Genomic DNA, 57069 nt, shown 5'->3' on the forward strand with positions numbered 1-57069 from the left:
AATCTGGCGGGAAATACCTTCGCCGGCCGGGCTCTACCGCTGAACCCGGCGTGACGCAACAAAATTGCCGAGCCGTTAAGCGAATTCATGTCATTTGCGAGAGTGGTCTGAATCCGGTCGATGGGTATTTCAACGGCCTGCTAAGCATCGACCTCCCCATTGGCTTGTGGAGACACGCCCCAGACGTGAAACGGCGATTGAGCGTCGCCAATGCGGCGACATCGATCTGACACCATCGACTAAACATTGCGTCGTAGGCCGTCATTGCCAAATATTCTCCGATCATTTTCTGCCTATCCATACGGGTTACATTCCCAACGCATGAAAGGTAGCCAATTATTCAAAGACAACTTATTGAGACTGCGGACATCTTTTCTGAGAGACAACACCAAGCGCCCACCGAAAATTGGCGCGCGAACGCCCCGTACCGGTAATCGTCAAACAAACTGTACCGGTACTGTACCGAAAACCGTCGCTACACTGACTCCATCCCAGCCCCGAACATGAATGGAGAATCCGCGATGGAATTCCTCACCCTGAGCGCGCTGCCCGCCGGCATGCTGTTCGCGCTCGTCACCTCGATCACACCCGGCCCGAACAACACGATGCTCCTCGCATCCGGCGTCAATTTCGGCTTCCGCCGCACGATGCCGCACCTGTTCGGCATCAGCACCGGCGTCGCGATCCTGATGCTGTGCGTCGGCTTTGGCCTCGGCGAAGCGTTCCGCCGCGTACCGGTGCTATACACCATCCTCGAAATCGCAAGCGTCGCGTACCTGCTGTACCTCGCGTGGCGCATCGGCACATCGGGCGAAGTGAAGGCACAAGGCGCCAAGCCGCGGCCGATGACGTTCCTCGAAGCCGCCGCGTTCCAGTGGGTCAATCCGAAGGCATGGATGATGGTACTGACCGCCGCAACGACGATCCGCCTGTCCGCCGACTACGGCATGAACGCCGCGTGGATGGCCGTCGTCTTCATCCTGATCGGCCTTCCGTGCATCAGCCTGTGGGCCGCGTTCGGCCTCGGCCTGCGCCGCTTCCTGTCGAACAGCCGCGCGCTGCGCATCTTCAACGTGACGATGGCCATGCTGCTGATTCTGTCGCTGTATCCGCTCGTCGCGCACCTGCTGCCGCAGTAAGCGCTCGCAAGTGCACCCATTGAGCTTCACGCCATGCAGGCGTACCCTTTTGGTACGGGCGCGTGCAACCGCTTCTGCGGTTGCGCCGCTGCCGCATGGAGAGTGCCGATGAAGCCAATGCTGAAAGCCGGCGAACACATCGAGGGCATGCACTGGGTCGCCGAGTATCGCCCGCTGACGCACGACATCCGCGTGCTGCGCGAAAACATAGAAGTGGGTACGTACTGTGCGCCGCCCACGCTGTTCGGCGACGAGGAAGAGTTGGGCGCCGCGAATCATGCCGATCATCGCAGCCAGGAAGCCGCGCTGCGCGCGTATCTGCGCAACTTCGTCAAGGAACACGACGCGGAGGAGTAACGGCGCGACGGCCGAAATGACGACGGGCCGCCGAAGCGACCCGTCCTGTCGTTGCGTGTCGGCCGTCTTGCGATCCACCGCGGCAACCTCGGCACACAGGGCCGGCGCATCGCCCCGGCCCCGCGTCCGCTCAATGCCCGAGCGATTCGATCTTGCCGGCCGGCTGCGCGACGCCGTGCGGCCGCGCCTTCTGCTTGATCAGCAACGCAACGCACGCGAGCAGGCCCGCCACCGCGATCGTCGCGAACACGCCGGCAAACGAGAAATGCCGGCGCGTCAGTTCCGCAACGAGGAACGAGCCGGCGATCCCGCCGAAGCGGCCGACGCCCAGCATCCACGCCACGCCCGTGCCGCGCCCTTCGGTCGGATAGAACGCGGCGGCGAGCGCCGGCATCGACGATTGCGCCGTGTTCATCAGCACGCCGGCCACGAACACGACCAGCACGAGCAACCCGACGTTCCCCGCAGCCTGCCCGATCGCATACACGCTGATCGCGGTCAGCGCATAGCACACGGCGATCACGCGGTTCGCATTGAAGCGGTCCATCAGCACGCCGCACAGCACCGCGCCGACGCCGCCGAGCGGGAAGAGTGCCGAGATCAGCGTCGCGCTCTTCGGCGTGAGGCCCGCATCCTTCAGCAGGATCGGCATCCAGTTGATCGACGCGTAGAAGATCACGAGGCCCATGAAGTACGCGACCCACAGCATCACCGAGCCGACGATGTACGAGCGCGACAGCACGACGCCAAGGCCCTGGCTGCCGGTTTGCGGCGCCGCTTCGGTCATCGCGAACGAGCCGGCGTTCATCGCATCGCGCGAGATGCGCGCGAGCGTCGCGCGGATCCGGTCGACGCTCCTCCCCTGCGCCACCATGAAACGCACCGATTCAGGCATCTTCAACAGCAGCAGCACGCCGAGCAGCAGCGGCGTCACGCCGCCGAGCATCAGCACGCTGCGCCAGCCGAAATGCGGGATCATCCACGCGGCGAGAAAGCCGCCGAACGCCGCACCGAGCGGAAAGCCGCAGAACATCAGGTTGATGACGGTCGCGCGGCGCTGGTCCGGGCAGAACTCGCCCATCATCGTGACCGCGTTCGGCATCGCGGCACCAAGGCCGACGCCGGTGACGAAACGCAGGATCGTCAGGTGCCCGATGGTCGTCGAGAACGCGGACACGAAACACGCGACGCCGAACAGCAGCACCGAACCGACCAGCAGCGAGCGGCGTCCGAGTCGATCGGAAAGCGGACCCGACACCAGCGCGCCGCACGCGAGGCCGAACAGCGCGGCGCTCAGCACGGGCGCCAGATCGGGTTTGGTCAGGTTCCATTCGCCGAGCAGCGACGGCGCGATAAAGCCGATCGCGGCCGTATCGAAGCCGTCGAGCAGCACGATCACGAAACACATCAGAAACACGAGCCACTGAAAGCCGCCGAACGGCTGCTCGTTGATGAAGGCCTGGACATCGACCACGGGTGCGCGATTCATCGCGAGTCTCCTTGTCGACCGAGGTTGGCGCTTGCGCGCGCTCCCGGTCCCATGTAACGCAGATATGAATAACGCGGCCTCATGACCGCGTCTTTCCTTGTTCGCGCGCCGATTCGCCGCCGGCGCGTCATGCATCGTCGACACCTGCCGGCTGCGGCAGGCGTCGCGATCGGGTCACGTCCGGCGCGAACCGGTCGTGTTATTCAGCCGCACCTAGGCGGCCCCATCCTGTTCCTTGAAGATCTTGTCCGCGAGATGGAACGCGGAGTTCGCGGCCGGCACACCGCAATAGATCGCAGTCTGCAGCAGCACTTCCTTGATCTCGTCACGCGTCACGCCGTTGTTGCGCGCGGCGCGCAAGTGCAGCGCGAGTTCCTCGCCACGGTTCAGCGCGACCATCATCGCGATGGTGAGCAGGCTGCGCGTATGGCGCGGCAGGCCGTCGCGGGTCCAGATCTCGCCCCACGCATAACGGGTGATCAGGTTCTGGAATTCCTCGGTCACCTCGGTGCGGTTCTCGATCGAACGATCGACGTGCGCGTCGCCGAGCACCGCGCGGCGCACCTTCATCCCTGCTTCGTAACGTTGCTGATCATCCATCGTCGGGGCCTCACGCGGTCAGGAATTCGAGCAGCGCGCGGTTGAAACCGTCGGTGCACTCGATGTTCGAAATGTGCGCCGCGTCGAATTCGACGTGACGCGCGCCGGGAATGGCGGCAGCCAGCGCACGGCCCTGGTCGGGCGGCGTCGACATGTCCTTCTCGCCGGTCACGACGAGCACCGGCAGCGCGATGCCCTTCACCTCCTCGCGCAGGTCGGCCGCGTTCAGCGCGTCGCAGTTCGCCGCATAGCCGTCCTTGTCGGTATGCACGAAGGTGTCGCGGATCGCGTCGAACAGGCGCGGCTCGCGCCCGACGAACGCGTCGGTAAACCAGCGCGGCAGCACGGCGTCGGCCAGCGCGGCCATCCCTTCGGCGCGCGCCTTCTGCGCACGCGGCGCCCACACTTCCGGCGAACCGATCTTCGCGGCGGTGTTCGCCAGCACGGCCCGCACGATGCGCGACGGGAAGCGCGCGGCGAGCGCGGCGCCGGTCAGGCCACCCATCGAAATCCCGCAGAAATACGCGCGATCGATGCCGACGTGGTCGAGCAGGCCGATCACGTCGCCCGCGAGCTGGTCGACCGTGTACGAGCCGGCCGGCGCTTCGGAATGGCCATGGCCGCGCGTGTCGTAGCGCAGGATGTTGAAGTGCTGCGCGAGCGGACGAATCTGCGGCGCCCACATCTGCAAGTCGGCGCCGAGCGAGTTCGAAAAGACGAGCCACGGCGCGTCGTCGCGCGCGGCACGGTCGATCCGGTAATGCAGTTTCACGCCGTTGACAGTGGCGAAGGGCATCAATGTTCTCCTGGTTGTTTCGCACCCGCGTGCAGCGCGAGCACGGCGTCGACATAGGCCTGCGCCTCGCCGACGTAATGTGCGGGATCGAGCAGCCGCGCGAGCGCGTCGCGCGACAGGTGAGCGGACACGGTTGCATCGGCGGCGAGCACGTCGAACAGCGTCGCGCCGGTGCGCACGGCTTCCTTCGACGCGTGCTCGACGACATGGTGCGCATCGAGCCGGCCGATCCGGTCGCCGAGCGCGAGCATCACGGCTTCGCCGAGAATCAGCCCGTGCGTCAGGCCGAGGTTCGCGGCGAGACGCTCGGTGTTCACGTCGAGGCCCGCGACGATCTGGGCGATCTGCGCGAGCGCGCCGCCGGTCAGGCGAGCCAGATCGGGCAGCGCATCCCATTCGGCCTGCCAGCCGCCGAGCGCGCGTTCGTGCTCCTGGACCATCCCCACGAACACGGTCGCGACGAGGTTCGGCGCACGCACCGCGGCGGTCAGCACGGCCGCGCAGCCGACCGGGTTGCGCTTGTGCGGCATCGTCGACGAACCGCCCTTGCCGGCGGCGGCCGGTTCGCCAAGTTCACCGACTTCGGTCTGCATCTGCAGCGACACGTCGCGCGCGATCTTGCCGAGCGTGCCGGTCAGCATTCCGAAGCACGACGCGGCTTCCGCGATGCGGTCGCGCTGCGTATGCCACGGCACGGCCGGCACGGCAAGCTTCAGGTCGGCGGCGAGCGCGGCGGTCACGCCGGATGCCTGTTCGCGCAGGCTCGCGAGCGTGCCGGCGGCGCCGCCGAACTGCAGCACCAGTACGCGCTCGCGCAATTCGGCGAAGCGCGCGCGATGGCGCAGCAGCGCATCGAGCCATTGCGCGAATTTGAGACCGAGCGTGATCGGCAGCGCCTGCTGCAGCCACGTGCGGCCGATCATCGGCGTCGCACGATGCGCGCGCGCGAGGGTCGCGAGCGACGCGCACGCTTCGTCGAGCAGCGGCTCGAGCACATCGAGCGTATCGCGCAGCTGCAGCACGGTCGCGGTATCGATGATGTCCTGGCTCGTCGCACCCCAGTGCACGAACTTCGCGGCCTCGGGGTCGTCGGCCTTCACTTGCGCGGTGAGCTGCTTGACGAGCGGAATCGCGAGATTGCCGCCGAGCGCCGCGCCATGCGCAAGCGCGTCGGCATCGAGCCGATCGGCGTCGCATGCGCGCTCGATCGGCGCGACCGCGGCGGCGGGAATCACCTGCTGCACGGCGAGCGCACGCGCGAGCGCGGCTTCGACGTCGAGCATGCGCTGGATCGTCGCACGGGGCGACCAGATCCGGTTGAGCGGCTCGGTGCCGCAGATGAGGGAGGTCAGGCGGGCGCTGTCTTCGAGCATGGCATCAGAGTAGGGAAACGGCGTGCGCCTATTGTCTACCCAAGCGTGCCGGCGTGCGCTCGAACGAGCGGGCCGGCACGCTCGCGGTTCAGGCCGCGGCCTGGCGCGTCGCGTCGATCAGCGGCACGCCGGTCAGCTTCTGCAGTTCGTCGAACGACAGGTCGGTGAAGATCTCGCTCACCGCGAGGCCGTCGGCCGTCACGTCGAGCACGGCGAGGTCCGTATAGATGCGGCTCACGCATTGCACGCCGGTCACCGGATACGAACACGCCGCGACGATCTTGCTCTCGCCCTGCTTCGTCAGGTGCTCCATCATCACGAACACCTGCTTCGCACCGATCGCGAGATCCATCGCGCCGCCAACGGCCGGAATCGCATCGGGCGCGCCGGTATGCCAGTTCGCGAGATCACCGTTCGCCGACACCTGGAATGCGCCGAGCACGCAGTAGTCGAGGTGGCCGCCGCGCATCATCGCGAACGAATCCGAGTGATGGAAATACGCGCCACCAGTGAGCAGCGTCACGTGCTGCTTGCCGGCGTTGATCAGTTCGTCGTCTTCCTGGCCTGGCGCGGGCGCCGGGCCCATGCCGAGCAGGCCGTTCTCGCTGTGCAGGAAGATTTCCTTGCTCGGGTCGAGGTGGTTCGCCACCAGCGTCGGCACGCCGATGCCGAGGTTCACGTACGCGCCTTCGGGGATGTCCTGGGCGACGCGCTTGGCCATTTCATCGCGGGTCAGTCGTTTCATTGCAGTCTCCTCAGGCGGTCAGGCGGCGTGCGACGCGGCACGTTCGGCGGCCAGCTCGGCCGCATGCGCGGCCTGCGGCACTTCGACGACGCGCTGCACGAAAATGCCGGGCGTCACGATGTGTTCCGGGTTCAGCGCGCCGAGCGGCACGACTTCCGACACCTGCACGATCGCGACCTTCGCGGCGCTGGCCATGATCGGCCCGAAGTTGCGCGCGGTCTTGCGATACACCAGGTTGCCCCAGCGATCGCCCTTGTATGCCTTGACCAGCGCGAAATCGGCGTGGATCGGCGTCTCGAACACATACGACTTGCCGTCGATCACGCGCGTTTCCTTGCCTTCCGCGAGCTTCGTGCCGAAGCCCGTCGGCGTGAAGAAGCCGCCGATGCCGGCACCCGCCGCGCGAATGCGCTCGGCGAGGTTGCCCTGCGGCACGAGCTCCAGCTCGATTTCGCCCGCGCGGTACAGCGCGTCGAACACCTGGGAGTCGCTCTGGCGCGGGAACGAGCAGATGATCTTGCTCACCCGCTTGGCCTTGAGCAGCGCGGCGAGACCCGTCTCGCCGTTACCCGCGTTGTTGTTGACGATCGTCAGGCCGCGCGCGCCCTGCTCGATCAGCGCGTCGATCAGCTCGGACGGCATGCCTGCCGTGCCGAAACCGCCGATCATGATTGTCGCGCCATCGTGGACGTCGGCGACGGCCGACTGAAGCGATTCGAAAATCTTGTTGACCATGTCTCTTCCTGATACGAACCCGCGGCACGATGCGCGGCCTGTCGAGGGGACACGCGCGTGTCGCGTGCCGCGCCGAAGGCCATCGTCGACCTTCGGCATTTGTTCGCCATTCGAACCTAGATTCGATTAGCGAACGATGGGCCGATCATAGAGTCGCGCACAGCGCGTTGTCAAGGCGGGATGCCTCGGGGGTCGCCGCATCGTCGAACGGCAGCCCGACGTAGTTCTCGGCCAGCGACTGCGCGGCGGCCGGCGAGCGGGTCACGTATTTCAGTTCCGCGAGCTTCAGCCGGTTGACGAACGGCGTGTCGTCCGGCGACGAGTGCAGCATGTTCGTCATGAAGTACGAGAAGTGCTCCGCGCGCCACACGCGCTCGAGGCAGGTCGCCGAATAGCGCTCGAGCGGCGCCGCGTCGCCGTTGCGGTAGCGCGCGCCCAGCGCGCGGGAGAGCGCGCGGACGTCGGCCACCGCGAGGTTCATCCCCTTCGCGCCGGTCGGGGGCACGATGTGCGCGGCGTCGCCGGCGAGGAAGAGCCGCCCGTGCTGCATCGTCTCCGACACGAAGCTGCGCATCGGCGTCACGCTCTTCTGCGTGATCCGGCCCTCGGTCGGCGTCCAGCCGGTGTCGTTCGAGAAACGCGTGTGCAGTTCGTCCCAGATCCGCGCGTCGGACCATTCGGCGAGGTTTTCGTCGGGCTGGCACTGCAGGTACAGGCGCGTGACCGTCGGCGAGCGCATCGAAAACAGCGCGAAACCGTTCGCGTGATGCGCATAGACAAGCTCGTCGAGCGACGGCGCCGCGTCGGCGAGGATGCCGAGCCACGCGAACGGATACACGCGCTCGAACGTTTTCAGCCGCTCGGCGGGAATCGTCTGCCGCGCGATGCCGTGGAAGCCGTCGCAACCAGCGATGTAGTCGCAGTCGATGCGCTCGGCGCGGCCGTCCGCGTGCTTGAACGTGACGAACGGGCGCTCGCTTTCGACGTCGTGCAGCACGACGTCGCTGACTTCGAAATGCATCGGGTGGCCATGCGCGTCGCCGGCCGCGATCAGGTCGCGCACGACTTCATGCTGGCTGTAGACGGTGATCGCACGACCGCCGGTGAGCGCGCTCAGGTCGATGCGGTGGCGCTGGCCCGAAAACAGCAGCTCGATGCCGTGATGCTCGAGCCCTTCGCGGCGCATCCGGTCGCCGAGACCGGCTTCGTTCAGCGTGTCGACCGTGCCCTGCTCCAGTACGCCGGCACGGATGCGATTCTCGCAGTATTCACGCGAGCGCGCTTCGACGAGGATGGAATCGACGCCTTGCAGGCGCAGCAGGTGGGAAAGCAAAAGGCCGGACGGGCCGGCGCCGATGATGGCGACTTGGGTGCGCATTGTTCGTCTCCTGAACATTGGTTCGAGTAATGGAAACAATTTGAGCGCTTTCCCGACTATGCGGCAACGCGATTTTGGAGATAAGTTGTATACGTCTTTCCGATAGTCGCCTGGCGATGGATGCCCTCGATCTGAACCTCATTCCCTACCTCGTCGCGCTCGACGACACGCGCAACGTGAGTCGCGCCGGCGACCTGCTCGGCGTGAGCCAGCCGCGCGTGAGCACGGCGCTCGGCCGCCTGCGCGAGTATTTCGGCGATCCGCTGTTCGTGCGCACGTCGCGCGGGATGGAGCCGACGCCGCGCGCGCTCGCGCTGCTGCCGGCCGCGCGCGACGCGCTCGCGCAGATCGAGCGCGGCCTCGTCGCGCCGCACGACTTCGACCCGGCGGCGAGCACGCACACGTTCTCGATCGCGCTGTCGGACGTCGGCGAGATCGTGTTCCTGCCGAAGCTGCTGCAGGCGTTCGCGACACGCGCGCCGTACGCGAACCTGCGCTCGGTCTCGCTCGCGCACGACGAAGTCGGCCGCGGCCTCGAGGCCGGTTCGATCGATCTCGCGGTCGGCTACTTCCCCGATCTCGACGGCAACAACTTCTTCCAGCAGCGACTGTTCACGCACCGGTTCGTCTGCCTGATGCGGCGCGGCCATCCGCTCGAACAGGCGCGTCCGTTCACGGCCGAGCAGTTCCTCTCATGCGGCCACGCGGTGGTGCGCGCCGAAGGGCGCAGCCAGGAGGTGCTCGAGAAATACCTCGCGAAACAGCGCATGCAGCGCCGCGCGGTGCTCGAGACGCCGCACTTCATGAGCCTGCCGTTCATCCTGAGCCGCACCGACCTGATCGCGACGGTGCCGCACGCGATCGGCTATGCGTATGCGGCCGAGCACGCGTTCATCGTGCCGGTCGAGCCGCCCTTGCCGCTGCCGCGTTTCGACCTGAAGCAGCACTGGCATCGCAAGTTCCACAACGACCCGCGCACCGCATGGCTGCGCGGGGTCGTCGCGTCGCTGTTCAACGACGAGCAGGACGAATGGCCGAAGTGAGGAAAGGTGAACGACGGGTGAGCGGCCGGCCGCACGCACGACCCGCGAAAGCATGAAACAATGGCCGGATCGCGCCGCCGCGGGCGGCTGAATTCGATGGAGCGACCTGATGGGTAAAAAATCCGCGCGGCCCGAGCCGGCCGCATCCCGACCGAGCCGGCAAGAAGCCGAGGATGCCGTTCGCGTGCTGCTGCGCTGGGCCGGCGACGATCCCGCCCGCGAAGGCCTGCTCGACACGCCCGCACGCGTCGTGCGCGCCTACGAACAGTTCTTCGCCGGCTACGCGCTCGACCCGCGCGACATCCTCGCGCGCACCTTCAGCGAAGTCGACGGCTACGACGAGATGATCGTGCTGAAGGACATCCGCTTCGAGAGCTACTGCGAGCACCACATGGTGCCGATCATCGGCCGCGCACACGTGGCGTATCTGCCGAACCATCGCGTCGTCGGCATCTCGAAGCTCGCGCGCCTCGTCGACGCGTTCGCGAAGCGCCTGCAGATCCAGGAAAAAATGACCGTGCAGATCGCCGACACGCTGTTCGACGTGCTGCAGCCGAAGGGCGTCGGCGTGATTCTCGAGGCCGCGCACCAGTGCATCTCGACGCGCGGTGTGCACAAGCCGGGCGTCGAAATGGTCACGTCGCGCATGCTCGGCACCTTCCGCACAGATCCGTCGACGCGGCGCGAATTCCTGTCGATCGTCGCGAATCCTTCTTCAGTCAACCTGACGAATACGTAATGCAGTCTACGAAGCAAGCGGCGAACGCGCCCGTCGTGCTCGTGACCGGCGCCGCGCGCCGGGCCGGGCGCGCGTTCGCCGAGTATTTCGCCGCGCACGACTATCGCACCGCAGTGCACTACGACCGCTCGGCCGATGCCGCGCAAGCGGCGGCACGCACGATCGCCGAGCGCGGGCACGATTCGGTCGCGCTACAGGCCGACCTGTCGGATGCCGTGCAGATCACCGCGCTGATCGACCAGGTCTATGCGCGCTTCGGCCGCCTCGACGTGCTGGTCAACAATGCGTCGGTGTTCTGGCAGGACCACTTCCCGAGCTTCGACCTCGCGGCGTTCGACCAGGCGTGGGCCGTCAATTGCCGTGCGCCGATCCTGCTTACGCGCGCGTTCTACGAGCGGGCCCGTGCGGCCGGCACGCAGGGCGTCGTCGTCAACGTGGTCGACCAGAAGATCAAGGAAAACTTCCACCGCGACCACTTCAGCTACACGGTCGCGAAGGCCGCGCTCGGCAACCTCACGCAGATGCTCGCGCTGTCGTCGTCGCCGGTGCTGCGCGTGAACGCGGTGTTCCCCGGCTTGATGCTGCCGAGCGACGATCAGACGCAGGCCGACTTCGAACACGCGAGCCGCGCATCGACGCCGCTCGCGCGCATCGCCGGCCCCGACGACGTCGCCAGCGCGATCATGCTGCTCACGGGCAGCGCGTACAACGGCGTGGATTTCGTCGTCGATGCGGGGCAGAACCTGATCCGCGTCGATCAGGACGTGCTGTACAAGCACCGCTCGCCGGCCGGCAAGCACTGAGGCTCGATGAACGAAGGCGGCTGCGCGCCGCCTCCGTGCGCCGGGTCGACCGGGCTTTGCGCCGCTCACGCCCGATAGCGCCCGACGGCGGCCTGGCCGCCGATCCATCCTGCCCCATCCGCTGCGTTGCGCAGAGCCACGCCCGCGCGTTCGCACGCCGCGTTACGGCTTCTCGCCGCTCCCGCCTTCCCGAACCTTGCCCTGCGCGACACTCGTGCCGGGCGGCACGCTGTGCGTGAGCCATACGTTGCCGCCGATCACCGAGCCGCGCCCGATCGTCACGCGGCCGAGAATGGTCGCGCCCGCGTAGATCACGACGTCGTCCTCGACGATCGGATGCCGCGCGTTGCCCTTGACCAGCGTGCCTTCGCCATCGGCCGGGAAACTCTTCGCGCCGAGCGTGACGGCCTGATACACTCGCACGCGCTCGCCGATGATCGCGGTTTCGCCGATCACGACGCCGGTGCCGTGGTCGATGAAGAAACTCGGGCCGATCTGCGCGCCCGGGTGAATGTCGATGCCGGTAGCCGAGTGGGCGATTTCATTGATGAACCGGGCGAGCAGCGGCACGCCGAGCCTGTGCAACGCATGCGCGAGCCGATGGTGCATCATCGCCAGCACGCCGGGGTAGCACAGCAGGATTTCGGTGATGTGCTGCGCGGCCGGATCGCCTGCATACGCAGCCTGGATGTCGCTGACCAGCAGTGCGCGGATCGACGGCAACTGCCGCCCGAACTCGCGCGCGATCTCGAATGCGCGCTCGTCGAGCGCCGCGAACGGCGTGTCCACATGTTCGGGCAGGAACGGCAGCGCGCGGCGAATCTGCTCGGACAATACGCGCAGCGTGCTTTCGAGCGTATGGCCGACGTAATAGTCGACGCTTTCGTCGGTGAGATCGGGTGCGCCGTAATGCGTCGGAAACATCGACGCGCGCAGGCCGGTGACAATCTTGCAGATCGCGTCGCGCGACGGCAGTTCGCGAATGCCGCGCGGATGACGCGTGCGATGGAGTTCCTCGCGCGACTCGCGCAAACCGGCGACGATTTCTTCGAGGCCCCACTGACGGGCGGGTGATGTCGACATATGCCAATGCAGGCAGCCGCGCGCAGTCGCACGGCCGCTAATAAAGTGACGGGTTCCGCAAGATTACCGCGTTTTTCGTCCGGCAGCGGCCCGCGGCGGATCGGCCGGATGGCCAATGCTGCCGGTGCGCGCCGGCGTCAGATCGTGATGCTGCTCGCGTCGATCCAGCGCACGGCCCAGTCGCGCGCGTGCGCGATCGCTGCGCCTTCGTCGTTGAACTGGAGTTCGATCGGAAAAAAGCGATTGGCGACGAGTTCCCCGTCGCTCGATCGGGAGATCACGACGTAGGGCTTGAACGACCCGTCACTGGCGCGCGCGGGCGCGCAATTCAACAGATAACCGCGGTGCGTGAAGGCAGTAGTCGCTTGCATGAATCCGCCACCTCTAGTCCCTTGCTTTGTTGTTCACTACCCGTCTTTAAGGGTGCTGCGGCCCCCGGCGCGGGCAGAGACGGCGAGATTGCTTCCCTTGTCGCCGCTTCGCAGGAAAAGAATCATACTCTGTAGAAAACGCGTGTTCTAGCTGAAATAAATCACGACAAATCAATGCGCGCCGCGCGACCGCGGCGATCGCCCGCGCGCCTTTTCCCGTCGTGCCCGGAACGGGACTTGCTTCGATCCGGAGCGCTTCGCCGCCAGGAGACCCGCGATGGAATCGTCAGCTCAAGCGCACACCGCGCATCCGCGCAGCATCGAACTCGACAACGACGACACGCACGACAGCACCGTCGACACCGACGGCAAGAATCGCGAGGCGTCGCGTCTTGCAGGCGGCGCGATCTCGCCCGATCAAATCACGCGCAGCAACGCGTCGCTCGTCAACGCAATGCCCGAAGCCGGCGACGGCTTCGCGGGCTTCGACAGCCGCCCGGGCGGCAATCACCCGGCGTTCGCGCTGCGGGCCGGCTACACGGTGATCGAGAAAGGTTTCGATGCACCGCCGCACGCAGGCGACGAACTGTTCGGCCCGGTTCACAGGATGTACGGCAGCGCGTACTGGCCCGGACACGGACGCCGGCCCGAACGCGTGATCGAGATCGCCGCGGTGCCGAAGTAGCGCGCGGCGTTTGAATCGATCGTTCGTTTGCCGGAGCGACGCGCGGGTCGATGGCCGCGTGTGCCCGACCTGCGTTCGGTGCACGCGCGGGCGATCTTCCGTATCGGCATCGATACCGGCGCCGATTCGCGACGACGCGCGGGTGCGCAGCGCACGTTCGATCGATGTGAATGCATCGATGTTGATCGAAATCAGGCCGTTCGCGACGCGGTTGCGATTCAATAGAGGCACGCGCGCGAGCTTCGCCGAAGCGGACGGCGTCGTGCATCGGCGGACGGTGCCGCATCCCGGACCATCGCGCGACGCCGGTGCGACCTCTGCCGTCACGATGCGGTATCTGCACGGCGTTCGCACGCCGTCATCTCGCCACCGACTGCCGCAACGCGCCGCCGGGCCGGCCGACGCGGCGTCGCGATCCATCGCGCGCGTCGCAGCGCAGCATGCGACGCGCGCATGGCTTGCGCTCGGCGTGCCCCGCTGCAACGGCGCAAGCGCCGCGATCGCGCGTGCCGATCGATACGACCGGCGCGTCGCTGCAAAGTCCCTGCCGTTGGTTTACTCTGCCTCGCAACGACGCACGGTCTGCCCGGCCATTCGGCCGACTTCCGTTCAACCCGCCACTCGGAGACACTATGTACAAGCGCATTCTGGTTGCCATCGACGGCAGCGACACGTCCCGCCACGCATTCGATGCCGCACTCGCACTCGCGAAAGAGCACGGCGCGGAACTGCAGCCGTTCTACGTCGTCGAGAACGCCGCGATCTACTACAACGTGCCGGGCTACGATCCGTCCGTGCTGCGCGACCAGCTCGTCGCGCAAGGCAACGCGCTCGCGGCGGATTTCAGGAAGCTGATGCAGGCGGCGGGCGTGAAGGGCGAGACGCTGATGAGCGAAGCGTCGTCGCTCAACGATGTATCGACGCTGATCCTCGATGGCGCGAAAGCATTCGGCGCCGACCTGCTGGTGCTCGGCACGCACGGCCGGCGCGGGTTCCGCCGCCTCGTGCTCGGCAGCATCGCGGAACAGTGCGTGCGCCATGCGACGCTGCCCGTGCTGCTGATCCCGGCCGCCTCGCGCACGGATGAGCAGGAGAGCTGAGCAGGTCCGCGCGCGCACGGTTCATACGCAGCGGCCAGCATGCGCGCGCGATCGCGACGTTTTGTCACCCGACAGCGCCAACTTGCGGTGGGACAATGATTCCGTCGATTCAACGCCGGAGTAAACGATCATGCTGACGCCCGTCGCCACACGCCCCGCCGCCCCTTCCCATGCAGGCAGTTGGGCGCCCCGCCAGGCCCCTCACTGCTCGTCGTGCGCAATGCGTCATCTGTGCATGCCGCAGGGCCTCGCACCCGAAGCGCTCAGCCGCCTCGAATCGGTCATCTGCGCGGCTCGCCCGGTCAAGCGCGGCGAAGCGTTGTTCCGCGAAGGCGATACGTTCGACAACCTGTATGCCGTACGTTCGGGTTCGCTGAAAACCGTCGCCACGCGCCATGACGGCCGCGAACAGGTCACCGGCCTGCACCTCGCGGGCGAAGCGCTCGGCCTCGACGGCATCTGCGACGACACGCACCCGCGCACGGCGGTCGCGCTGGAAGACAGCTCGGTCTGCGTGATTCCGTACAGCGCGCTCAAAGCGCTGTGCTCGGAAGCCGGCACGATGCAACTGCGCATGCACAAGCTGATGAGCGAGCAGATCGTGCGCGAAACGTCGCAGACGATGCTGCTCGGTTCGCTGAATGCGGAAGAGCGCGTCGCCGCGTTCCTGCTCGACGTGTCGCAGCGTTACCTGAAGCGCGGTTACTCGCCGTCGGAATTCAACCTGCGGATGACGCGCGAAGACATCGGCAGCTACCTCGGCATGACGCTCGAAACGGTCAGCCGCACGCTGTCGAAGTTCCAGAAGCGCGGCCTGATCGAAATGCAGGGCCGCCTCGTGCAGATCGTCGACTTCGACGGCCTGCATCACATCTGACCCAGCTCGGCGCATGTGATACGCGCCGCACGTCTTCCCCGTCCAAATCAGTCGAGAAACAGCGCGGCGCGCGCCTTCAGCGCCGCGCTGAAATCGTCGAGCCAGCCGATCGACAGGCGCCAGCTCTGCCAGTAAAGCTCGATGTCGACCGTCCGCCCGCGCGACATGTCGACCAGTTCGCCTGCTGCCAGCTGGCGATCGACCATCCGGTCCGGGCACATTCCCCATCCCAGCCCCGTTTCGCACGCGCGCAGATACCCGGCGACGTGCGGTATCCAGTGTTGCGGCGGATCGAGATCCGCACGTGTCACACGCCGGATGAAGCGCGCCTGCAGCCCGTCCTTCGGATTGAACATCACGCACGGCGCACGGCGCAGCGCATCGCGCGTGATGCCGGCGCCGAAATAGCGCTCGTGAAACGCCGGCGAACACACCGCGCGATAGCGGATGCACCCGAGCCGGGTCGACCGGCACCCCTGGATCGGCTCGGCCTGCGCGGTCACCGCGCCCTGCACGCTGCCGTCGCGAATGCGTGCGGCCGTGTAGTCCTGATCGTCGATCACGAGGTCGAGCAACGTCTCGCGCTCCATGCAGAACGGCCCGACCGCGTCGATGAACCACGTCGCGACGCTGTCGTCGTTCACGGCCACACGCAGCGTCGGCCAGGCGCTCGCGACCTGGCCCGGCAATGCGGGCATCCGGCCGCCCAGTTCGGCCTCGAGCAACTGCACGCGCTCCGTATGCCGGCACAGCAGCGCGCCCGAGGTCGTCGCGACGCATGGCTGCCCGCGCTTGACCAGCACGCTGCCGACGCGCTCCTCCAGCAGTTTCACGCGCTGCGACACCGCCGACGGCGTGACGTTCAGCTCCTTGGCCGCCCGTTCGAACGAGCCGTGGCGGATCACCGCCGCGAGGGCGTCGAGCAACGCGTAGTCCAGCATTAGATTTCCTTAATCTACATTAGGTTAATTAGCTTCTCTTATTCCGGAGCTGACCGCAGACTAGCGCTAACCGATTCACCCGTCTACTGCTGTCAATTCCCCATCATGAACTGGATCGCTTTTTCTCACGGCGTGGCCCTGTGCGCGTCGCTCATCGTCACCATCGGCGCGCAGAACGCGTTCGTGCTCCGGCAAGGCATCATGCGCTCGCATGTCGGCAAGATCGTGCTGCTGTGCGCGCTGTCGGACATGATCCTGATCGGCGCGGGCGTCGGCGGCGCGTCGGTGCTCGTCGAACGCTATCCGACCTTCGTCCACGCGGTGCTGTACGTCGGTCTCGCGTATCTCGCGTGGTTCGGCATCAACGCGCTGCGCCGCGCGTTCAAGCCGGGACACGAAACGCTCGACGTTCGCGGCGATGCAGTCGCGCCGCCGCCGCAAAGCGCGGCCGCGATCGTGCTGATGACGCTCGCGTTCACGTGGCTCAACCCGCACGTGTATCTCGACACTTTCCTGCTGATCGGCACGGCCGGCGCACGCGAACCGGAAGGCGCGCGCTTCGCGTTCGCCGTCGGCGCGATGTCGGTCAGCGTCGTGTGGTTCCTCGGGCTCGGATACGGTGCGCGACTGCTCGCGCCGTGGTTCCGCAAGGCCGTCGCGTGGCGCGTACTCGACGGCGCGATCGGCGGGATGGTGCTGTTCCTGGCGGCGGTGCAGTTGCGGTAACACATCCGCCGACCGAAGCGCGGGCGGCAGCTTGCCGCCCGCGTCCGCGACAAAATTCAGTTCCGGATCGAACGCAGCCGACCGGCTCACCATGCAACGGACGACACGTCCGCTATCCGCCGCGATTCCTCCGCCTCCACGGCCGCGTGCCGGCTGCACGATTTCGAGCGATCGGCGAGAATGTCCCGAGTCCCGCGACAACGGCGCAAGCGCGTCGCACCCCCGCCGTCTCGTCGCCGTCATCTCGTCCCATCCGTAGTTCGATCCCGTCACCTCGCAGATTTCGGAGAGAAACATGGCACTACGCACCCTCGGCACGTCGGACATCCAGGTTTCACCGCTCGCCTTCGGCGGCAACGTCTTCGGCTGGACCGTCGACGAGAACGCATCGTTCGCGTTGCTCGACGCGCTCGCCGACACCGGCATCAACTTCATCGACACGGCCGACGTCTATTCGGCCTGGGCGCCCGGCAACAGCGGCGGCGAATCGGAAACGATCATCGGCAAGTGGCTCAAGCGCTCCGGCAAGCGCGAACAGGTCGTGATCGCGACCAAGGTCGGCCTGCTCGCCGCGCGCGCGGGGCTGACCAGGGACAACATCCTGAAGGCCGCCGACGATTCGCTGCGCCGCCTGCAGACCGACTACATCGACCTGTATTTCTCGCACCGCGATCTCGCCGACACGGCCCCGCTCGAAGAAACCCTTGCCGCGTACCAGACGCTGATCGACGCGGGCAAGGTGCGCATCATCGGTGCATCGAACTACAGCGGCGCGCGCCTGCGCGAAGCCGCCGACATCAGCCGGCGCGACGGCCTGCCTGCGTACCAGGTGATCCAGCCGGAATACAACCTGATCGACCGCGCCGAGTACGAACGCGATCTCGAACCGGTCGTGCGCGACCTGAAGCTCGGCGTCGTCAACTACTACGCGCTCGCGAGCGGCTTCCTGTCGGGCAAATACCGCAGCGAGGCCGACCTGAAGAAGAGCGTGCGCGGCGATCGCGTCGCCGGCTATCTCAATGAGCGCGGGCTGCGCATCCTCGAGGCGCTCGACGACGTGTCGGCCAAGCACGGCACGCAGCCGGCCGCGATCGCGCTCGCATGGCAGATCGCACGGCCGACGATCACCGCGCCGATCGCCAGTGCGACGTCGCTCGAACAGCTCGCGCTGCTCGGCGAAGCGATCCGCGTGCGGCTCGACGACGACGATATCCGCAAGATCGACGAAGCCAGCGCAGCCTGAGGCCGTTTGCGACGGGCCGGCCGGTGGAATCGCGTCGTACGGCGGTTCCGCGGCCGGCCCGTGTCATCTGCGTTCCGGTGTCGTCGCATTCGCGACGCATGCAATTCGTGCGTGGGGGATCGATACAATGGCGTGCGCCCCGACGGCCGGGCGGCTCGACCTGATCGAACCGGTATCCGTGCCCGGACGAACACCACGCACGGAACCGCCCATGCCCCGGAACACCCGCCGCTCCCGTTACGCCCGCCTGCCCTCCGCAGCCGTCGCCGCGCTGCTCGCATTCGCGCCGGCCGTGTCCCATGCCGGCTGGTACGAGGTCGTGAACTACACCGGCACGATCGGCAGTGCCCCCGTCCACGTGTCGCTGCAGACTTACGACGCGCTCGACCACAACGACGCGGGCCGCTGGCGCGTCGACGGCAGCTACTACTACGACGCGCATCGCAAGCCGATTCCGCTGCAGGGCCATCGCGAGCCCGACGGCCGCATGACGCTGTGCGAGGCGTCGCCACCCGCATCGACTGCCGAATCGCCGGTCGTACCGCCCGCATCGCCGTCGCGGCCGAAGCCTTGCCCGATCGCGATCGCCGTCACGGGCAAAACGGCAACCGGTCTCTGGGACGATGGCCGGAAGACGCTCCCGGTCACGCTGAACGAAGTCGGGCGCCTGAACGACAACGATCGCGATCACCTTCAGCTCGACGGCACCGTCGACATCCCGATGTGGTCCCGTATGAAGACGCACATGCTGATCGGCGTCTACACGCTGTCCGACCAATGCGGGATCGCGATGCGATCGCTGCGCGCGGTGAACATCGCGACGGGGCGCACCGATCGCACGATCGCGCTCGGATGCGATGCGGGGATGGTGATGACGTCGATCTACGCGAACGTCACCGATGCACAGCGCGCCGGTCACGTGACCGTCGAGTTCCGCGACAGCAAGATGGGCTACGAGCAGGACGTTTCGCTCGGACTGCCGGCCGGGTCGTCGAAGCAAGCCCGCGTCAGACCGGGCAATCTAGTCCGAATACGCGCGCATGTTTTGTCTGACACGGCCACCGTCGTTGACTCGGAAGGACATCCGCCCGCAACCCGCCGCCCCTCGCACGTCCCGGCCAGGCCCGGGTCTTTCACCGATTGACCGCGCCCCGCGACGTGCCCGAGACTGCGCCGCTCGGGCGGTCATTGGGAGAACGTCATGCCGGACATCAGCACGGGAAGCGTCACGATCTCGACGCGTGCCGTACGCGGCGACGAACGCGTCGACTTCTGGGTCGACCACGTCGCCCGCTCGCTCGTGCGCATCGAGTGCAGCGGAAAATCGTCCGAGGGCATCGACGCGACGCTGCGCAGGCGCGACCTCGGCCTGCTCGGCGTGTGCGACATCGTCGCGAACCGGCACGCGGTCGTGCGCACGCCGCACAACATTCACGCGGACCAGCGCGACGCCGTATTCGTCTGCCTGATGCACGAAGGACAAGGCTATACGTTCCAGGACGTCGAATGCATCCAGCATGCGCCCGGCGACATCGTGCTGTACGACACGTCGATGCCGTACGGCCACGGCTTCCCGGCCAACATGGCGATGACCGTGCTCGACGTGCCGCGCGATATCTTCGAGGCGCGCGTCGGTCCGTGGCGCTACCGCAGCGTCGTCAAGATCGACCGCGGCGACGGCGTCACGTCATGGGCCGTGCAGCGGATGTACGCGCTGCTCGCCGAGCCTTATGAAACGGCGCCCGCTGCACGCGAACAGCGCGCCGCGACGATGCTCGACGTGATGCAGTCGATGCTGCGGCTGCGCGACGGCGACGCGTCGCCGACCAAGTCGACCGTCCATACGCTGTCGCGCGCGAAGACGTTCATCGACAGCCATCTCGCCGACGACGATCTCGACAGCCAGTCGGTCAGCCGCGCGCTCAACCTGTCGCCGCGCCAGCTCGCGCGCGTGTTCGAGATCGAAGGGATGCCGCTCACGCGCTACATCCTCGCGCGGCGTCTCGAACGCTGCCGCGCCGATCTGCGCGACCGGTCGCTGAAACACCTGACGGTCAGCGAAATCGCGTTCCGCTGGGGGTTCAACAACAGCGCGCACTTCAGCCGCAGCTATCGTGCGCGCTTCGGCGAGACGCCGAGCGACACGCGCGTGCCGGCCGAAGCACGCTAGGGCCCGTTCACGCCCGGCGCCGCCGTGTCCATGCGAGGCAAGCATGGCGTCCGTCCCGGTCAAACAGGTCCGCATGCCCGTCGATAAGCTGGCTTCTTGCGCGGCGGTGCTCGTTCCGCCGCCCGACAGCAAGGAGAAGAAGCGGGATGGAGACGTACGACCATATCGTCGTCGGCGGCGGTTCGGCCGGCTGCACGGTGGCACATCGACTGGTGAAGGCGGGCAGGCGCGTGCTGCTGCTCGAGGACGGCCCGAAGGACGACAGCCTGTTCATCCGGATTCCGGCGACATTCATCCGCGTGCTCGGTACGCAGCGCACGGTGACGTTCGAAAGCGAGCCGCAAGCCGGCGCGGCGGGGCGCAAGACTTACGTGCCGCAAGGCCGCACGCTCGGCGGCGGCAGTTCGGTCAATGCGATGCTGTATGTGCGCGGCACGCGCGCAGACTATGACGAATGGGCCGCGCTCGGCTGCGCCGGCTGGGGCTGGGACGACGTGCTGCCGGTGTTCAAGCGCGCCGAATCGCACCTGCGGCTGTCCGAGCCGTTCCACGGCACCGACGGACCGTTGAAGGTCGGCGACACGCGCTTCCGGCATCCGCTGAGCCTCGCGTTCGTGAAGGCCGCGCAGGAAGCCGGCATCGCGTACAACGACGATTTCAACGGCGCCGTGCAGCACGGCGTCGGCTTCTATCACACGACGATTTTCGATGGACAGCGCGGCAGCACCGCGGCGACCTATCTCGCCGACGCGCTTGGCCACGCGAACCTGCGCGTGCTGACCGGCTGCCGCGCGACGCGCGTGCGCTTCGACGGCCGGCGCGCGACGGGCGTCGAATGGCGCACGGAAAGCGGCGCAGCCGGTTCGGCGGCCGCCCGCGCCGACGTCGTGCTGGCCGCCGGTTCGCTCAGTACACCGAAGCTGCTGATGCTGTCTGGCATCGGGCCGGGTGCGCATCTCCACGCGCACGGCATCGACGTGCTGCACGACAGCCCCGAGGTCGGCGCGAATTACCAGGACCATCTCGAAGTGTCGATTTACGGGTACAGCCACGCACCGATCAGCCTGCTTGGCGAGGATCGCGGGTTGAAGGCGCTGCGCCACGGATTGCAGTGGATGCTGAGCCGCACGGGCCTGCTGACGTCGAACGTCGTCGAATCGGGCGCGTTCGTCGATACCACGGGCGAAGGCCGTCCGGACATCCAGTTCCACGTGCTGCCGACGCTCGTCGGCGACGTCGATCGCGAACCACTGCCCGGTCACGGCCTGTCGATCAACCCGTGCCTGTTGCGGCCACGCTCGCGCGGCTCGGTGCAGTTGCGCGGCAACGATCCCGCCGCGCCGATCCGCTTCGACAGCGGCGCGCTATCCGACCCGGCGGACGTCGACGGCCTCGTGCGCGGTGTCGCGCTCGCGCGGCACATCCTTCGTGCGCCGTCGCTCGCGCGTGTCGTGCGCGAAGCCGAGCCGCTGACCGAAGACGCGCTGGCCGACTACGTGCGGCATCGCGCGAAAACCGTCTACCATCCGGCCGGCACGTGCCGGATGGGCAGCGATGAAAATGCGGTCGTGACGCCGCGTCTCGCGGTGCAAGGGATCGACGGATTGCGGATCTGCGACGCATCGGTGATGCCGCGCATCGTGTCGGGCAACACGAACGCGCCGACGATCATGATCGCGGAGCGCTGCGCGGAATTCTTGCTGGCGAATTGACGGCGCACTCCGCGCGGCAATGAAAATGAAAGCGGCGCGTGAATCACGCGCCGCCTCAACGTCGATTTCGCCGCTTCAACAGGCGCTGCGCAGCGTCATCGGCGATGCGCCGTAGCGTTCGCGAATCGCGCGGCTGAAGTGCGCCTGGCTCGAGAAGCCCCAGCGAAATGCGATCTCGCCGATGCTCGTCTTGCGCAACCGCGCATCGGTCAGTTCGCGGTGCGCATGCGACAGCCGCTCGAACCAGATGTGCTGCGTGATCGACTCGCCTTCGGCGGCAAACAGCCGGCTCAGGTGCCGCAACGACAGCCCGACCGCATCGGCAACCGCCTGCGGTCCCAACTCCGGCTCGCCGAGATGGGTCGCGATGTACTGCTTCGCGGTCAGCAGATACGACAACGACGCACGCGATGCGCCCGCACCGTTCACTTCGACGTCGATGAGTTCGGCAACCAGCGTGCGCGTGTGCTCGACGAAACGCGCGGCGTCGCCCTCGACCGGCTCCTTCATGAAGCGCTCGACGCTCGCGCGCAGCGTCGCACCCAGCATCGCGCCCGCCCCCGGCTTCGGCGCGATCCGCAGCGGCAGCGCCGCCAGCTCCGCATCGAAGCGATCGTCGAACGTCGTGATCGGAATGTCGATCAGCAGTTGCCGCATCGGTGTGAGGAATCCGAACAGATAAGGCACGCGAGTGTCGTACACGACCACGTCGCCGGCTTCCGCGAGCAGGCACCGGTCGCGCTGGATGAAATACGCGCGCCCGCTCAGGATCTGGCACGCAAACAGCGACTCCTTCGGCAACTGGCACACCAGCGCGGGGCTGCGCTCGATCACGTGATCGCGGCCGCTGATGTCCGCGACGCCCAGGCCCGGCAGCGCGAGATCGGTTTTCTCGACCTCGAGCCCGGCCGGCGACAGCGACGAGCAGCGCAGCCCGACCAGCGTCGCGGCGTTGAACGCATCCCAGTACGCCATCCGGTCGCGCAGCGGCACGTCGGCCGTCGAGCCTCGCGTGCGTGAAAAAACGGTCGAATTCGTCACGTCGCCTCCTGCTGGCGCCTGTCGTGCGGAGCGGCACGGATTGGGGAATGGTGAGTCTTGTCGTTGGTGCAGTGCGATGTCCGGCCCGATCAAGCAATTCGTCCAGCCCAGTCAAGAGCGCCGCGCACCGGCTGGCTAAAGTCGTCCCCACGACACCAACCAGCAAGGAGACAAACCGTGGTCGACAAAGCCGTATCCGAATTCTGGCAAAACATCGCGCCGATTGCCAATCCGTTCAAGCCCGATGCGCTGCCCGAGGCTTACATCCAGAACGCGGCCACCGAAGACGAGCGCTATTACGTTCCGTTCACCGAAACGGTTTCGTCGCGGCCGTTGTGGATCTCGCCGTCGCAGAACAAATGGTGCGACATCCTGATGGCAAAGGAAGCGGGGCTCGTGAACCGGCACTACCACCCGCACGAAGTGTTCGCGTACACGCTGTCCGGCAAGTGGGGCTATCTGGAACATGAATGGACCGCGACGCGCGGCGATTTCGTGTACGAGACGCCGGGCGAAGGCCATACGCTCGTCGCGTTCGATCATCCGGAACCGATGCGTGCGTTCTTCATCGTCACGGGCCCGTTGATCTGGCTCGACGACGAAGGCAATCCCGACGGCTACTTCGACGTGCATTCGTACATCGCGATGTGCAAGGCGCACTACGAGAAAGTCGGCCTCGGCGCGCAGGCGATCGAGAAATTGTTCCGTTGACGCGCGACGAGGCCGCTCATGACATCCCATCCCTCCCCCAAAGTCGCATGGACGTATGAGAACAGGCTGCTGCTGATCCTGTTCATGACGTTCGGCTTCGTGTTCTTCGACCGCCTCGCGCTGTCGTTCCTGTTTCCGTTCATGTCGGCCGAGCTGCACCTGTCGAATACGCAGCTCGGCATGGTGTCGTCCGCGCTCGCGCTGACGTGGGCGCTGTCGGGCGCCGCGACCGGCGCATGGTCCGACGCACGCGGCACCCGCAAGCCGCTGCTGATCGCGGCGGTGCTGGGCTTTTCCGTCTGCTCGGCGCTGTCGGGCCTCGTCGGCGGCTTCGCGAGCCTGATCGCGTTTCGCGCGCTGATGGGCATCGCCGAAGGCCCCGTGCTGCCGCTGTCGCAATCGCTGATGGTCGAGAGTTCGACGCCGAGCCGCCGCGGGCTGAACATGGGCCTGCTGCAAGGCTCGGCCGCCGGCCTGCTCGGCGCGATGATCGGGCCGCCGGTCGTGATCGGCATCGCGACCACGTATGGCTGGCGCGAAGCCTTCTACGTATCGTGCGTTCCCGGCTTCCTGATCGCGTTCTGCATCTGGCGCTGGGTTCGGGAAGTGCCGCCCGGCGGCGTCCGGCATGCACAGGCCGAAGGCACGGCCACGCCCGGCGTGCAGGTCAGCCGCTGGGCGCTGCTGAAGGAACGCAACATCCTGCTGTGCGTGCTGATCAGCTGCTTCTTCCTCACGTGGTTCGTCGTGATCATCTCGTTCGCGCCGGTCTTCCTCGTCGAGAGCCGCCACCTGTCGCCGGCCGACATGGGCGTCGTGATGACCTGCCTCGGCGCCGCGTGGGTGTTCTGGGGCTTCGCGGTGCCGGCGATTTCCGACCGGATCGGCCGCAAGCCGACGATGATCGCGTTCGCGCTGATCGCCGCGCTCTGCCCGATCGTGCTGATCCACGTCAATGCGCTGTGGGCGCTCGGCGCGCTCGTGTTCGTCACGTACACGGGCCTCGGCTGCTTCACGCTGTTCATGGCGACGATTCCGGCCGAAACGGTGTCGCCGCGCGCGATCGCCAGCGCGCTCGGCCTGATCATGGGTGCGGGCGAGCTGATCGGCGGCTTCGTCGCGCCGACCGTCGCCGGCTTCGCCGCCGACAAGTACGGCCTGCAGTTCGCGATGTGGACGTCGGCCGCTGGCGCGATCCTCGCGTGCGTGCTGTCGTTCGGTCTCGTCGAAACCGCGCCCGCCGTGCTGCGCAAGCGCGCGCTCGCCGGTGCCGGCCCCCGTCTCGATACCCGGCACCTCGGAGGACGCTGACATGCGTGCACTTCAATGGCATGGCCCGCGCGACATCCGCCTGGTCGATCTCGACACGCCGCGCACCGGGCCCGGCGAGGTTCGCGTCGCGGTGGCCTATTGCGGGATCTGCGGCAGCGACCTGCACGAATATGCGGACGGGCCGCATGCGATTCCGGTCGACACACCGCATCCGCTGTCGGGCCGCACCGCGCCGCTCACGCTCGGCCATGAGTTCAGCGGCACCGTCGTCGAAGTCGGCGCGGGCGTGACGACGCTGGTTCCGGGCGACCGTGTCGCGATCGAGCCCGAGTATCGTTGCCACCAGTGCGCATACTGCCGCTCCGGGTCGTACAACCTGTGTGTGTCGATGGGCTTCGCCGGGCTGATGGGTGACGGCGGAATGGCCGACTTCGCGGTCGTGCCGGCCTACATGCTGCACCGGCTGCCCGACGACGTGAGCCTCGAACAGGCGGCGGTGATGGAACCGGCCGCCGTCGCGCTGCACGCGCTGCGGCGCGGCGAGCTGCGCCTCGGCGACACCTGCGCGGTGTTCGGGCTCGGGCCGATCGGGCTGTTGCTGATCATGCTCGCGAAGCTCCAGGGCGCGACGACGATCGTCGCGGTCGACGTGTCGCCGGAACGGCTCGCGGCCGCCGCGCGCTTCGGCGCGACGCATGCGTTCGACGCACGCTCGCTCGACGCGCCGGTGCTGCGCGACGCGATCCGCGAAGCCGCGGGCGGGCTCGGCGTCGACGTGAGCTTCGAGGCGGCCGGCCTGCCGGCCACGTTCGAAGCGGCGATGCAGGGGCTGCGCAAGGGCGGCCGTCTCGTGATGGTCGGCCTGATGCCGCATGCGAGCTTCGAGGCATTCCGCGCGGTCAACGACGAGCTGACCTTCACGGCCAGCGTCGGCTACCGTCACGTGTACGAAGACCTGCTTCGGCTCGTCGGGTCGGGCGCGCTCGACCTCACGTCGATCGTCACGCGTACCGTGTCGCTCGAAGACGCCGTCGCCGACGGCTTCGATGCACTGCTCGCCGATCGCGCGCAGATCAAGATCCTCGTTGCGCCGTCGCACCGGCCGGCGCGCCCCCTTCACACCATCGGGAGTATCGAACATGACCCGCCAGTGGTCGTTTGACGGCAAGACCATCGTCGTGACGGGCGGCACGTCCGGCATCGGCGCACGTACCGCGTTGCGGTTCGCGCAAGCGGGCGCATCGGTCGTCGCGCTCGGGCTCGATGCCGCCGGCCCGCATGCGCCCGTCCATCCGAGCGTTCGCTGCGTCGAACTCGACGTGACCGACAGCGACGCACTGACGCGTACGATCCGCGCGTTGCCGCGCGTCGATGCGCTCGTCAACGGCGTCGGCATCAGCCGGCACGCGGACGAATACCGGATGGACCAGTTCGAGCTCGTGCTGAACGTGAACCTGACGTCGGTGATGCGGGCGTCCGACGCCGCGCTGCCGGCGTTGTCGGCAAACGGCGGCAGCATCGTCAACGTCGCGTCGATGTACACGTACTTCGGCAGCAAGGATCGCCCGGCGTACAGCGCGAGCAAGGGCGGCGTCGCGCAGCTCACGCGCTCGCTCGCGCAGGCATGGGCCGAACGCGGCATCCGCGTAAACGCGGTCGCGCCCGGCTGGATCGACACGCCGCTCAGCAGCGGGCTGATGGCCGACACCCAGGCCTCGCGGCGGATTCTCGATCGCACGCCGCTCGGGCGCTGGGGCACGGCGGACGAGGTTGCGGACGTGATCCTGTTCCTGTGTTCGCCCGCCGCGTCGTTCGTCACCGGTGCGATCGTGCCGGTGGACGGCGGGTATTCGACGGTCTAGCCGAAGCAGTGCACGCGGGCATCGGCGATCGATCGGCATCGCCGATACCCGCGGGATCGACCGGTGCCGTTCCGGGCCCGATCGATTCGGTCGCCTTGCACCACCTTATCGTCCGATCAATCAGTAGTCCCATCAAAAATATTCCGGCATGACCGGAAACATGTGAGGAGCACATTGGAGATGACGAAAAAGACCTTGCTGGCCCTCGCGGCCTGCACGATCCCGGCCGCGTCGTTCGCTCAGAGCAGCGTGACGATGTTCGGTCTGCTCGACGCCGGCATCAGCTATGTCAGCAACGAGGGCGGCCACGGCAACGCGAAATTCGACGACAACATATTCTTCCCGAACCTGCTCGGCTTCGAGGGCAAGGAAGACCTCGGCGCCGGCACGCATGCGATCTTCCGGCTCGTCAATCAGTTCTCGCTCGCGAACGGCTCGATGATCGGCGGCGGGCTGTTCGCGCGCACGGCTTACGTCGGGCTGCAGAACGACCGCTACGGCACGCTTACGCTCGGCAACCAGTACGAGTTCATGGTCGATGCGCTGGCCGCGAGCGGCAACGAGATCGCGCAGGATCTCGTCGGGCTGTACGGCTTTCGCAACGGGCCATTCGACAAGCTCGCGCTGCCGAACAACCCGACCGGCGCCTTCGACTGGGATCGCGTCGCGGGCAGCAACCGCGTCGCGAACTCCGTGAAGTACACCAGCGCATCGCTGTCAGGGCTGACCTTCGGCGCGCTGTACGGCTTCGGGAACGTCGCGGGGTCGGTCGGCGCGAACAACACGGTCAGCGTCGGTGCGAGCTACGACAACGGCCCGTTCGGCGCGGGCGCCGCCTATACGAACCAGAAATACGGCGCGGCAGACGGGATGCCGGCCACGAGCGTGCGCAACTGGGGCGCGGGCGCGCACTACACGCTCGGCACGGTTACCGCGAAGGCGCTCTTCACGACCGTGCACAACGCGTGGAACGGCGCGGGCGCGTGGTCGGCGGAAGCGGGCGCCGCGTGGCGGCCGTCGCCGGTGTGGGTGGTCGGCGCGACCTATACGTACATGAAGGGCAACGACACGCTCGACAACGCGCACGCGCATCAGATCATGGCCGCCGTTCAGTACTGGCTGTCGAAGCGCACGATGGTGTATGTGGCCGGCGTGCATCAGCGCGCGAGCCACGGCAGCAATGCGCAGATCAATGGCGTGATGGATGCGGATGGCGCAGCAAGTGGCACGGTGCAGTCGATCGCGCGGGTGGGATTCAGTACGCGGTTCTGACGCACCGCACCCTTTGACGAAAATGCCCGCCCGGGTCGTCCCGGGCGGGCATTTCCATTGGCGCCACGCCGTCAGAAGCGTATGGTCACCGCCTTCGGCTCGGTGTAGGCGTCGATGAACGACGAACCGTACTCGCGTCCGATACCGGACCCCTTCGCGCCGCCGAACGGCACGGCCGGGTCGACCAGCGTATGCATGTTCACCCACACGGTGCCGGCTTCGATGCGCGGCACGTAGCGCAGCGCCTTCGACAGGTCGTTCGTCCACAGGCTCGCGGTGAGCCCGAACGGCGTGTCGTTCATCATCGCGATCAGCGCTTCCTCGTCGTCGAACGGCACGAACGCGCCGACCGGCCCGAAGATCTCCTTGCGATACGAAGCCGATTCCAGCGAGCGCGGCAGCACGATGGTCGGCTTCACGTAGAAGCCGTCGCGCGCATACGCGCCGCCGCCGGTCACGATCGTGTCGCCTTCCGTGCGCGCGAGCTCGAATGCATCGAGACACTTGCGGAACTGCGGTTCGTTGCAGACGGGGCCGATCATCCCCGCGTCGTCCATCGGGTCGGCCGGCTGGAAGCAGTCGAGACGCGCCTTCATCTTCTCGACCACCTCGTCGAACGTCGAGCGATGCACGAAGAAGCGTTCCGCCGATGCGCACACCTGTCCGCTGTGCAGGAACCCGGCCTCGACGATGCCGTCGAGAATCCTGTCGACCGGCGTGTCCGGCAGGAACGCCGCGGCATTCTTGCCGCCCAGCTCGAGCGTGAAGCGCGTGAAGTTCGCGTTCACGGCTTCCTCGCCGATGATGCGACCGGTCGGCACCGACCCCGTGAACGACACCTTCGCCACGCGCGGATCGCGGATCACCTTCGCGCCGACCTGGCCCGTGCCGTTGATCACGTTGAGCGTGCCGGGCGGCAGGCCTGCTTCGGTCGCCAGCTCGGCGATGCGCAGCATCGTGAGCGGCGTGAACTCCGACGACTTGATCAGCACCGTGTTGCCGGTCGCGAGCGCCGCGCCGAACTTCCATACCGGGATCATCACCGGGAAATTCCACGGAATGATGCCGAACACGACACCGAGCGGCTGGCGCAGCGTGAACGACGTGTAGCGCTCGCCGTTCATGCTCGGAAACGACGGCGCGAGCGTTTCGCCCGCGATCTTCGTGGCCCAGCCCGCGTAATAGCGCAGCCAGCGCGCGGACCAGCCGACCTCGATCACGCGCGACAGCCCGATCAGCTTACCCGACTGCGCGGTTTCGATCTGCGCGATCTCTTCGCCGTGCGCGTCGATCAGGTCGGCGAAGCGCAACAGGATGCGTTCGCGATCGGCCGGCGTCAGGCTGGCCCATTCGCCGCGAAACGCGCGATGCGACGACGCGATCGCGGCTTCGACGTCGTCGTCGGTCGCCTGGGCGACCGAGCCGATCACCGCACGCGTCGACGGATCGCGCACGTCGATCCGTTCGCCGCGGCCGGCCTCCGCGTGGCCGTCGATGTAGTGACCGTGTTCGCGCCCGAGAAACGTTTTGACTTCGTCCAGCATCCGAACCAGTGCCATCTGTGTTCCTCCGGAAATTCCGTTGAATGTGAAGGTGAGTGTGAAAGGCCCGATCAGGCCGCCTGGGCGATCAGGTCCGATGCCTTTTCGGCGAGCGCGATGGTCGGCGCGTTCGTGTTGCCGCTCGGGATGCTCGGCATCGCCGAGCTGTCGGCCACGCGCAACCCTGCGATACCGTGCACGCGCAATTGCGGATCCACGACCGACGAAGCCGGATCCATCCCCATGCGACACGTGCCGACCGGGTGATAGACCGTCTTCGCCGCGCCGCGCACCCAGTCCTCGATCCCCGCTTCGTCGTCGGGCGGGCAGTCCGGCGAGAAGATCTCGTCGACGTGATCGGCGAGCGCCGGCTGGCGCAGGATCTTCAGCGCGAGCTTTGCGGCCCGGATCTGGCCGTCGACGTCGCGGCGGTCGGCCAGATAGCGGCCGTCGATGCGCGGCAGCGCCTCCGGGTTCGACGAGCGGATCGTCACGCGGCCGCGCGAATGCGGTTGCAGATGCCCGGTCTTGATCGTGATTCCGTGCGTGCGCCCCGCCGTCACGCCGATCGGATCGTCGAACGAATCGATCGTCGGCAGAAAGTGAAACTGGACGTCCGGCTGTCCCTGCCGGCAGGTATCGACGAACGCGAACCCTTCGAGCACCGGCGAAGTCAGGATGCCCGAGCGGAACCACTTCCACTGGATGCCGTGCTTCAGCGCGCGCCATCCCTTGTCCTGGCCGTAGAGCGATACCGGTGTGCGGATCGTCGCGTTGACCGACATGTGCAGGTGGTCGTGGAAGTTCTCGCCGACCGGCAGCACCTGCCGGACCGGCACGCCAGCGTCCTCGAGCACCTTTTGCGGCCCGATGCCGGATAGCTGCAGGATCTTCGGCGAACCGATCGCGCCGGCTGATACGATGATTTCGGCGCGGGCACGCGCGGTCACGCGACGATTGCCCTGCCGGTACGTGACGCCGGTCGCGCGGTCGCCTTCGATGTCGACGCGCTCGACCAGCGCATCGACTTCAAGGCTGAATTCCGGACGGTTCGCGATCGTCTTCAGGTACGTCGCCGCCGTGGAGCCGCGCTCGCCATTGAAGATCGTCGCCTGATAGAACCCGACGCCCTCCTGTCGATCGCCGTTGTAGTCGACCAGATAGTCGAGTCCCATCTGCTGGCCGGCCCGCACGAACGCCTGCGACAGCGGATGGCGATAGCGGATCTCGGTGACCTGCAGATGCCCGTCGTTGCCGTGGTAAGGCGCCGTCAGCGATTCGTTGTTCTCCGCCTTCGCGAAGTAGCGCAGCATGTCGTCCGCGCCCCAGCCCTTGCAGCCAAATTCAGTCTCCCAACGATCGTAGTCGTTGCGGTGCCCGCGCACGTACAGCATCCCGTTGACGGAGCTGGAGCCGCCGAGCACGCGCCCTTGCGGCACCGCGATCGAGCGGCCCTTCACGTCGTCCGACGGCTCGGCCGCATACGGCCACGTGTGGCGCGGAATGGCCTTCGCCAGCCCGCCCGGCATGTGGATGAACAGATCCTTGTCGTGGCCGCCTGCCTCCAGCAGCAGCACGGTGCCCTTGCCGCGCTCGACGAGGCGGGTCGCGATCGTGCAGCCCGCCGAGCCGGCGCCAATGACGATGTAGTCGAAAGTTCTATCGGACATCCTGATATGCGCCCGCGGTCGTCCGCACGACGGTCGCCGGCGCGCGCTGCCGCCGCATGCGTCCGTTGCCCGGCCTTCGGCAGGGTCTCCTTGAAAATCGGTGGTTGCGTTTCATGGCGCGAGCCAGCCCATGCGATTCGACAGGACAGCTTGCCGACCGCCTGTCGATTCTAGGGACGCTTCGTCCGCGCCGATCGGCGTTGCGTGCACACTTTTGGCTTGAGCGTGCAGATCGATGCGGTGCGATGGGGTCGCGGCGGAACGTGGAGAAACCACGATTGACGCCGCAGAGCCAGGCTCCCGACAATGGCCGGGTCTGAACGCGCATTCCTGTCGTTTGCATTAACCTTGACGCGTTCCCCGACCCTCCTCCCATTCCGGCAATGGCACACGAACTCGTCGTCGACGCCAGCAACAGCAGCGCGAATCTGCGCGACCTGATCGCGGACAGCTTCCTGCCGCTGATCTTTCACGACACCGGCCCGCAGTTCCGGATGTCGGTGCGCGTTGCCACGGTCGGTGGCCTGCGCATGGCGGACGTCGATACAACGGCGATCCGCGTCGATCGCGACCGCTCGCTCGCGTCGCGCGCCGACCGCGACTGCTACAAGATCCTGTTCCAGATCGCCGGGCAAAGCCGCGTCACGCAGCGCAACGCGACGTCGACCGTCAATCCCGGCGAGTGGGTGATCTACGATGCAACGCAGCCGTACATGATCGAATCGGCGAACGCGTCGCGCTTCGTCGCCGCGCTGACGCCGCCGAGAAGCGGCACGATGTGGCGCTGGTTCGTGGAGCGGGCGGGCGTGCAGGTGCGCCAGACCGTCGGCAATGCGCAACTGGCGCTTCAATCGATCCGTTACCTGATGGACGGGCAGGTGCCGAACGATCCGGAAAGCCTGTTCGGCTTCGAGCAGTCGACGCTGATGCTGCTCGATTCGGTGATCCGCCGCGAGGCGAGCGATTCGCGTATCGGCGCCGATACGCGAATCGCGACGCTGCGGATGAATGCGGAACTCTATCTGTCGCACCACTACAGCGATCCCGATTTGTCGCCGGACAAGCTGGCGAGCGCGCTGAACGTGTCGCGGCGCACGTTGTACAGCGCTTTGGCCGCGACGGAGCGGACGCCGCAGAGCCTGATTCAGGAATACCGGCTGCAGGCGAGCCGGCGCGCTCTGGAAGATCCGGCGGATACCCATCGCACGCTGCTGGAACTCGCGATCGCGTGCGGGTTTTCCGACATTACGCATTTTGGGCGGGCGTTCAAGGCGCGGTTCGGGTGCAGTCCGGGGGCGTATCGTGTCGCATACCGAACGATGCCGGGGGAATGACGCGCGTCAGCGCGCGATGCCCCGTGGCATGCGGCGAACTCCCCGGACCCGCGAACGATTCCGGCATCACGTGCGGTCGAACATTGCCGTACAACGTCGACCGCACCGCGCGTTCGATGCACCGGCCACCACACTCGCGCGGCGGCCACGAACATCGCCTTCGATGACGTCACGCCGTTGACCGGCCTCATCCCCATCCGAACCCACACCGCGAATCCCCGCCGAACGTCTGCCGGCCGACGGTTCACGCAAGCGCAAGTGCCACCGCCGTGCGCCTTGAAACGCGGCGCGATTCCGCAGCGAACGCGTCGGTGGACGAATTGATTCGCAAACCAACCGTGTAGGTTCGCAGAAAAGGTGGCCTCTGCGGTCCATATGAATCAATAGCTTGAGCACCTTTTCTGAGAATTTCGCTCGGGAAAAGTGGCAGAAAAGGTGGCCTTTTCCTACAAAATTCGCAGAAAAGTTGGCCTCCGACCCACGCAAACTTTATAACACCCGAAAAATCAATCACTTACGCACAGATCAGGACCCCGTGAACAAGTGGCGCTCGTGGATCGAGGTGGCGGCCCTTAGGCCGCACACGAACTCGTTGACCGTCAAACCGTTGGAGAACGTGCGCTTAAACATCGAGCAACGGTACGGACGGCGGCGCGTTCGAATAGATTCGGTCACTCTGATCACGCATGTTTGACCTGCAGTGCCAGATAGAGATTGCCTCGACGTTCGAGCCTGCGAGAGATCACGGTAATCATCAACTGTATAGGCCGGGACCTGACCGGTCAGTCAACGTCAGATCAGGTCTCGGACAATACGACCGCTCGTTGCCAATGGCGGTGATCGACTGCGGATTCAACCCGTCGACTCGGCGCTAACTAAAAGGCAGTTCCCCAAGTCACAACGAACGGTGGGAGATCGGGTCAGAGCCCAGTGTCAGGTCACTGTCGAGACTCATACGAACTGCGCACGGGAATGATCCTCACCAACCGCGTTCCAGAGCGGCGCCAGCACTGGGCCAAGGAGGTCGAGCGGGAGGCGCCTGAAATCCTCCACATATGCGGGCGGCGAGAGTATCTCGGTCAGATGGGGCGGTAGCTTCGGGTGCTGGGGATATTCGTGAGGAGGCTCGAAGCCGACATGCATCCCTGCGGACACCTTCAAACTGACAAACAGATAGGCCGACGGCGCAACGTTGAGTGCAACGAGCGATCGCAAGATGGCCGGCCGGGCTTCCTGCACGAACGGGGGGACTGGCCAGAGTTTCATAGACACTCACGAGCCGTTTAGCGCGTAGCGTCGCTCAAACTCTACAGGTGACAGGTCGCCGGCGAAACCATGCCGGCGAATCGGGTTGTAGAACATCTCAATGTAATCGAATACGTCCGTGGCAGCAGTAGCCCTGTTCGGGTAGATGCGCCGCTTAATTCGCTCCTTCTTCAACGCGCTGAAGAAGCTTTCGGCAACGGCGTTATCGTGGCAATTACCGCGACGACTCATGTTCGGCACCATATATGTCGCGCCGTAACCGTAGTATGAAATCGCGCTTGTTTCTGGATCGCGAATCGCAGAAACATCGAGGTTGGAATACAGTGAAGCACCCGACGACGGTAAATTGGCGAAACGGTTCATATGAGTCTCCTCAAACACACTGGTACGGTTCACCGCGCCGTTCAGCTGCGGCGGACATGATCACACTCTCACAACTTGACGAAAGCACAGCTCCGCACGCACTGGGCTTCGTTCAAAATAGTGCCTCGTCAATCCCCATGATGGTCGTCGCACCGGAACGTGCTGCGTGGATCGTGGTTTCGGTCTCGGGCAACAGTTTCGCGAAATAGAAACGTGCAGTAGCAAGCTTGGATTGATAGAACGCATCACCCGTCGCAATCTTGTCGAGGGCGATGCGCGCCATGCGAGCCCAGAAATACGAGAAAACGAGATGTCCCACCGTACGCAGATAAGGCACTGCCGCGGCACCGATTTCGTCTGGATCGCTGGCGGCCCTCATGCTCACTTCGTTCGTGAGCTGTTGAATCTTCTCGAAGAGACTAGAAAGAGGATGAACGAACTCTTCCATGTCGGGTCGCCCGTCTTGTTCCTCGATGAAATCGGCCACGAGCTTTTCAAGGCATTTCAACTTCGCGCTCATGTTCGGGAGCACCTTACGCCCGAGCAAATCGAGAGCCTGGACCGCGTTCGTCCCCTCGTAGATCGCATGGATCCGCGTGTCACGAACGTATTGCTCCATCCCCCACTCAGTAATGAAGCCATGACCGCCGAACACCTGTAGCGCGTGATTTGTACACTCGAACGCGTTGTCGGAGAGGAACGCCTTGGCGATCGGGGTCAACAGTGAGATCAGATCCGATGCACCGCTCCTCACGGTTTCGTCCGGATGCCCATGTTCCTTGTCGATCTGTAGCGCAAGCCAATAGGTAAACGCACGGCCACCTTCCGCATAGGCCTTTTGCGTCAAAAGCATGCGGCGCACATCGGGGTGCACGATGATGGGGTCGGCGGGTTTTTCGGGCGCCTTCGGGCCCGAGAGCGAACGCATCTGCAAGCGCTCCCTCGCGTAGGCGCGCGCGTTCTGGTAGGCGACCTCGGTCAGGCCGAGACTCTGCATGCCCACGTTTAGTCGGGCTGCGTTCATCATGACGAACATCGCCTGAAGGCCCCGATTGACCTCGCCGACGAGCCACCCGCTTGCATCATCAAGATTCATTACGCAAGTGGCATTGCCATGAATCCCCATCTTGTGCTCAATCGAACCACACTGGATACCGTTTCGCTCGCCGGGTTCACCGCTTTTCGTCGGGATAAACTTCGGCACGACAAAGAGCGAAATTCCCTTCGTGCCCATCGGTGCATCGGGCACGCGCGCAAGCACGAGATGAACAATGTTCTCGGCGAGATCATGCTCGCCGCCCGAGATAAAAATCTTGGTGCCCGTGATCGAGTACGAGCCGTCGCCTCGCGGCTCGGCCTTGGTACGCAGGATGCCGAGATCGGTACCGCAATGCGGCTCGGTCAGGCACATCGTGCCGGTCCAGACACCTGAAACGAGCTTTGGCAGATAGACCTGTTTCTGCTCCGGCGTGCCATGCGCATGCAGGCATTCGTAAGCGTCGTGCGTGATCCCCGGATACATGGTCCACGCCTGATTTGCCGAGTTCAGCATCTCGTAGAGCGCATTATTGACGCACCCGGGCAGCCCCTGGCCGCCATAATCGGGATCACAGGAAAGCATCGGCCATCCGGCTTCAACATATTGGCGATATGCGTCTTTAAACCCAGTCGGCGTTCGGACGACGCCGTTGCCGTCGTAGTGACAGCCCTCGCGATCGCCGCTTTGATTGAGCGGAAACAGTACGTCGGAGCAGAACTTCCCGGCTTCGTCGAGTACCTGATCAATGGTCTCCCTATCGAGTTCGGCATGTTTCGGCATGCCCTTCAACTCGGCTTCGACGCCGAGCAACTCATGAAGCACAAATTGCATGTCGCGCTGCGGCGCGGTGTAAAGCCCCATTACTTTCTCCGACGATTTGTTGCGTAAGACCTCTTTGCATCACGGTTACAGTACGGCGGTCGCGCCACCGTCTACTGCAAGGATCTGTCCGGTGATGTGCTTGCCTGCATCCGATGCGAACAATGCTACGGCGCCCTTCAGATCCTCGCTATCGCCAATGCGCCGTAATGGGATTCCTTCCGCAACCTTGTCCGCGCCCAATTGGGTGAGCAAGCCCCGTGTCATGTTGGACGGAAAAAAGCCCGGTGCAATCGCGTTGACCGTAATGCCGTATTGCCCCCACTCACCTGCGAGCGTTCGTGTGAAATTGACAACCGCTCCCTTGCTCGCGTTATAGGCAATGGTGCTCATCGCATCAGGCGGATTTCCCCTGAGGCCGCCGATCGACGCCATGTTGACGATTCGGCCGTATCCACGCGGGATCATCGACCGCTTGCCAATTTGCTGGGTGAGCAGGAAGAGGCCCCGGATGTTGAGGTTCATGACCTTATCCCACGCCTCGATCGGGTGGTCCTCCGCGGGCGCGCTCCAGACCGCGCCCGCGTTGTTCACGAGTATGTCGACGCGACCCAACCTGGCGAGCGCCTCGTCAACCAGACGACGAATATCTGCGTCGATGGAACCGTCCGCCGCGATGAAGTCCGCCTCAATGCCGAGCGACGCCAGATGCGCCTGCGCCTCTTGCAACTCGTCGGTTTTGCGCGCAGAAAGAACGATGCGCGCTCCAAGTTCGCCGAGTGACTCGGCGAGTTGAAGACCGAGGCCGCGTGAGCCGCCAGTTACGAGCGCGATTTTTCCTGAAAGATCGAATAATTGTTTGAGCGTACCCATGGTGTCTAATCCGCACTATTCCTGTTTCTGCGACGCTTCTTGCGCAGACATCAAAAAACCTCGAACAACCCCGCTGCGCCTTGGCCGCCCCCGATGCACATCGTAACGACGACATATCGAGCACCACGGCGCTTACCCTCCAACAGCGCATGCCCGACGAGGCGCGCGCCGGAAACACCGTACGGATGTCCCAATGCAATGGCGCCGCCATTGACGTTGAGACGCTCCATCGGAATGCCGAGCTTGTCGACGCAGTAAAGCACCTGGACAGCGAATGCCTCGTTAAGCTCCCAAAGGCCGATGTCATCGACCGTTAAACCGGCCTTCGCAAGCAGCTTAGGTACGGCGAACACCGGCCCGATACCCATTTCGTCCGGCTCACATCCGGCAACGGCAAAACCCCGGAATGCGCCGAGTGGCTGCAGGCCGCGGGCGGAGGCCAGCTTGCCGTCCATGACGACAGCAGCTGATGCACCATCGGAGAACTGGCTCGCATTACCGGCCGTAATCACGCCACCCGGCAAAGAAGGACGAATTTTCGAAAGGCCTTCCAGCGTCGTATCGGCACGGATGCCTTCATCGACAGACACCGTGACTTCGCGTGTGCCGAGTGCTCCGGTCTTCGCGTCGGCGACACCCATCACTGTGGTGATCGGCACGATTTCGTCCGCAAACCTTCCGGCGGCAACGGCATCCGCCGCCCGCTGCTGGCTTCGAACGCCATACTCGTCCTGACGATCTCTCCCAATGTTGTATCGCCGGGCGACGGTTTCAGCGGTTTGCAGCATGCTCCAGTAGATGGTGGGCTTGTGCTTCTCAAGCCAGCCGTCGTTCAGCATGTGTCGGTTCATTTCCTGCTGGACACAGGAAATGGATTCGACACCACCCGCAACGAAGATATCGCCTTCACCGGCAATCACACGCTGCGCGGCCGTCGCAATCGCCTGCAGTCCAGAGGAGCAAAAGCGATTGATGGTTGCACCTGGCACGCTCGCCGGGCAGTCTGCACGCAATGCGATCTGCCGCCCGATGTTCCAGCCAGTCGCGCCTTCCGGAACGGCGCAGCCCATCAGAACGTCCTCGACTTCACCCGGCTCGATGTGCGCACGCTCGATCGCGTGTCTGACGACGTGCCCGCCGAGCGTAGCGCCGTGCGTCATGTTGAACGCGCCCTTCCAGCTCTTCGCGAGTGCCGTCCGAGCGGTGGAAACAATCACTGCTTCAGTCATATTCGTGCTCCACATCAATCGTTGAAACCTTTGCCCACTTCGGCCAGCCGCTCGAGCGACGGGGCGGTTTGCCACGCTTCGCCGCGATACCCCTTGCCGTAGCGGCGCGTCGCTTGCGTCACGTTGTAAAGGCCCACGGTGTCGGCATAGAACATTGGACCGCCGCGGAAGATCGGGAAGCCGTAGCCCGTGAGATAAACGACATCGATATCGGATGCTTTCGATGCGATGCCCTCTTCCAGTATCCGAGCACCTTCGTTCACGAGCGCATAGACAAGACGCTCGACGATCTCGTCGTCCGAAATCACACGCCGCTCCAGACCAATATCTCTCGATTGCTGGACGATCATGTCATTGACAGCCGGTGACGGATACGCCTTGCGATCGCCCGCCTTGTAGTCGTACCAGCCTGCACCGGATTTTTGGCCGAACCGCCCCATCTCACAGAGCAGATGGGTCGTCTTCGAATACACGATATCCGGCCTTTCCACCGCATGGCGCTTGTAGATCGCCCGGACGATGTCGTTGCCGGACAGGTCGACCATGCGGAACGGGCCCATCGCAAAGCCAAACTTCTCGATTGCACGATCGATCTGTTCCGGTAGCGCGCCCTCGTCCAGCAGATAGCCTGCTTGGCGCAGGTACTGATTGATCATCCGGTTACCAATGAAGCCGTCGCAAACACCGGACACCACCGCCGTCTTGCCGATCTTCCTGGCGAGACTCATGACTGTCGCCAGCACGTCGTGGGCGGTCTTCTCACCTCGTACGACCTCGAGAAGTTCCATCACGTTGGCCGGACTGAAGAAATGCATACCGACCACGTCGTAAGGCCGCTTCGTGAACGCGGCGATCTTGTCCACGTCCAGGGTCGAGGTGTTCGATGCCAGGATGGCTCCATGCTTTGCGACAGCATCCAGCTCCCGGAACACACTTTCCTTCACGCTCATTTCCTCGAACACCGCTTCAATAATGAGGTCGGCGTGCCGGAGGTCGTCATAGGAGAGTGTCGGCGTCAGAAGGGCCATACGCTGCTCGACCTGTTCCTGCGTGAGCTTGCCCTTTCTGGCGTTGTCGTCGTAGTTCTTGCGGATCGCCGCGACACCGCGCTCGAGCGCGTCTTGCCGCGTCTCGAGAATCGTGACCTGGAGGCCCGCACTGAGAAAGTTCATCGCAATGCCCGCTCCCATCGTGCCCGCGCCGACGACAGCCACTTGCGTTACCGTCCGCACCGGTGTGTCGGGTGGCAGGTCAGGAATCTTCGCACCAGCACGTTTTCCGAAGAAGGCGTGACGAAGCGCTCGGGATTCCGATGTGTCCATCAGTTCCATGAACAGCTTGCGTTCGAACTTGATCCCATCGTCGAAGGCTTGCTCGACGGAAGCCTGCACGGCGTCGACACATTTGAGCGGCGCCGGAAAGTTGCGGCTGGCAGTTGCAATCGTGTTGCGCGCGAATTGCAGGAATCCGTCCGGATTGACATGCTCGATGCGGCGATCTCGCAGCCGCGGCAGTTCGTTCCGGTCCGCAGCCTGTTGTGCAAACCGCACCGCGCCTGTCAGCAGGTCGCCCTCGATGATCAGGTCGAACAGGCCAGTGTCTGCCAGTTTTTCGGAGCGTACGATTCGGCCGGATACGATCATGTCGAGCGCTGCCTCGAGGCCGACGGCCCGCGGGAGGCGCTGCGTCCCCCCTGCTCCCGGAAGAACACCGAGCTTCACTTCAGGTAGTGCAATCTGCGCACCCGGTGTGACAACACGAAAGTGGCAACCCATTGCCAACTCCAGCCCACCGCCCATGGCCACCGAATGGATGGCGGCGACAACCGGCTTGGCGCTGGATTCGATCGATCGTATGACCGTATGAATGCTCGGTTCCTGCGTTGCTTTCGGCGTGCCGAATTCGCGGATGTCCGCTCCGGCCGAGAAGCCGCTGTCTGCCCCAGTAATGACAATGGCCCGTACGCCCGCGTCGGTTGCTGCTACGGCCATTGCCTCGACGATGGCGAGACGTGTCGCGTGCCCGAGCCCATTGACCGGTGGGTTGTCGAGCGTGATAACCGCCACGTCGTCGTGCACCCTGTAGTGCGCTGTCATGTTCCCTTCCCTTGTATGTGCGACGCACGGGACGGGGTACCGTGCATCCAGGTTGAGCTATGTCGCCGCCAGTTCGATACAGGCAGCTCGATTGGATCCAAAATCAAATAAACATTCGAACGTTCGGCCTTTTTTTAAGGCGAACGTGAAATTCCTGTAGTGCCGCTCATCTCGATCCCCGATAACGGGCCAGTTCCATTCGCCCTATCTGATTGCGATGCACTTCATCCGGACCGTCCGCGATGCGCAGCGACCGTGCGGCAGCATAGGCGTGCGTCAGGAAGCGATCCTGCATTCCATAGCCCCCGCAGGTCTGAATCGCCCAATCGATGACCGTGCATGCCATGTTGGGCGCTGCCACCTTGATCATCGCAATTTCGCGTGCGGCCGCCTTATTGCCGATCGCGTCCATCTTGTGCGCAGCATCCAGCACCAGTAAGCGCGTCTGGTCGATCGAGATACGTGCGTCGGCAATGCGATGCTGCGTCACCGTTTGGTCGGCAATTGCCCGTCCAAACGCCGTTCGCGACAGGCTACGTGTACACGTCACTTCGAGTGCACGCTCCGCGAGACCGATCAGGCGCATGCAGTGATGGATACGACCGGGGCCGAGACGCCCTTGAGCAATCTCGAAGCCGCGCCCTTCGCCGAGCAGCATGTTCGTTACCGGCACACGTACGTTCTCGAAGACGATTTCCGCATGCCCGTGCGGCGCGTCGTCGACGCCGAGCACCGGCAGATGGCGAAGAATCGTCACGCCGGGCGCGTCGCGCGGCACGAGGATCATCCCTTGCTGACGATAGCGCTCTGCCGCGTCAGGGTCGGTCTTGCCCATGAAAATGAAGACCTTGCAGCGTGGATCGTTGGCACCAGAAGTCCACCATTTCCTGCCATTGATCACGTATTCGTCACCGTCACGCACGATCGAGCTCTCGATGTTCGTTGCATCGGACGAGGCCACAAGTGGCTCGGTCATTGCGAACGCCGAGCGAATCTCGCCACGCAGCAACGGCTCGAGCCACGTTTTCTTCTGCTCCTGCGTGCCGTAACGGACCAGCACTTCCATGTTGCCTGTGTCGGGTGCCGAACAGTTGAAAACCTCCGGTGTCCATGGCACCCGGCCCATGATTTCGCAAAGGGGAGCGTATTCGACATTCGTCAGTCCCGCCCCATGTTCCGAATCGGGAAGAAACAGATTCCACAAACCTTGGTCCTTCGCGTGCGCCTTCAGTTCTTCAATGAGCGCGATCGGCTGCCAACGGTCGCCGTCGCAGACTTCTCGCTCGTAACGTTCCTCGTTGGGGTACACATATTGATGCATGAATGCCGAAACACGGCGCTGCAGGTCCTTAACCTTTTCCGAAGGTTCGAAGTTCATCTATTCCTCTTCCGAATTGCGGCCGGTGCTACTGTCAAGCGGCCATCGCGCGTTCTGCGCAACCCCATCCCAGATCGCCCATCGCGGCAGCAAGTCTGCCGTGCTCGAATGCCTGATCGCTGCTTGCGTTACCGTCGAGTGCGCGCTTCATGATTCCTTGCCGAATCGCGGCCACGCGAAAGAAGTTATAGGCGAGGTAGAAGTTCCACTCACGTGTTCCGATTTCCTCAATGCCGGTACGGCGGAAGTACGCCGACACAAATTCAGCTTCATGCGGAATGCCCAGCGAAACCTTGTCGGCGTCAGTCAAGTCCGCCAGTCCGCGCGAACCGGCCGCCGGCAAGTGCCACGCGAGGCAGAGGTAGGCGAAATCCGCGAGCGGATCACCAAGCGTCGAGAGTTCCCAATCGAGTACAGCGACCACTCGTGGCTCATCCGGGGCAAAGATCATGTTGTCCAGGCGAAAATCGCCATGAACCAGGCTCGTCCGTTCCGCGCTGGGAAGATGATGCGACAACCATTCGATCAATCGTTCGATGGACGCAATGTGGCCCGTCTCGGATGCGCGATACTGTTTGGTCCAGCGTGACACTTGACGCTCGAAATAGCTTCCTGTTCGCCCGAAGTCGCGCAGACCAAGTGCGTCGATATCGACCGTATGCAGCGCCGCCATGACGCGATTCATTTCATCGAAAACCAGGCGGCGTTCGTTGGGCGTCATGCCCGGAAGGCTGGGCTCCCAAAGCACTCGGCCTTCCACATAGCTCATGACATAAAACTCGGCGCCAATTACCGATACGTCGTCGCAATAGCAGTGCGCATGCGCGACCGGCACCGCGGATCCGTTCAATGCATGTATCAGGCGATATTCTCGATCGATCGCGTGAGCGGACGGCAGTAGCGTGCCCGACGGCTTGCGGCGCAGGACATAGCGGGCGGATGGCGTCGTCAGCAAATAGGTTGGATTCGACTGGCCTCCCGAAAATTGCGATGCGTCGAGTGGCCCGCTAAAACCACGCAAATTTCCGCCTAGCCACGATTCCAATCGCCGCACGTCGAAATCAGGGGTTCGCCCCATGGCGGCCTCATGCGGACGAGTGTCAGTGTTACTTTTATCCATCACGTTATTGAAGCTTCGAGAAATCGGGACGACGCTTTTCCTTGAACGCGGCCAAGGCTTCGCTGCACTCGTTCCCTGCCAATTGCTTGTCGATCGCATCGAATTCCGCGTTCATTTGATCGATGACTCTCCTGCGCTCACTCATCAACCGTTTCGTCGCTCTGACCGCGCCCGGCGCCTTTGCAGCGATAACTGCCGCGATCGCCTTCGCTTCGGCTCGAAGCTGGTCAACCGGCACCGATCGATTAGCGATTCCCCATTCCACGGCGGTCTGCGCATCGACAGAGCGGCCGAGCGCGATCATCTCGAACGCACGAATGCTTCCGATCTGCAACGGAAGCAGGTAGCCCGACGCCGCTTCAGGAACGAGCGCCAGGTCGACAAACGGCGCGCTGAGTTGCGCGTCGTTCGCAACGATGACGTAGTCGCAATGCAACAGCATGGTGGCGCCGACACCAATGGCTTTCCCCTGTACGGCGGCCACGACGGGGATCTCCATCGTCGCCAGATATCGGAGAAACCGCGCACCGCGGCTCTTGCCGATGCCGTCACGAATTGCTTCGGCGGAGAATTCGCTCAGGTCGCTTCCGGCCGAGAACGTGTCACCATCAGATTGGATGAGGACGGCGTTCACGCGCTCGTGCGCAGTTGATTCAAGCGCATCCGCAAGCGCGCCGTACATCGCACCGGTCAATGCATTCTTCTTTTCTGGCCTCGATATCGTGACGATCAGCACCCGCCCGTCAACTTGGACTTTTATGTCGCCCACGGTGAAATCTCCTGTTTCGCTATACCCATTCAGACTCGATCCGCCGCTCAAAATCGATAGGAAACCCCAACGAATCCGATGATTGGATTGGCCGTGATTCGCGCCGTGTTGCTCAAAACGGTCGTTCCGTTGGCGCTGACTGCATCGAATTTTCCGGTCGTCTTTAGCGGGATGTAGGTGATCGATCCCAGCACGGACCATCTACCGTTGAGGCGATACGTCACGCCGGCCGTGAAGGCTGGGTTCCACGACGAGCTGGCCGATGCATCAACCCTTCCACCCGGTCCGGCAAATTGACCGAGTGCCCCGCTGAATGCGGGATGAACCTGGACGGAGCTGAACCACGTGTAATTCACGCCGACACCCAGGAATGGGCGCCACAAACTGTCCTTCTTTCCAAAGTAATACTTCACGAACACTGTGGGCGCCCACACCCGCGCCGTCACCAACGGCTTCAGATCACCCACGGGCATTGCCGGCCCCTGGGGCCCAAGGGGGGTGGCGACCCCTTGGGAGAAAAAATTCAGCTTCGGGGGAAATCCCACGGCACTTTCGATCGCAATATGCTCCGTTGCGAAATAGGTAACGAGGAATTCTCCCGTGAAGGTGTTATGAATTTCGGCGCCTGTTCCAGGAGAAGTGAAAGTGCCGAACTGGGAACTGCTTTTCAGTTCTTGAGAGCTCGATTGCCTCATGTCGATCCACGCGGCGCCACCGGTTACCACAACGCTTCCCACCTCCTGTGCGTATGCCGTACCCGCGAGACCGCACATCGAAATCGCCAGCGCGATCGAATTCAGTTGCTTCCTCATACTTCGTCTCCTCCGTTTTACGGCGAACTCAGTCCCGAAAGGTGCCGACCGGGCTCTCAATGGCCATCATTCGTCGGCATTTAATTAGCATCACGAATTACATAACGTACTTCTCCGAGTACTTCTGTCGATCGAAAATATCTCGCTTGAGCGATCCGCAGCTATCCGCGGACCACCAAGTTCCCTACGACTGTCGAGCGCGAAGAAGGTCGAGCGCCACGTCGACGATCATGTCCTCCTGCCCGCCAACCATGCGGCGTCGCCCCAATTCGACAAGGATGTCGACGGTCTTCAATCCGTATTTCCGAGCGGCGCCTTCGGAGTGGCGAAGGAAGCTCGAATAGACGCCTGCATAACCCAGCGCCAGCGTTTCGCGATCGACACGAACGGGCCGGTCCTGTAGCGGACGAACGAGGTCATCGGCAGCATCCATCAGGCTATAAAGATCACATCCGTGATTCCAACCGAGCCGTTCGGCCGCGGCGATAAACACTTCGAGCGGCGCGTTTCCGGCACCGGCGCCCATGCCAGCAAGGCTTGCATCGACGCGGTCGCAGCCTTCCTCGACGGCGACGATGCTGTTGGCGACGCCAAGGCTCAAATTGTGATGGGCATGAATGCCTGTCTCGGTCTCCGGCTTCAACACGTCCTTGAAGGCGCAAAAGCGCTCGCGTACGTCGTTCATTCCCAGTGCACCACCGGAATCGACGACGTAGCAACACGTCGCCCCGTAGCTCTCCATGAGCTTCGCCTGCTGTGCAAGGTCGCGCGGGGTGGTCATGTGGCTCATCATGAGGAAGCCCACCGCCTCCATCCCGAGCTCGCGCGCGTACTCGATGTGTTGTTTGGAGATGTCGGCCTCGGTGCAATGCGTGGCTACGCGGACAATACGAGCGCCAGCGTCATAGGCCGCACGCAAATCGTGAATCGTGCCGATCCCGGGCAGCAGCAACGTCGCGACCTTCGCGTGCTTGACCGTTTCCGCCACTGCGGCAATCCATTCGAGATCGGTATGAGCGCCGAATCCATAGTTGAAACTCGATCCTTGCAGCCCGTCTCCATGCGCCACCTCGATCGAATCAACTTTGGCTTCGTCGAGCGCTTTCGCAATCGCCGCCGCCTGTTGCACGCTGTATTGATGACGAATCGCATGCGAACCGTCTCGCAGCGTCACGTCGGAGATGTACAGTTTTTTGCCGAGTGTCATGCCGTGTTTCCCCTAGGTCGTAGCATGGGCGACCATCTCGGCGGCCATGCGCTCAGCACAAGCCTTCGCCGCGGAGGTCATGATGTCGAGATTGCCGGCGTAGGACGGCAGATAATGCGCGGCGCCCTCTACCTCGAGGAACACCGAGGTTTTGAGCCCTGTCATACGCGCGCCCACACCCGGGATATTCAAGGGTGCATGGGCTTCTATCCGATCGAATTGCACCCGTTGCTTGAGGCGATAGCCGGGCACATAGCGATTGACGGCGGCGACCATGTCCTCGATCGACCGCTCCACCGCCTCTTCGTCGGCCGAATCGGACAGACAATAAACCGTGTCACGCATGATGAGGGGCGGATCGGCCGGATTGAGGATGATGATGGCTTTCCCCTTTGCCGCGCCGCCAACCTGCTCGATCGCTTTGGACGTCGTCTCCGTGAACTCGTCGATGTTCGCGCGCGTGCCGGGCCCAGCGGATTTGCTCGAAATGGAGGCAATGATCTCGCCGTAATGCACTTTTGCGACGCGCGACACCGCTGCCACCATCGGAATGGTCGCCTGGCCGCCGCACGTCACCATGTTGACGTTCAGCGTATTGACGTGCGCGTCGAGATTCACAACCGGCACGCAGTACGGGCCGATCGCGGCCGGCGTCAGGTCGATCATGCGAACGTTTGGCTTGAACCCCCGCAAGAATGCGTCGTTCTTCACATGCGCTGCCGCGCTCGTCGCGTCAAAGACGATATCGATATCCCCAAACACCGGCAGGCGCGTAAGCCCCTCGACGCCTTCGTGCGTCGTCGCGACGCCCATGCGTGCCGCACGCGCGAGACCGTCGGAAGCGGCATCGATGCCGACCATCGCCCCCATCTCGAGATGATCACCGTGTCGCATGATTTTGATCATCAAATCGGTGCCGATATTGCCCGACCCGATGATCGCGACTTTCAACTTGCCTGCCATGGATTCTCCCGCTCGTTAAAATCGATCGCCTACGCAGCGATACAGGAAACTTTGCCTAGCCCGCCGACTTCCAGCTGCAATGCGTCGCCTTCGCGTACAGGGAACATCGGCCCCAACGCACCCGACAGCACGACATCGCCAGCGCGAAGCGGATCGCCGAGTTGTTGCATCGTCCGGGCGAGCCACCAGGCGGCGAGTAGCGGATGGCCCAGGCAGGCAGCCCCATGCCCCTCCGAGACAAGCTCGTCCGTTTTCAGGAAGCGCATCTTGCAAGTAGCGAGATCGAGATCGGAAATGCGTTTCGGATCCGTGCCCAGGACATAAAGGCCGCAAGAGGCGTTGTCCGCGACCGTATCGACGAGCGTGATGCTCCAGTTCTCGATCGCGCTGTCGACAACCTCGATCGCGGGCAATGCGTACTCGATGCCATGCAGGAATCGGCCCCAGCTCAGTTCCTCGGTCAGGTCGCGCCCGATGACGAAAGCCACCTCGCCCTCGGCCTTGGGCTGAATCAGGCGACTAACCGGAATGTCTGCGCCGCTGACAAACTCCATATCCGTGAACAGGACGCCGAAATCCGGCTGGTCGACCCCGAGTTGTCGCTGGACCGCAACCGATGTCAAGCCGACTTTCTTCCCGCAAATTCGTTTCCCCGCGTCGATAGCACGGTTCGTGTTGATCGCCGCTACCCGATACGCGTCGTGCAGACTCTCGATCCCGAACCTTTCCGAAATCCTGGAAACCGGGATACGCGTACTGCGGGCTTCGTACAAGGCATCCGCGGCTTGCTGAATAGAAGAATTAGCCATACGTCCAAACCTCATCTACCAAGATCTCCGGCGCGGACTGACGTTCGTTCCGCAGCCTTGGAATAGGTGGTGTGTTTCATCAATAAGCTTCGAAATTCAGGCCGTCGGCAATCGATGCTCCTTGAACTGCTCCCGCAGTGCGGCTTTTTGAAATTTCCCGGTCGCGGTCATGGGCATGGCGTCGACGAAAACCACATCGTCCGGAACCCACCACTTCGCCACCTTTCCATCAAAAAACTGCAGCAATTCATCTCGACTGACATTCGCGCCGGCTTTTTTTACCGCTACCAACAATGGGCGCTCGCCCCATTTCGGATGGCGCACGGCAATGCACGCGGCCATATGTACCGCTGGGTGAGCCGCTGCGATGTTCTCGATGTCTATCGACGAGATCCATTCACCTCCGGATTTGACGACGTCCTTGCTGCGATCGGTGATCTGCATGTAGCCATCCGCATCGATCGTCGCTACATCGCCAGTTGGAAACCAGCCATCCTGCAGCGGCGACGTGTCGTTTCCGTAGTACGAATCGATCACCCACGGGCCACGAACGAAGAGGTCGCCGGCCGCTTTGCCGTCCCAGGGCAATTCGTGACCGTCGCCATCTTCGATCTTGATGTCTATGCCTGCAATCACAGGACCTTGCTTCTCGAGGATCTCTTCTTCCTCGGATTCGGAAAGTGCTGCACGCTGACTTCGCAGCGTGCAGCTGGTGCCCATCGGCGAAGTCTCCGTCATGCCCCAGCCATGAACCACGTCGACACCCAATCTTTTGAAGGCGCGAATCATCGAACGGGAGACGGCGGACCCGCCGATACCTGCTCGACGGAATGTCGAGAACGCGAGATTGTTCGATCGGACGTATTCGAGCAAACCCAGCCACACAGTCGGCACGCCGGCGGAGAACGTGATCTTCTCCCGCTCGAGCAGCTCGTAGAGAGAAGCGCCGTCGAGCCTGGACCCCGGAAGCACCAACTTCGCGCCGACGAGGGGCGCTGAATACGGCAGCCCCCATGCATTCACGTGGAACATGGGAACCACGGGCATGATGACCTCCGACGCCGAACAACTCAGCGAGTCGGGCAAGGCGGAAGCGTACGTATGCAGAACCGTCGAACGATGCGAGTACAGCACGCCCTTCGGGTTGCCGGTCGTACCGGACGTATAGCAGAGGCCCGATGCGAGGTTCTCGTCCAACATCGGCCATTCGAAATTTCCATCCTGCGCACCGATCAATTCTTCGTAGCAGAGCAAGGAGACCTTGCTGGCGGCGGGCATGTCCTCACGACCGGCCATCATGATCCATGCCGTGATCCCTGGGCACCGTCCTCCGATTTCCTCGACGAGGGGCAGGAACTGAGCGTCGAAACACACGTACGTGTCTTCGGCATCGTTGACGATATGGACGATCTGCTCAGGAAACAATCGTGGATTGATGGTATGGCAGATCGCACCCGCACCTGGCACGGCGTAGTAAAGCTCCAGATGACGATAGCTATTCCATGCCAGTGTGCCGATGCGATCTCCTTGTCGCACGTCGAGCGCCTCCAACGCCTGGGCCAGCTTACGCGCGCGGAACTCGCACTCCCGATAGGTATAGCGATGAATGTCGCCATCACTGCTGCGCGAAACAATCTCGACGCCGCCGTTGTATCGGGCCGCGCGCCTTATGATCGAAGAGATGAGCAGGGGCGTGCTCATCATCCGGCCTGTCATTGCCATGAAAGATCCCAGTTACGTCATGATTCAACAATCGTCGGCGTCGTATTCCCGTCGGCCGCCCTGCGCTTCTCGCGCGTGTCAACGCTCTTCCGAGAGGAAGGACGAAACGACTCGATTGAACCGATCCGCCCATTCCCATTGCGCCCAGTGGCCGCACTTCGGAAAGGTGTTGAGTTGCGCATTGGGAATACGCTTGACATAGATCATTCCGGTATCGAGCGGAACCACGCGGTCCTCTCTGCCCCAAATGATCAGTGTCTGGTGCGGCAGCGTCGCAAGGCCCGGGTCTCGCCAGAGTTCTTCGATCGGTTGTCCGGATTCCAGGCGCATCGGCGGCTGCGCAATGATGCGCGGATCCATTGCCGCCTCAAGTCTGCCCTTGACCAGTTCATCGGTGATCGCCGACTGATCGAACAGGCTCTCGCTGATGAAACTCTTCACCTTTTCCGCCGTAATGCCATCGCCCTCATAGGCGGTCGCCAACGTGCGGATCGCGGGCGTGGGCCATTGGCCAAGCGTCGGGAAGCCGCCGGCCGGTCCCATCAGCACGAGCCGGCCGACACGGTCCGGAGCAATCAAGGCCATCTTCAGGGCAATCATTCCTCCGAGCGAATTACCGATGATGTCAGCCTGCGTAATGGACAAAGATTCCATGAGACCGAGAATCGAGTTCGCCCACCAGCCAGGAATCGATACGCCAACCGGCCTCATGTCGGATTTGCCCCACCCGGCGAGGTCCGGCACGATGACACGGTGGCTGCGCGCGAAGAACGGCGCGTTGCGGCTATAGTTCGACCAACCGGACGCACCCGGCCCCGATCCCTGAAGCATGATGAGAGCCGGACCTTCGCCCGCCTCCTGGTAGTGGATTCGGGTGCCTTCGAATTCGACAAACGCGCTGCGGAAATTCACTTCACTCATGTTGTTCTCCCAATCTCACTGGCCGGTACGGTGATGGCCCCACACGCTGATCCGATCGTGATTCACCACCGTCCACGACTCGTCGACGCTCACCGCTCCCGCACCGTATTCGACTTCGAATCCTGACGGCGTTCTCGCGTAAAAGGACACCATCTGGTCATTGGTGTGGCGACCCAACGTCATCGTGACCGGCACGCTCTGCTGCTCTGCGCGATCGAGCGCGAAGCCGACGTCGTCGATCGACGGCACCTGCAACATGAAGTGCTGGAGGCGCTTCGGCGCCGGCATTTCGGCGAAAGCCAACGTGTGATGCCTCGGGTTGCAGTGAAGGAAATGCAGTTCGAGCGTGCGGTCGGGACCGATCGGCATCGTGATGATGTCGGATAGCTTGAAGCCCAATCCCTGGCAGTAGAATTTGAGTGCTGCTTTGAGGTCGGGAACGAGCAGCACGATATGCCCGAGCCCTTGGTCGCCGGTTTCGAAACCGTCGACCACCGCCGATCGAAACGGTGCTTCGCCGCGTTCGGTCGCCCCCCAGAACAGTTCCACCGGCAAGCCGGACGGATCGGCGCAACGTGCCAGCCCGCGCACCTGCCGGCAACGTGCGAGTTCGCCGGAATCGCTTTCGACGCTGTAACCCAGGTCCCGCAGGTGTCCGGCCATATGCGCGAGTGCTTCCGGCCCTTCCAGTTCGAATCCGGCATAGGCGATGTCATCGCGCTCACCTGGTTCAACCGAAATCCGCCAGAGACGGTTATCGATGCGGTAGCGATCGCCGGACGCGCCATTTTCTCCGGGCATCAAACCCAGGAACTTGGTCGCGTACCGTTTCCAGGCGGACAAGTCGGAAGCGTCGATTCCGATATAACCCAACGATTGCACCTTCATGCGACTGTCTCCTGATTGATTGCAAGTTTTTCGAGCAAGCCGGCTCCCCCGCGGCAATCGATAAACCCTTGAACGGCCAACCCACCGTCGTGTCGCAGGACCGTTCCCGTCGCCGGCACGTTGTCTTCGCGCGACGCAAAGAAAACATAGGCGCCGGTGTAGTCGGCCGGAGTCGGCAGATGACCGATAGGCACCACATGGCGCGCCATTTCGACGAACGGCTCCGCCGGAATCGTGGCATCCGAGAGTCCGAGCGACTTCACGCCGCTGAGGTTCGTGATCATTCCCCCCGGAGCAACGGCGTTGACGCGGACGAACGGCGCCAATTCGAAAGCGAGTTGCGTAACGATGCCGCGAATTGCGTGCTTGCTGGCCGTGTAGAGGACGCCGCCACCGTCCGACTGAAACGACGCGTTCGATGCCGTAAAGATCAGACTCCCGCGACTTTCGGCCAGCGCTTTCAAAGCGGCCTTGGCGAGCAGAAGATAGCCCTTCACGTTCACGGCGAACAATTCGTCGAACGCCGAAGAGAGTTTGTCTTCCGAGAGGTCGACCAGTGCGGTCTTGAAATCCCAGATCCCGGCGTTCCCGATCGCGCAATCCAGGCGGCCGAACTGAGCGACCAATCCATTCACTGCGCGAAGATTGTCCTCATACGACGTAACATCGCCCTGGAAGCCCATCACAGCATTACCGAGTGCATCGCGGATTTCGGCAATCCGCTCAGCCGAGCGGTCAAGCACGCCTACCCGCGCGCCCTCCGAAACGAACCGCTCGACGATGGCGCGGCCCAGGCCAGATGCGCCGCCTGTCACCAGCACGACCTGGTTTTCCAGTTTTTTCATTTAGTTCACCTTGTAGCGAAGCAAGCTGCAAAGCTCGGTAGAGGAATCGGCCAGCAGATTGGTCTGCACCGCGATTCGCGACTCGACGAGCCGTTTGGCCGTTGCGTATTCACGCGGGGCGTCGACTGTCGCAACGCCTGCCACCCGTCCGTTCGATACGCGGAATACGGAAAAGGACGCGCCTGACTCATCGCCCCGAATAACCATTTCTCCCGAGCCGGTGAGATCGCCTGCAAGTTGAATCTTTCGCCCGGCGATTTCGGTCCACGAAAGCGCGGTCTGAGGCTGCTCGTTCACGCGCCCGATCATTGCGCATGCTGCGACGGCCGCCTGCGCCTGGCTGTTGAGAAAACTCTCGAGAGAGCGGCGCCCGCCTTCTACGAGCGGCCATGAGGCAACGTCACCGGCAGCGAAGATTCCAGGAATGGTGCTGCGGCCAGCGGCATCGACGACCACGCCGCGCATACACGCCGCACCTGCGGCTTGTGCGAGTTCGTCGCATGGCTGGGCTCCCACACTCAGGACAACGACGTCAGCCGGCAAGTACGCGCCGTTCGACAATCTCACGCCGCGCGCCCGTGCATGGCCTTCGATCAAGGCGACCGTCGCAGATCGATGAACGACCACACCGAGTTGCTGGAGTTGGACCCGCGCCCAAAGCCCCATCATTCGCCCGAGCGCGCGCTCCATCAGTTCCTCGCCAGACTCGACGACAGTGACCGCATGCCCTGCCTTCCGCGCGGTGCTGGCGACCTCGCACCCAATCAGGCCACCACCGATGACGACGATCTCGCTCTGCGCCGCCAGCGCGTCTCGAAGCGCGAACGCATCATCCAGCGCACGTAGCGTATGGACGCCTGGCAACGACACGCCGGGCAAGTCGACCTTGCGAGCCCGGGCGCCGGTCGCCAGCAAAATGCCGTCGGTCGCCACCGCCGTGCCATCGTCAAGCGCGAGTACGCCTCCGTCAATCGACACCGCGCGCGACCCTCGACGCCAGTCGAGCTCCAATGTATTCAGGTCTTCCGTCGAGCACAGCGCCGGCGGAGCGCCCCCGCACAGTGCTTCCTTCGATAACGCAGGTCGCTCGTACGGGTGCTGAGCCTCCTCGCCGACCAAGATGATCCTGTCGCTATACCCATTGGCACGAAGCGTCTGCGCCGCGCGTACACCGGCGAGGCCCGAACCGACAATCGCAAGCGGCTGTTTCATATGCCGGCCTCAGGTTCAAGATCGATCAGTACCCGGTCACCCACTACCTTGATCGGAAACACCTTGACGTCGCGTATCGCCGGCGGAGCACAGACCTTCCCGGTCTTCACGCAGAACTTCGCCATATGCAGGCTGCATTCGATCAGGCCGCCATCCAGATAACCGTCTGACAAGGACCAGTCGCCGTGGGGACACTTGTCCTCGATCGCGTAGAAATCGCCTTCGATCTTGAACACGGCGACCGCCTCGGGTCCCGTGTCGATCCTCAACCCGGCGTCGCTTGGGACGTCCGATACTGAGCAAACATCGGTAAACGACATTGCGCTCACCCTCAAAGGAAGAAACTGAGGTTGTTCGCGAGAAACGTCGTCTGATCGAGCAAGATGCGCCGACTGACGATCTGAAATCCCGCGTCCGTATCGACGCAGCGCAGGCGATCATGGCGTTCCCCGACCAGATAGTCGGTCTGTCGTTCCGACCTGCTGCGATATGCGAGGAAGTTCGAGCGGACGAGGTATTCGCCCTGCCCGGCAGCGCTTGCGCGTACGTTCGTGATCAGATGTCGCGTGTGAGACGGCGGCTCCTCGGCCCATGCGGCGCCCGATTGGAGTTTGCGTAGACGAAGCTTGAGGTTTTCCTTGCTTTCGTCGAAGTACGCGAGTTCATCAGGACTGGTCCATTCCAGTTTTCGCTCGCGCGGCCCCACGTTGCGGCGGATCGGCATCACATAACGGAGGTCGTCGGCCATCAGCTCGATCCACTCCGCGATGTTCCTGCCGTCGAGAAGCTCGGCTTCGAAAAAGAGGAACTGTTCGATCGCAAAGTGCTCTGCTGCCGAAACAGCGTTCGCGCGCGTCGCGGCGATTTCGTTAGCAACCATGGCCGGCCTCCTTGGCGCACGTATCGCGTTGCGTCGGAATACACATCAACTTGAGCCAGTGGCTATAGAGTCGCCGTGCGGCCTCCTCGCTGTAGCAGCCCTCGACAGTGCCGGGGAACGCGGGATCCGCAGCGGGATTGATATCCTTACCCATCTGAATGCTCATGGTGGTACGGCGCGCCTGATGTCCGCGCAGCACACGCTGGATCTCGACCCAGTTCTCGCCGTCGTCCTGCTCCCAGGTTCCAGCCGGAGAGAAGGTACGCAACGTGGCTTGCCGGAGTTGCTCCTTCTCGGCAGGTGAAGCGTCGGAGTCGACCAGACAGAACGCCCAGACCTCGATTTCGCCAGGGCCGCGCGGATGCCAGACGCGGCAGCTGTGCACGCCTCCGAAAAATGAGAACGTGGGAAACACGGTCATGTGTTGCGCGGTCACCGCGCTCAAGCCCGCGTTGTGAGCGGCATGCCGCTGAGCAAGGGCCACCGAATCGTATCCCGGCTCGCGCTGGCCAGCCTGCGACACAATCCAGTCTTCATGAAGGCCCGGGGCAAGGAAAAAGCCCGTGCCATGTCCTTGGTCCGATAACAGTTGACGGCCCGGCAGCGGCAGTTCCTTGCCCGCATACTCCGGTGTTGTCGCGACTTGCACAGACACATGCGACATGACCCCGTGGTGCATATCGCTGGCGAATTGCTCAGCGGCAAGTTTCCAGTTGCAGGGGATGACCCACTTGTAGATCCCGCCGATCGGCTCCGTACCGGCAGGCGACCGATCGAGCAGTGCGTCCAGGTACAGCGCAGCTTCGCCGAGCGATTCTTTCAGCGATTGCGCATGCTCGTCCCAGTTGGCGAAGATCAGACCCTTGTAGCTTTCAACTCGAGGGACGCGCCTTGCAGGCCACTCTTCCTTGTTGAAACACGGCCCGTAGTGCTCCTCTGACGGGACGTTCACGAGAGCGCCGTCAATCCCATAGGCCCAACCGTGGTAACTGCATGTGAATGCCTTTGCGTTGCCCTGATCCGCACGGCAAATCTTCATGCCGCGATGACGGCACTGATTGAGCAAGACGGCGACCGACCCGTCCTTTTGCCGAACTGCAACGACGGGATCTTCCGCCATGTACGTGGAGAAGAAATCCCCGGTCTTGGGAATATGTTTCTCGTGAGCGATGAACAGCCACGACCGCCCGAAAATGCGATCCAGTTCCTGCTCGTAGATACCCTGGTCGGAGTAGACCAGCGGACTGATCGTCCCCGCCTCTTCGTCGAACAGCGCAGAAGCAGGATGGCCTTGAATGGTGGTATCAGGCACTTGCGTCTCCTAGATAGTTGCCCATGGCGAAGCATCGGCTCTTATTGCGGTATGCGGCCGTTGGTGTAAGCGTCGCGCGCATTTCCGTTACAGGAACAATAGGCGTTCTCGAACTGTCCGCCTTTGCTCACAGCGCGGAAAAGCTTTGCTTGTCGGGCAGCGACATCCGCGGATCACATGGCGATGCTTCGCGCGACAGCATCGATGGACGATGCTGCCGGCTGCAGAGTGGAAACGTTGGGAGGGATGCCCGGTGTGACGGCATGACGAGCGTCATGCCGCAGAGGGCGATGGACTTTAGTTGATCGCGCGTTCGCGCGGTGGAACGTGGTGCGTCAGCGCGGGCACGGGCACACGGATGCTCACATGACTTCCAGCTGGACGCCCCTTTCAGCGTCGACTGACGAAAGGCCCTCGCGGCGGATACGATCTCTCAGTTGGCCCGGGCTTTCGCCAAATCGATTCTTGAAGGCTCGATTGAAGTGGCTAATGTTCTTGAATCCTTCTTCGTACGCAACCTGGCAAATTGTTTCCTTAACCTGGCTTCTGAGAAGCAATCGTCTTCTGCATCGCTCGAGTCGCTCCGCGATGATCCACTCCGTTACCGTCGTCTGACATTGAGCGAAGAGTTCATTCAGGCGACGCACGCTTATGCCCATGGCGCTTGCGATGGAGGATGGGGTAAGGGTGTCGTCGTGCAACCTAGCGACGATGTGAGATTTGATCCGCTGCAGAGTCGCGCGACTATACATCGTTGCACGCCCCTCTCCCGCCACGACCGAACTGGCGCTTACCGCCGCCACGATGAGATCCAGCAAGCTGCTCTCCAACCACGGGACGCTATCGCCTGCAATCGAGTTCGCCGACTCGTATGTGGTCAGCAGCGTTCTCAACAGCACATGCATGATCCCGTGCCGGCTATCGAATTTTCTGTCTACCGCATCCTGAAAGATCACGCGTCGAATGTGTGATTCGATTTTCGGAAGACGTACCCATAGCCCATCAAAGCCTGCCGAGAACTCCATCCGGCTAGGATGCTCCGGGCCGATGAGCGCAATGTCGCCCTCGGCCAGCGTGTAGTAGCTGTTCCCGATCTCGCATGACAGTTGACTTGCCAGAACGACAACCAGAATCAACTCGTCCTGCCCTCCTCTGCCGCTTTTCGAATCTCGACGGATTCCAAACGGACGACTGGAGGTCGCCGCCTCGGAGCGCAGCATTTCAATGCTGCTTAATCGGCGCCTCGTAATCTTTCCGACCGGCTCAAGCCGATTCCGGGAAGCCTCGAGTTCCAACCGCTCGCCGTCAAACGCCTCGCACAACCGCTGCGATGTCAGACGCTCGAAGTCTTGTGGATCGGACGACAACTGTTGAACAGGTGCGTACATGTGTCTCCCCCATCATTAGTGGGTCATTTACGTTGTATTCCCTTCTCGTGCCGCGCTACTGTGGAGCGTAGCTGAGCGCCCTCCAGACAGCCTTCGTCGCAGCGCGAAGTGCTTCATCGTCTGAAGATGCGCCATGTGCCGGCCGGACTAAAACGATCAAACCGGCCAAATGGGAGTACAGCAGACGACCGCGTAACGCGCACTCCCGCGGTGTAAGCGATCGATTGATCTTGGCCAGCAATCGAGCGAACGTCTCCTGAAATCGACGGTTGAAACTTGCAACCAGGTCTCGGGCAAATTCTTCGCGCTCGGCCATGCTCCAGACTTCCAGGCAAAATGGTGCAATGTGT

The 57069-nt window shown here is 63.7% G+C and carries 55 protein-coding genes and 1 pseudogene (1 of these 56 only partly in view); 20 read left to right on the plus strand and 36 right to left on the minus strand.

Features of this window, described 5'->3' with window-relative positions:
- From DIE13_RS33165 to DIE13_RS28475, 3 genes are all read left to right on the plus strand, one after another.
- Positions 1 to 230 (plus strand): hypothetical protein (locus tag DIE13_RS33165; protein WP_221622219.1); only part of this gene is annotated, 230 nt, incomplete at its 5' end.
- A 291-nt stretch (positions 231 to 521) separates the two neighbouring features.
- Complete coding sequence (locus DIE13_RS28470) at positions 522 to 1139, plus strand: LysE family translocator (RefSeq protein WP_124830383.1); 618 nt, start codon at positions 522 to 524, stop codon at positions 1137 to 1139.
- A gap of 108 nt (positions 1140 to 1247) precedes the next feature.
- Positions 1248 to 1496 (plus strand): hypothetical protein, encoded by a 249-nt coding sequence (locus tag DIE13_RS28475; RefSeq protein ID WP_124830384.1) that lies wholly within the window; start codon positions 1248 to 1250, stop codon positions 1494 to 1496.
- Positions 1497 to 1626: 130 nt separating this feature from the next.
- Here DIE13_RS28475 and DIE13_RS28480 read toward each other — a convergent pair whose 3' ends face one another.
- The 7 genes from DIE13_RS28480 to pobA form a co-directional block, all read right to left on the minus strand.
- The gene (locus DIE13_RS28480) at positions 1627 to 2985 is read right to left on the minus strand and encodes an MFS transporter (RefSeq protein WP_124830385.1); all 1359 of its coding nucleotides are present in this window, start codon (positions 2983 to 2985) and stop codon (positions 1627 to 1629) included.
- 213 nt (positions 2986 to 3198) lie between these two features.
- Positions 3199 to 3585: a 4-carboxymuconolactone decarboxylase gene (gene pcaC / locus DIE13_RS28485; protein WP_059645068.1), complete on the minus strand. Its 387-nt coding sequence runs from the start codon at positions 3583 to 3585 to the stop codon at positions 3199 to 3201.
- 10 nt (positions 3586 to 3595) lie between these two features.
- The gene (gene pcaD, locus DIE13_RS28490) at positions 3596 to 4381 is read right to left on the minus strand and encodes a 3-oxoadipate enol-lactonase (protein ID WP_124830386.1); all 786 of its coding nucleotides are present in this window, start codon (positions 4379 to 4381) and stop codon (positions 3596 to 3598) included.
- Positions 4381 to 5754 carry a 3-carboxy-cis,cis-muconate cycloisomerase gene (locus DIE13_RS28495; RefSeq protein ID WP_124830387.1) on the minus strand — a complete coding sequence of 458 codons (1374 nt, stop codon included), beginning with the start codon at positions 5752 to 5754 and terminating at the stop codon, positions 4381 to 4383. Before DIE13_RS28495 ends, pcaD begins: the two co-directional genes overlap by 1 nt.
- An 88-nt stretch (positions 5755 to 5842) precedes the next feature.
- Entirely contained in the window at positions 5843 to 6499 is a 657-nt protein-coding gene (locus DIE13_RS28500) for a CoA transferase subunit B (RefSeq protein ID WP_124830388.1), read from the minus strand.
- Between the two features lie 18 nt (positions 6500 to 6517).
- Positions 6518 to 7234, minus strand: coding sequence for a 3-oxoacid CoA-transferase subunit A (locus tag DIE13_RS28505; protein ID WP_124830389.1), 717 nt, complete (start codon positions 7232 to 7234; stop codon positions 6518 to 6520).
- A gap of 145 nt (positions 7235 to 7379) precedes the next feature.
- Positions 7380 to 8612 carry a 4-hydroxybenzoate 3-monooxygenase gene (gene pobA, locus DIE13_RS28510; RefSeq protein WP_124830390.1) on the minus strand — a complete coding sequence of 411 codons (1233 nt, stop codon included), beginning with the start codon at positions 8610 to 8612 and terminating at the stop codon, positions 7380 to 7382.
- A gap of 116 nt (positions 8613 to 8728) precedes the next feature.
- Between pobA and DIE13_RS28515 the strand changes: the two genes are divergently transcribed.
- From DIE13_RS28515 to DIE13_RS28525, 3 genes are all read left to right on the plus strand, one after another.
- Positions 8729 to 9655 carry a LysR family transcriptional regulator gene (locus tag DIE13_RS28515; protein ID WP_124830391.1) on the plus strand — a complete coding sequence of 309 codons (927 nt, stop codon included), beginning with the start codon at positions 8729 to 8731 and terminating at the stop codon, positions 9653 to 9655.
- Positions 9656 to 9764: 109 nt separating this feature from the next.
- Positions 9765 to 10394, plus strand: coding sequence for a GTP cyclohydrolase I FolE (gene folE / locus DIE13_RS28520; protein WP_124830392.1), 630 nt, complete (start codon positions 9765 to 9767; stop codon positions 10392 to 10394).
- Positions 10394 to 11197, plus strand: coding sequence for an SDR family oxidoreductase (locus tag DIE13_RS28525; RefSeq protein ID WP_124830393.1), 804 nt, complete (start codon positions 10394 to 10396; stop codon positions 11195 to 11197). Before folE ends, DIE13_RS28525 begins: the two co-directional genes overlap by 1 nt.
- 162 nt (positions 11198 to 11359) lie before the next feature.
- On the opposite strand, the gene epsC is transcribed toward DIE13_RS28525, so the two are convergent.
- Both epsC and DIE13_RS28535 read right to left on the minus strand, forming a co-directional pair.
- On the minus strand, positions 11360 to 12280 hold the full coding sequence (gene epsC, locus DIE13_RS28530) for a serine O-acetyltransferase EpsC (RefSeq protein WP_124830394.1): 921 nt from the start codon (positions 12278 to 12280) through the stop codon (positions 11360 to 11362).
- Positions 12281 to 12417: 137 nt separating this feature from the next.
- On the minus strand, positions 12418 to 12651 hold the full coding sequence (locus DIE13_RS28535; protein WP_114181230.1) for a hypothetical protein: 234 nt from the start codon (positions 12649 to 12651) through the stop codon (positions 12418 to 12420).
- 277 nt (positions 12652 to 12928) lie between these two features.
- On the opposite strand from DIE13_RS28535, the gene DIE13_RS28540 reads away from it, so the two are divergent.
- The 3 genes from DIE13_RS28540 to fnr all read left to right on the plus strand — a co-directional run bounded on the left by DIE13_RS28540 (position 12929) and on the right by fnr (position 15313).
- Positions 12929 to 13336: a DUF3005 domain-containing protein gene (locus DIE13_RS28540; protein WP_124830395.1), complete on the plus strand. Its 408-nt coding sequence runs from the start codon at positions 12929 to 12931 to the stop codon at positions 13334 to 13336.
- A gap of 632 nt (positions 13337 to 13968) precedes the next feature.
- Positions 13969 to 14436, plus strand: a complete 468-nt coding sequence (locus tag DIE13_RS28545) for a universal stress protein (protein WP_124830396.1) — start codon at positions 13969 to 13971, stop codon at positions 14434 to 14436.
- Between the two features lie 130 nt (positions 14437 to 14566).
- A complete protein-coding gene (gene fnr / locus DIE13_RS28550) occupies positions 14567 to 15313 on the plus strand; it encodes a fumarate/nitrate reduction transcriptional regulator Fnr (RefSeq protein ID WP_124830397.1) in 747 nt (248 codons plus the stop codon).
- A 47-nt stretch (positions 15314 to 15360) separates the two neighbouring features.
- Here the strand turns inward: fnr and DIE13_RS28555 are convergent, their stop codons facing one another.
- Positions 15361 to 16254: a LysR family transcriptional regulator ArgP gene (locus DIE13_RS28555; protein WP_124830398.1), complete on the minus strand. Its 894-nt coding sequence runs from the start codon at positions 16252 to 16254 to the stop codon at positions 15361 to 15363.
- 105 nt (positions 16255 to 16359) lie between these two features.
- Here DIE13_RS28555 and DIE13_RS28560 point away from each other — a divergent pair, with 105 nt between their 5' ends.
- From DIE13_RS28560 to DIE13_RS28580, 5 genes are all read left to right on the plus strand, one after another.
- Positions 16360 to 16980 (plus strand): LysE/ArgO family amino acid transporter, encoded by a 621-nt coding sequence (locus DIE13_RS28560; protein WP_124830399.1) that lies wholly within the window; start codon positions 16360 to 16362, stop codon positions 16978 to 16980.
- A 295-nt stretch (positions 16981 to 17275) separates the two neighbouring features.
- A complete protein-coding gene (locus DIE13_RS28565; RefSeq protein ID WP_124830400.1) occupies positions 17276 to 18223 on the plus strand; it encodes an aldo/keto reductase in 948 nt (315 codons plus the stop codon).
- Positions 18224 to 18434: 211 nt separating this feature from the next.
- Complete coding sequence (locus tag DIE13_RS28570; RefSeq protein ID WP_244097767.1) at positions 18435 to 19367, plus strand: hypothetical protein; 933 nt, start codon at positions 18435 to 18437, stop codon at positions 19365 to 19367.
- 57 nt (positions 19368 to 19424) lie between these two features.
- Positions 19425 to 20393 carry a helix-turn-helix domain-containing protein gene (locus DIE13_RS28575; protein WP_124830401.1) on the plus strand — a complete coding sequence of 323 codons (969 nt, stop codon included), beginning with the start codon at positions 19425 to 19427 and terminating at the stop codon, positions 20391 to 20393.
- A 146-nt stretch (positions 20394 to 20539) separates the two neighbouring features.
- Entirely contained in the window at positions 20540 to 22105 is a 1566-nt protein-coding gene (locus tag DIE13_RS28580) for a GMC family oxidoreductase (protein WP_124830402.1), read from the plus strand.
- Between the two features lie 75 nt (positions 22106 to 22180).
- Here the strand turns inward: DIE13_RS28580 and DIE13_RS28585 are convergent, their stop codons facing one another.
- Positions 22181 to 23146 carry a helix-turn-helix domain-containing protein gene (locus DIE13_RS28585; protein WP_124830403.1) on the minus strand — a complete coding sequence of 322 codons (966 nt, stop codon included), beginning with the start codon at positions 23144 to 23146 and terminating at the stop codon, positions 22181 to 22183.
- Between the two features lie 177 nt (positions 23147 to 23323).
- On the opposite strand from DIE13_RS28585, the gene DIE13_RS28590 reads away from it, so the two are divergent.
- From DIE13_RS28590 to DIE13_RS28610, 5 genes are all read left to right on the plus strand, one after another.
- Positions 23324 to 23857 (plus strand): 2,4'-dihydroxyacetophenone dioxygenase family protein, encoded by a 534-nt coding sequence (locus DIE13_RS28590; protein ID WP_124830404.1) that lies wholly within the window; start codon positions 23324 to 23326, stop codon positions 23855 to 23857.
- Positions 23858 to 23875: 18 nt separating this feature from the next.
- Positions 23876 to 25168, plus strand: coding sequence for an MFS transporter (locus DIE13_RS28595; RefSeq protein ID WP_124830405.1), 1293 nt, complete (start codon positions 23876 to 23878; stop codon positions 25166 to 25168).
- Position 25169: 1 nt separating this feature from the next.
- Positions 25170 to 26291, plus strand: a complete 1122-nt coding sequence (locus tag DIE13_RS28600; protein WP_124830406.1) for a 2,3-butanediol dehydrogenase — start codon at positions 25170 to 25172, stop codon at positions 26289 to 26291.
- Positions 26269 to 26991, plus strand: coding sequence for an SDR family NAD(P)-dependent oxidoreductase (locus DIE13_RS28605; RefSeq protein WP_124830407.1), 723 nt, complete (start codon positions 26269 to 26271; stop codon positions 26989 to 26991). The genes DIE13_RS28600 and DIE13_RS28605 overlap by 23 nt, the downstream gene beginning before the upstream one ends.
- 180 nt (positions 26992 to 27171) lie before the next feature.
- A complete protein-coding gene (locus tag DIE13_RS28610) occupies positions 27172 to 28263 on the plus strand; it encodes a porin (protein WP_124830408.1) in 1092 nt (363 codons plus the stop codon).
- 71 nt (positions 28264 to 28334) lie between these two features.
- Here DIE13_RS28610 and DIE13_RS28615 read toward each other — a convergent pair whose 3' ends face one another.
- Positions 28335 to 29822 (minus strand): NAD-dependent phenylacetaldehyde dehydrogenase, encoded by a 1488-nt coding sequence (locus DIE13_RS28615; RefSeq protein ID WP_124830409.1) that lies wholly within the window; start codon positions 29820 to 29822, stop codon positions 28335 to 28337.
- A 53-nt stretch (positions 29823 to 29875) separates the two neighbouring features.
- Positions 29876 to 31474 (minus strand): GMC family oxidoreductase, encoded by a 1599-nt coding sequence (locus tag DIE13_RS28620; RefSeq protein ID WP_124830410.1) that lies wholly within the window; start codon positions 31472 to 31474, stop codon positions 29876 to 29878.
- 383 nt (positions 31475 to 31857) lie between these two features.
- Here DIE13_RS28620 and DIE13_RS28625 point away from each other — a divergent pair, with 383 nt between their 5' ends.
- Entirely contained in the window at positions 31858 to 32808 is a 951-nt protein-coding gene (locus DIE13_RS28625; protein ID WP_124830411.1) for a helix-turn-helix domain-containing protein, read from the plus strand.
- A 951-nt stretch (positions 32809 to 33759) separates the two neighbouring features.
- On the opposite strand, the gene DIE13_RS28630 is transcribed toward DIE13_RS28625, so the two are convergent.
- From DIE13_RS28630 to DIE13_RS28740, 23 genes and pseudogenes are all read right to left on the minus strand, one after another.
- A complete protein-coding gene (locus tag DIE13_RS28630) occupies positions 33760 to 34074 on the minus strand; it encodes a hypothetical protein (RefSeq protein WP_124830412.1) in 315 nt (104 codons plus the stop codon).
- 6 nt (positions 34075 to 34080) lie between these two features.
- Positions 34081 to 34314: pseudogene (locus DIE13_RS28635) on the minus strand (IS3 family transposase); the annotation flags it as partial.
- Positions 34315 to 34549: 235 nt separating this feature from the next.
- Positions 34550 to 36337, minus strand: a complete 1788-nt coding sequence (locus DIE13_RS28640) for an acyl-CoA dehydrogenase C-terminal domain-containing protein (RefSeq protein WP_124830413.1) — start codon at positions 36335 to 36337, stop codon at positions 34550 to 34552.
- Between the two features lie 45 nt (positions 36338 to 36382).
- Positions 36383 to 37168, minus strand: coding sequence for an SDR family oxidoreductase (locus DIE13_RS28645; protein ID WP_124830414.1), 786 nt, complete (start codon positions 37166 to 37168; stop codon positions 36383 to 36385).
- Between the two features lie 50 nt (positions 37169 to 37218).
- Positions 37219 to 38397: an acetyl-CoA C-acyltransferase gene (locus tag DIE13_RS28650; RefSeq protein WP_124830415.1), complete on the minus strand. Its 1179-nt coding sequence runs from the start codon at positions 38395 to 38397 to the stop codon at positions 37219 to 37221.
- Positions 38398 to 38411: 14 nt separating this feature from the next.
- Positions 38412 to 40493 carry a 3-hydroxyacyl-CoA dehydrogenase NAD-binding domain-containing protein gene (locus DIE13_RS28655; RefSeq protein ID WP_124830416.1) on the minus strand — a complete coding sequence of 694 codons (2082 nt, stop codon included), beginning with the start codon at positions 40491 to 40493 and terminating at the stop codon, positions 38412 to 38414.
- A gap of 166 nt (positions 40494 to 40659) precedes the next feature.
- Positions 40660 to 41871: an acyl-CoA dehydrogenase family protein gene (locus DIE13_RS28660; RefSeq protein ID WP_124830417.1), complete on the minus strand. Its 1212-nt coding sequence runs from the start codon at positions 41869 to 41871 to the stop codon at positions 40660 to 40662.
- Between the two features lie 34 nt (positions 41872 to 41905).
- Positions 41906 to 42949, minus strand: a complete 1044-nt coding sequence (locus DIE13_RS28665) for a phosphotransferase family protein (RefSeq protein ID WP_244097768.1) — start codon at positions 42947 to 42949, stop codon at positions 41906 to 41908.
- Positions 42950 to 42995: 46 nt separating this feature from the next.
- Positions 42996 to 43760, minus strand: a complete 765-nt coding sequence (locus tag DIE13_RS28670) for an enoyl-CoA hydratase-related protein (RefSeq protein ID WP_124830418.1) — start codon at positions 43758 to 43760, stop codon at positions 42996 to 42998.
- A gap of 47 nt (positions 43761 to 43807) precedes the next feature.
- Positions 43808 to 44572 carry an OmpW/AlkL family protein gene (locus DIE13_RS28675; RefSeq protein ID WP_124830419.1) on the minus strand — a complete coding sequence of 255 codons (765 nt, stop codon included), beginning with the start codon at positions 44570 to 44572 and terminating at the stop codon, positions 43808 to 43810.
- A 184-nt stretch (positions 44573 to 44756) separates the two neighbouring features.
- The gene (dmpG, locus tag DIE13_RS28680; RefSeq protein WP_124830420.1) at positions 44757 to 45779 is read right to left on the minus strand and encodes a 4-hydroxy-2-oxovalerate aldolase; all 1023 of its coding nucleotides are present in this window, start codon (positions 45777 to 45779) and stop codon (positions 44757 to 44759) included.
- Positions 45780 to 45791: 12 nt separating this feature from the next.
- The gene (locus DIE13_RS28685) at positions 45792 to 46742 is read right to left on the minus strand and encodes an acetaldehyde dehydrogenase (acetylating) (RefSeq protein ID WP_124830421.1); all 951 of its coding nucleotides are present in this window, start codon (positions 46740 to 46742) and stop codon (positions 45792 to 45794) included.
- Between the two features lie 29 nt (positions 46743 to 46771).
- Complete coding sequence (locus DIE13_RS28690) at positions 46772 to 47551, minus strand: 2-keto-4-pentenoate hydratase (protein WP_124830422.1); 780 nt, start codon at positions 47549 to 47551, stop codon at positions 46772 to 46774.
- Between the two features lie 96 nt (positions 47552 to 47647).
- Entirely contained in the window at positions 47648 to 49273 is a 1626-nt protein-coding gene (locus tag DIE13_RS28695) for a 3-(methylthio)propionyl-CoA ligase (protein ID WP_124830423.1), read from the minus strand.
- Between the two features lie 78 nt (positions 49274 to 49351).
- Positions 49352 to 50194 (minus strand): alpha/beta fold hydrolase, encoded by an 843-nt coding sequence (locus tag DIE13_RS28700; RefSeq protein WP_124830424.1) that lies wholly within the window; start codon positions 50192 to 50194, stop codon positions 49352 to 49354.
- Between the two features lie 15 nt (positions 50195 to 50209).
- Positions 50210 to 51082, minus strand: coding sequence for a VOC family protein (locus tag DIE13_RS28705; RefSeq protein ID WP_124830425.1), 873 nt, complete (start codon positions 51080 to 51082; stop codon positions 50210 to 50212).
- A complete protein-coding gene (gene hcaB, locus DIE13_RS28710; RefSeq protein ID WP_124830426.1) occupies positions 51079 to 51927 on the minus strand; it encodes a 3-(cis-5,6-dihydroxycyclohexa-1,3-dien-1-yl)propanoate dehydrogenase in 849 nt (282 codons plus the stop codon). Before hcaB ends, DIE13_RS28705 begins: the two co-directional genes overlap by 4 nt.
- Positions 51928 to 53139, minus strand: a complete 1212-nt coding sequence (locus DIE13_RS28715; protein WP_124830427.1) for an NAD(P)/FAD-dependent oxidoreductase — start codon at positions 53137 to 53139, stop codon at positions 51928 to 51930.
- Positions 53136 to 53459 carry a bifunctional 3-phenylpropionate/cinnamic acid dioxygenase ferredoxin subunit gene (locus tag DIE13_RS28720; protein ID WP_124830428.1) on the minus strand — a complete coding sequence of 108 codons (324 nt, stop codon included), beginning with the start codon at positions 53457 to 53459 and terminating at the stop codon, positions 53136 to 53138. The genes DIE13_RS28715 and DIE13_RS28720 overlap by 4 nt, the downstream gene beginning before the upstream one ends.
- Positions 53460 to 53470: 11 nt before the next feature.
- Positions 53471 to 54019, minus strand: coding sequence for a 3-phenylpropionate/cinnamic acid dioxygenase subunit beta (locus tag DIE13_RS28725; protein WP_124830429.1), 549 nt, complete (start codon positions 54017 to 54019; stop codon positions 53471 to 53473).
- Positions 54009 to 55331, minus strand: coding sequence for an aromatic ring-hydroxylating dioxygenase subunit alpha (locus DIE13_RS28730; protein ID WP_124830430.1), 1323 nt, complete (start codon positions 55329 to 55331; stop codon positions 54009 to 54011). Before DIE13_RS28730 ends, DIE13_RS28725 begins: the two co-directional genes overlap by 11 nt.
- Positions 55332 to 55693: 362 nt before the next feature.
- Positions 55694 to 56719 (minus strand): helix-turn-helix domain-containing protein, encoded by a 1026-nt coding sequence (locus DIE13_RS28735; protein ID WP_124830431.1) that lies wholly within the window; start codon positions 56717 to 56719, stop codon positions 55694 to 55696.
- Between the two features lie 55 nt (positions 56720 to 56774).
- Positions 56775 to 57069 carry the 3' end of a TetR/AcrR family transcriptional regulator gene (locus tag DIE13_RS28740; RefSeq protein WP_105819060.1) on the minus strand. It continues 359 nt past the right edge of the window, so 295 of the gene's 654 nt are visible here — the last part of the coding sequence; its start codon lies beyond the right edge, outside the window; it ends in the stop codon at positions 56775 to 56777.

Source organism: Burkholderia sp. Bp9016 (assembly GCF_003857765.1).
Classification (GTDB): Bacteria; Pseudomonadota; Gammaproteobacteria; order Burkholderiales; family Burkholderiaceae; genus Burkholderia.

Excerpts from the sequence above, each read along its gene's own strand:
- DIE13_RS28470 (WP_124830383.1), top strand. The coding sequence starts at position 522 with ATGGAATTCCTCACCCTGAGCGCGCTGCCCGCCGGCATGCTGTTCGCG.
- DIE13_RS28475 (WP_124830384.1), top strand. The coding sequence starts at position 1,248 with ATGAAGCCAATGCTGAAAGCCGGCGAACACATCGAGGGCATGCACTGG.
- DIE13_RS28480 (WP_124830385.1), bottom strand. The coding sequence starts at position 2,985 with ATGAATCGCGCACCCGTGGTCGATGTCCAGGCCTTCATCAACGAGCAG.
- pcaC (WP_059645068.1), bottom strand. The coding sequence starts at position 3,585 with ATGGATGATCAGCAACGTTACGAAGCAGGGATGAAGGTGCGCCGCGCG.
- pcaD (WP_124830386.1), bottom strand. The coding sequence starts at position 4,381 with ATGCCCTTCGCCACTGTCAACGGCGTGAAACTGCATTACCGGATCGAC.
- DIE13_RS28495 (WP_124830387.1), bottom strand. The coding sequence starts at position 5,754 with ATGCTCGAAGACAGCGCCCGCCTGACCTCCCTCATCTGCGGCACCGAG.
- DIE13_RS28500 (WP_124830388.1), bottom strand. The coding sequence starts at position 6,499 with ATGAAACGACTGACCCGCGATGAAATGGCCAAGCGCGTCGCCCAGGAC.
- DIE13_RS28505 (WP_124830389.1), bottom strand. The coding sequence starts at position 7,234 with ATGGTCAACAAGATTTTCGAATCGCTTCAGTCGGCCGTCGCCGACGTC.
- pobA (WP_124830390.1), bottom strand. The coding sequence starts at position 8,612 with ATGCGCACCCAAGTCGCCATCATCGGCGCCGGCCCGTCCGGCCTTTTG.
- DIE13_RS28515 (WP_124830391.1), top strand. The coding sequence starts at position 8,729 with ATGGATGCCCTCGATCTGAACCTCATTCCCTACCTCGTCGCGCTCGAC.
- folE (WP_124830392.1), top strand. The coding sequence starts at position 9,765 with ATGGGTAAAAAATCCGCGCGGCCCGAGCCGGCCGCATCCCGACCGAGC.
- DIE13_RS28525 (WP_124830393.1), top strand. The coding sequence starts at position 10,394 with ATGCAGTCTACGAAGCAAGCGGCGAACGCGCCCGTCGTGCTCGTGACC.
- epsC (WP_124830394.1), bottom strand. The coding sequence starts at position 12,280 with ATGTCGACATCACCCGCCCGTCAGTGGGGCCTCGAAGAAATCGTCGCC.
- DIE13_RS28535 (WP_114181230.1), bottom strand. The coding sequence starts at position 12,651 with ATGCAAGCGACTACTGCCTTCACGCACCGCGGTTATCTGTTGAATTGC.
- DIE13_RS28540 (WP_124830395.1), top strand. The coding sequence starts at position 12,929 with ATGGAATCGTCAGCTCAAGCGCACACCGCGCATCCGCGCAGCATCGAA.
- DIE13_RS28545 (WP_124830396.1), top strand. The coding sequence starts at position 13,969 with ATGTACAAGCGCATTCTGGTTGCCATCGACGGCAGCGACACGTCCCGC.
- fnr (WP_124830397.1), top strand. The coding sequence starts at position 14,567 with ATGCTGACGCCCGTCGCCACACGCCCCGCCGCCCCTTCCCATGCAGGC.
- DIE13_RS28555 (WP_124830398.1), bottom strand. The coding sequence starts at position 16,254 with ATGCTGGACTACGCGTTGCTCGACGCCCTCGCGGCGGTGATCCGCCAC.
- DIE13_RS28560 (WP_124830399.1), top strand. The coding sequence starts at position 16,360 with ATGAACTGGATCGCTTTTTCTCACGGCGTGGCCCTGTGCGCGTCGCTC.
- DIE13_RS28565 (WP_124830400.1), top strand. The coding sequence starts at position 17,276 with ATGGCACTACGCACCCTCGGCACGTCGGACATCCAGGTTTCACCGCTC.
- DIE13_RS28570 (WP_244097767.1), top strand. The coding sequence starts at position 18,435 with ATGCCCCGGAACACCCGCCGCTCCCGTTACGCCCGCCTGCCCTCCGCA.
- DIE13_RS28575 (WP_124830401.1), top strand. The coding sequence starts at position 19,425 with ATGCCGGACATCAGCACGGGAAGCGTCACGATCTCGACGCGTGCCGTA.
- DIE13_RS28580 (WP_124830402.1), top strand. The coding sequence starts at position 20,540 with ATGGAGACGTACGACCATATCGTCGTCGGCGGCGGTTCGGCCGGCTGC.
- DIE13_RS28595 (WP_124830405.1), top strand. The coding sequence starts at position 23,876 with ATGACATCCCATCCCTCCCCCAAAGTCGCATGGACGTATGAGAACAGG.
- DIE13_RS28600 (WP_124830406.1), top strand. The coding sequence starts at position 25,170 with ATGCGTGCACTTCAATGGCATGGCCCGCGCGACATCCGCCTGGTCGAT.
- DIE13_RS28605 (WP_124830407.1), top strand. The coding sequence starts at position 26,269 with ATGACCCGCCAGTGGTCGTTTGACGGCAAGACCATCGTCGTGACGGGC.
- DIE13_RS28610 (WP_124830408.1), top strand. The coding sequence starts at position 27,172 with ATGACGAAAAAGACCTTGCTGGCCCTCGCGGCCTGCACGATCCCGGCC.
- DIE13_RS28615 (WP_124830409.1), bottom strand. The coding sequence starts at position 29,822 with ATGGCACTGGTTCGGATGCTGGACGAAGTCAAAACGTTTCTCGGGCGC.
- DIE13_RS28620 (WP_124830410.1), bottom strand. The coding sequence starts at position 31,474 with ATGTCCGATAGAACTTTCGACTACATCGTCATTGGCGCCGGCTCGGCG.
- DIE13_RS28625 (WP_124830411.1), top strand. The coding sequence starts at position 31,858 with ATGGCACACGAACTCGTCGTCGACGCCAGCAACAGCAGCGCGAATCTG.
- DIE13_RS28630 (WP_124830412.1), bottom strand. The coding sequence starts at position 34,074 with ATGAAACTCTGGCCAGTCCCCCCGTTCGTGCAGGAAGCCCGGCCGGCC.
- DIE13_RS28640 (WP_124830413.1), bottom strand. The coding sequence starts at position 36,337 with ATGGGGCTTTACACCGCGCCGCAGCGCGACATGCAATTTGTGCTTCAT.
- DIE13_RS28645 (WP_124830414.1), bottom strand. The coding sequence starts at position 37,168 with ATGGGTACGCTCAAACAATTATTCGATCTTTCAGGAAAAATCGCGCTC.
- DIE13_RS28650 (WP_124830415.1), bottom strand. The coding sequence starts at position 38,397 with ATGACTGAAGCAGTGATTGTTTCCACCGCTCGGACGGCACTCGCGAAG.
- DIE13_RS28655 (WP_124830416.1), bottom strand. The coding sequence starts at position 40,493 with ATGACAGCGCACTACAGGGTGCACGACGACGTGGCGGTTATCACGCTC.
- DIE13_RS28660 (WP_124830417.1), bottom strand. The coding sequence starts at position 41,871 with ATGAACTTCGAACCTTCGGAAAAGGTTAAGGACCTGCAGCGCCGTGTT.
- DIE13_RS28665 (WP_244097768.1), bottom strand. The coding sequence starts at position 42,949 with ATGGGGCGAACCCCTGATTTCGACGTGCGGCGATTGGAATCGTGGCTA.
- DIE13_RS28675 (WP_124830419.1), bottom strand. The coding sequence starts at position 44,572 with ATGAGGAAGCAACTGAATTCGATCGCGCTGGCGATTTCGATGTGCGGT.
- dmpG (WP_124830420.1), bottom strand. The coding sequence starts at position 45,779 with ATGACACTCGGCAAAAAACTGTACATCTCCGACGTGACGCTGCGAGAC.
- DIE13_RS28685 (WP_124830421.1), bottom strand. The coding sequence starts at position 46,742 with ATGGCAGGCAAGTTGAAAGTCGCGATCATCGGGTCGGGCAATATCGGC.
- DIE13_RS28690 (WP_124830422.1), bottom strand. The coding sequence starts at position 47,551 with ATGGCTAATTCTTCTATTCAGCAAGCCGCGGATGCCTTGTACGAAGCC.
- DIE13_RS28695 (WP_124830423.1), bottom strand. The coding sequence starts at position 49,273 with ATGGCAATGACAGGCCGGATGATGAGCACGCCCCTGCTCATCTCTTCG.
- DIE13_RS28700 (WP_124830424.1), bottom strand. The coding sequence starts at position 50,194 with ATGAGTGAAGTGAATTTCCGCAGCGCGTTTGTCGAATTCGAAGGCACC.
- DIE13_RS28705 (WP_124830425.1), bottom strand. The coding sequence starts at position 51,082 with ATGAAGGTGCAATCGTTGGGTTATATCGGAATCGACGCTTCCGACTTG.
- hcaB (WP_124830426.1), bottom strand. The coding sequence starts at position 51,927 with ATGAAAAAACTGGAAAACCAGGTCGTGCTGGTGACAGGCGGCGCATCT.
- DIE13_RS28715 (WP_124830427.1), bottom strand. The coding sequence starts at position 53,139 with ATGAAACAGCCGCTTGCGATTGTCGGTTCGGGCCTCGCCGGTGTACGC.
- DIE13_RS28720 (WP_124830428.1), bottom strand. The coding sequence starts at position 53,459 with ATGTCGTTTACCGATGTTTGCTCAGTATCGGACGTCCCAAGCGACGCC.
- DIE13_RS28725 (WP_124830429.1), bottom strand. The coding sequence starts at position 54,019 with ATGGTTGCTAACGAAATCGCCGCGACGCGCGCGAACGCTGTTTCGGCA.
- DIE13_RS28735 (WP_124830431.1), bottom strand. The coding sequence starts at position 56,719 with ATGTACGCACCTGTTCAACAGTTGTCGTCCGATCCACAAGACTTCGAG.